Origin of the sequence: Simiduia curdlanivorans (genome assembly GCF_030409605.1) — a bacterium.
Lineage (GTDB): Bacteria > Pseudomonadota > Gammaproteobacteria > Pseudomonadales > Cellvibrionaceae > Simiduia > Simiduia curdlanivorans.
Map to the genome: position 1 here is coordinate 2,751,030 of NZ_JAUFQG010000004.1, position 57,671 is coordinate 2,808,700.

At 49.6% G+C, this 57,671-nt stretch carries 46 protein-coding genes (1 of these 46 only partly in view); 28 read left to right on the forward strand and 18 right to left on the reverse strand.

Annotated elements, in window-relative coordinates; all coding sequences use genetic code 11:
* Positions 1-30: 30 nt before the first annotated feature.
* The 6 genes from QWY82_RS12095 to QWY82_RS12120 are packed head-to-tail and all read right to left on the reverse strand — an operon-like array spanning position 31 to position 7,278.
* Positions 31-1,725 (reverse strand): BatD family protein, encoded by a 1,695-nt coding sequence (locus QWY82_RS12095; protein WP_290262644.1) that lies wholly within the window; start codon positions 1,723-1,725, stop codon positions 31-33.
* Positions 1,726-1,768: 43 nt separating this feature from the next.
* Positions 1,769-3,841 carry a VWA domain-containing protein gene (locus QWY82_RS12100; RefSeq protein ID WP_290262647.1) on the reverse strand — a complete coding sequence of 691 codons (2,073 nt, stop codon included), beginning with the start codon at positions 3,839-3,841 and terminating at the stop codon, positions 1,769-1,771.
* Complete coding sequence (locus QWY82_RS12105; RefSeq protein ID WP_290262649.1) at positions 3,834-4,883, reverse strand: vWA domain-containing protein; 1,050 nt, start codon at positions 4,881-4,883, stop codon at positions 3,834-3,836. Before QWY82_RS12105 ends, QWY82_RS12100 begins: the two co-directional genes overlap by 8 nt.
* Positions 4,870-5,397: a DUF4381 domain-containing protein gene (locus QWY82_RS12110; RefSeq protein WP_290262653.1), complete on the reverse strand. Its 528-nt coding sequence runs from the start codon at positions 5,395-5,397 to the stop codon at positions 4,870-4,872. The genes QWY82_RS12105 and QWY82_RS12110 overlap by 14 nt, the downstream gene beginning before the upstream one ends.
* Entirely contained in the window at positions 5,390-6,316 is a 927-nt protein-coding gene (locus QWY82_RS12115) for a DUF58 domain-containing protein (protein ID WP_290262656.1), read from the reverse strand. Before QWY82_RS12115 ends, QWY82_RS12110 begins: the two co-directional genes overlap by 8 nt.
* A 2-nt stretch (positions 6,317-6,318) precedes the next feature.
* On the reverse strand, positions 6,319-7,278 hold the full coding sequence (locus QWY82_RS12120) for an AAA family ATPase (protein ID WP_290262659.1): 960 nt from the start codon (positions 7,276-7,278) through the stop codon (positions 6,319-6,321).
* A 358-nt stretch (positions 7,279-7,636) separates the two neighbouring features.
* Here QWY82_RS12120 and QWY82_RS12125 point away from each other — a divergent pair, with 358 nt between their 5' ends.
* The 3 genes from QWY82_RS12125 (at position 7,637) to QWY82_RS12135 (ending at position 13,901) form a co-directional block, all read left to right on the forward strand.
* Positions 7,637-12,514 carry an NAD-glutamate dehydrogenase gene (locus QWY82_RS12125; RefSeq protein WP_290262661.1) on the forward strand — a complete coding sequence of 1,626 codons (4,878 nt, stop codon included), beginning with the start codon at positions 7,637-7,639 and terminating at the stop codon, positions 12,512-12,514.
* Between the two features lie 9 nt (positions 12,515-12,523).
* Positions 12,524-12,742 carry a DUF2835 family protein gene (locus QWY82_RS12130; protein WP_290262664.1) on the forward strand — a complete coding sequence of 73 codons (219 nt, stop codon included), beginning with the start codon at positions 12,524-12,526 and terminating at the stop codon, positions 12,740-12,742.
* A 139-nt stretch (positions 12,743-12,881) separates the two neighbouring features.
* A complete protein-coding gene (locus QWY82_RS12135) occupies positions 12,882-13,901 on the forward strand; it encodes a quinone-dependent dihydroorotate dehydrogenase (protein WP_290262670.1) in 1,020 nt (339 codons plus the stop codon).
* Between the two features lie 85 nt (positions 13,902-13,986).
* Here QWY82_RS12135 and rmf read toward each other — a convergent pair whose 3' ends face one another.
* Complete coding sequence (rmf, locus tag QWY82_RS12140) at positions 13,987-14,193, reverse strand: ribosome modulation factor (protein ID WP_290262672.1); 207 nt, start codon at positions 14,191-14,193, stop codon at positions 13,987-13,989.
* Between the two features lie 1,022 nt (positions 14,194-15,215).
* Between rmf and rlmKL the strand changes: the two genes are divergently transcribed.
* On the forward strand, positions 15,216-17,393 hold the full coding sequence (rlmKL, locus tag QWY82_RS12145; protein WP_290262675.1) for a bifunctional 23S rRNA (guanine(2069)-N(7))-methyltransferase RlmK/23S rRNA (guanine(2445)-N(2))-methyltransferase RlmL: 2,178 nt from the start codon (positions 15,216-15,218) through the stop codon (positions 17,391-17,393).
* 61 nt (positions 17,394-17,454) lie between these two features.
* Here the strand turns inward: rlmKL and QWY82_RS12150 are convergent, their stop codons facing one another.
* Complete coding sequence (locus QWY82_RS12150) at positions 17,455-18,819, reverse strand: pyridoxal phosphate-dependent aminotransferase (protein ID WP_290262678.1); 1,365 nt, start codon at positions 18,817-18,819, stop codon at positions 17,455-17,457.
* Positions 18,820-18,940: 121 nt separating this feature from the next.
* On the opposite strand from QWY82_RS12150, the gene uvrB reads away from it, so the two are divergent.
* Complete coding sequence (uvrB, locus tag QWY82_RS12155) at positions 18,941-20,929, forward strand: excinuclease ABC subunit UvrB (RefSeq protein WP_290262682.1); 1,989 nt, start codon at positions 18,941-18,943, stop codon at positions 20,927-20,929.
* 4 nt (positions 20,930-20,933) lie between these two features.
* Here uvrB and QWY82_RS12160 read toward each other — a convergent pair whose 3' ends face one another.
* Positions 20,934-23,414 carry a bifunctional serine/threonine-protein kinase/formylglycine-generating enzyme family protein gene (locus QWY82_RS12160; protein WP_290262685.1) on the reverse strand — a complete coding sequence of 827 codons (2,481 nt, stop codon included), beginning with the start codon at positions 23,412-23,414 and terminating at the stop codon, positions 20,934-20,936.
* Positions 23,415-23,420: 6 nt separating this feature from the next.
* A complete protein-coding gene (locus QWY82_RS12165; protein ID WP_290262688.1) occupies positions 23,421-24,272 on the reverse strand; it encodes a PP2C family protein-serine/threonine phosphatase in 852 nt (283 codons plus the stop codon).
* Between the two features lie 230 nt (positions 24,273-24,502).
* Between QWY82_RS12165 and QWY82_RS12170 the strand changes: the two genes are divergently transcribed.
* The 3 genes from QWY82_RS12170 to QWY82_RS12180 all read left to right on the forward strand — a co-directional run bounded on the left by QWY82_RS12170 (position 24,503) and on the right by QWY82_RS12180 (position 26,946).
* Positions 24,503-25,369 (forward strand): FHA domain-containing protein, encoded by an 867-nt coding sequence (locus tag QWY82_RS12170; RefSeq protein WP_290262690.1) that lies wholly within the window; start codon positions 24,503-24,505, stop codon positions 25,367-25,369.
* Positions 25,370-25,498: 129 nt separating this feature from the next.
* Positions 25,499-26,641 carry a DUF5610 domain-containing protein gene (locus QWY82_RS12175; RefSeq protein WP_290262693.1) on the forward strand — a complete coding sequence of 381 codons (1,143 nt, stop codon included), beginning with the start codon at positions 25,499-25,501 and terminating at the stop codon, positions 26,639-26,641.
* Positions 26,642-26,700: 59 nt separating this feature from the next.
* Complete coding sequence (locus tag QWY82_RS12180) at positions 26,701-26,946, forward strand: glutaredoxin family protein (protein ID WP_290262695.1); 246 nt, start codon at positions 26,701-26,703, stop codon at positions 26,944-26,946.
* A gap of 65 nt (positions 26,947-27,011) precedes the next feature.
* On the opposite strand, the gene QWY82_RS12185 is transcribed toward QWY82_RS12180, so the two are convergent.
* Complete coding sequence (locus QWY82_RS12185; protein WP_290262698.1) at positions 27,012-28,235, reverse strand: EAL and HDOD domain-containing protein; 1,224 nt, start codon at positions 28,233-28,235, stop codon at positions 27,012-27,014.
* Positions 28,236-28,369: 134 nt separating this feature from the next.
* Between QWY82_RS12185 and QWY82_RS12190 the strand changes: the two genes are divergently transcribed.
* Positions 28,370-29,305, forward strand: coding sequence for a chemotaxis protein CheV (locus QWY82_RS12190; RefSeq protein ID WP_290262701.1), 936 nt, complete (start codon positions 28,370-28,372; stop codon positions 29,303-29,305).
* Here QWY82_RS12190 and QWY82_RS12195 read toward each other — a convergent pair.
* Positions 29,302-31,419: a transglycosylase SLT domain-containing protein gene (locus QWY82_RS12195; protein ID WP_290262703.1), complete on the reverse strand. Its 2,118-nt coding sequence runs from the start codon at positions 31,417-31,419 to the stop codon at positions 29,302-29,304. The two genes, QWY82_RS12190 and QWY82_RS12195, sit on opposite strands and share 4 nt — an antisense overlap.
* A 299-nt stretch (positions 31,420-31,718) precedes the next feature.
* On the opposite strand from QWY82_RS12195, the gene QWY82_RS12200 reads away from it, so the two are divergent.
* Positions 31,719-33,614: an ATP-binding cassette domain-containing protein gene (locus QWY82_RS12200; protein WP_290263534.1), complete on the forward strand. Its 1,896-nt coding sequence runs from the start codon at positions 31,719-31,721 to the stop codon at positions 33,612-33,614.
* 6 nt (positions 33,615-33,620) lie between these two features.
* On the opposite strand, the gene QWY82_RS12205 is transcribed toward QWY82_RS12200, so the two are convergent.
* The gene (locus QWY82_RS12205; protein ID WP_290262708.1) at positions 33,621-34,058 is read right to left on the reverse strand and encodes a universal stress protein; all 438 of its coding nucleotides are present in this window, start codon (positions 34,056-34,058) and stop codon (positions 33,621-33,623) included.
* Positions 34,059-34,147: 89 nt separating this feature from the next.
* On the opposite strand from QWY82_RS12205, the gene QWY82_RS12210 reads away from it, so the two are divergent.
* Positions 34,148-34,633, forward strand: coding sequence for a hypothetical protein (locus QWY82_RS12210; RefSeq protein WP_290262711.1), 486 nt, complete (start codon positions 34,148-34,150; stop codon positions 34,631-34,633).
* Between the two features lie 4 nt (positions 34,634-34,637).
* Here QWY82_RS12210 and QWY82_RS12215 read toward each other — a convergent pair whose 3' ends face one another.
* Complete coding sequence (locus QWY82_RS12215; protein ID WP_290262715.1) at positions 34,638-35,378, reverse strand: hypothetical protein; 741 nt, start codon at positions 35,376-35,378, stop codon at positions 34,638-34,640.
* Positions 35,379-35,718: 340 nt separating this feature from the next.
* Between QWY82_RS12215 and topA the strand changes: the two genes are divergently transcribed.
* The 3 genes from topA to QWY82_RS12230 all read left to right on the forward strand — a co-directional run bounded on the left by topA (position 35,719) and on the right by QWY82_RS12230 (position 39,196).
* Complete coding sequence (gene topA / locus QWY82_RS12220; protein WP_290262718.1) at positions 35,719-38,400, forward strand: type I DNA topoisomerase; 2,682 nt, start codon at positions 35,719-35,721, stop codon at positions 38,398-38,400.
* Positions 38,400-38,873: a DUF6586 family protein gene (locus tag QWY82_RS12225; RefSeq protein WP_290262720.1), complete on the forward strand. Its 474-nt coding sequence runs from the start codon at positions 38,400-38,402 to the stop codon at positions 38,871-38,873. The genes topA and QWY82_RS12225 overlap by 1 nt, the downstream gene beginning before the upstream one ends.
* Before the next feature lie 62 nt (positions 38,874-38,935).
* Positions 38,936-39,196 (forward strand): hypothetical protein, encoded by a 261-nt coding sequence (locus QWY82_RS12230; protein ID WP_290262724.1) that lies wholly within the window; start codon positions 38,936-38,938, stop codon positions 39,194-39,196.
* Positions 39,197-39,310: 114 nt separating this feature from the next.
* Here the strand turns inward: QWY82_RS12230 and QWY82_RS12235 are convergent, their stop codons facing one another.
* A complete protein-coding gene (locus tag QWY82_RS12235; RefSeq protein ID WP_290262727.1) occupies positions 39,311-39,730 on the reverse strand; it encodes a cell division inhibitor SulA in 420 nt (139 codons plus the stop codon).
* A complete protein-coding gene (gene lexA / locus QWY82_RS12240) occupies positions 39,730-40,338 on the reverse strand; it encodes a transcriptional repressor LexA (protein ID WP_290262729.1) in 609 nt (202 codons plus the stop codon). Before lexA ends, QWY82_RS12235 begins: the two co-directional genes overlap by 1 nt.
* Before the next feature lie 138 nt (positions 40,339-40,476).
* Here lexA and QWY82_RS12245 point away from each other — a divergent pair, with 138 nt between their 5' ends.
* The 7 genes from QWY82_RS12245 (at position 40,477) to QWY82_RS12275 (ending at position 45,761) form a co-directional block, all read left to right on the forward strand.
* Positions 40,477-41,130, forward strand: coding sequence for an LOG family protein (locus QWY82_RS12245; RefSeq protein ID WP_290262731.1), 654 nt, complete (start codon positions 40,477-40,479; stop codon positions 41,128-41,130).
* Between the two features lie 137 nt (positions 41,131-41,267).
* Entirely contained in the window at positions 41,268-41,897 is a 630-nt protein-coding gene (locus QWY82_RS12250) for a TetR/AcrR family transcriptional regulator (protein ID WP_290262733.1), read from the forward strand.
* Between the two features lie 33 nt (positions 41,898-41,930).
* Positions 41,931-42,947, forward strand: coding sequence for a beta-N-acetylhexosaminidase (gene nagZ, locus QWY82_RS12255; protein WP_290262736.1), 1,017 nt, complete (start codon positions 41,931-41,933; stop codon positions 42,945-42,947).
* A gap of 23 nt (positions 42,948-42,970) precedes the next feature.
* Complete coding sequence (locus QWY82_RS12260) at positions 42,971-44,086, forward strand: mechanosensitive ion channel family protein (RefSeq protein ID WP_290262738.1); 1,116 nt, start codon at positions 42,971-42,973, stop codon at positions 44,084-44,086.
* Entirely contained in the window at positions 44,083-44,634 is a 552-nt protein-coding gene (locus tag QWY82_RS12265; protein ID WP_290262740.1) for a hypoxanthine-guanine phosphoribosyltransferase, read from the forward strand. The genes QWY82_RS12260 and QWY82_RS12265 overlap by 4 nt, the downstream gene beginning before the upstream one ends.
* Position 44,635: 1 nt before the next feature.
* Positions 44,636-45,358: an S-methyl-5'-thioinosine phosphorylase gene (locus tag QWY82_RS12270; RefSeq protein ID WP_290262742.1), complete on the forward strand. Its 723-nt coding sequence runs from the start codon at positions 44,636-44,638 to the stop codon at positions 45,356-45,358.
* A gap of 190 nt (positions 45,359-45,548) precedes the next feature.
* Positions 45,549-45,761 (forward strand): cold-shock protein, encoded by a 213-nt coding sequence (locus QWY82_RS12275; protein ID WP_290262744.1) that lies wholly within the window; start codon positions 45,549-45,551, stop codon positions 45,759-45,761.
* Positions 45,762-45,829: 68 nt separating this feature from the next.
* Here QWY82_RS12275 and QWY82_RS12280 read toward each other — a convergent pair whose 3' ends face one another.
* Both QWY82_RS12280 and mfd read right to left on the reverse strand, forming a co-directional pair.
* The gene (locus tag QWY82_RS12280) at positions 45,830-46,780 is read right to left on the reverse strand and encodes a CsiV family protein (protein WP_290262746.1); all 951 of its coding nucleotides are present in this window, start codon (positions 46,778-46,780) and stop codon (positions 45,830-45,832) included.
* A 73-nt stretch (positions 46,781-46,853) separates the two neighbouring features.
* Positions 46,854-50,306 carry a transcription-repair coupling factor gene (gene mfd, locus QWY82_RS12285; RefSeq protein ID WP_290262748.1) on the reverse strand — a complete coding sequence of 1,151 codons (3,453 nt, stop codon included), beginning with the start codon at positions 50,304-50,306 and terminating at the stop codon, positions 46,854-46,856.
* A 346-nt stretch (positions 50,307-50,652) separates the two neighbouring features.
* On the opposite strand from mfd, the gene QWY82_RS12290 reads away from it, so the two are divergent.
* From QWY82_RS12290 to nqrF, 7 genes are all read left to right on the forward strand, one after another.
* Entirely contained in the window at positions 50,653-52,038 is a 1,386-nt protein-coding gene (locus QWY82_RS12290; RefSeq protein WP_380736574.1) for a glyceraldehyde-3-phosphate dehydrogenase, read from the forward strand.
* 368 nt (positions 52,039-52,406) lie between these two features.
* Complete coding sequence (locus QWY82_RS12295) at positions 52,407-53,750, forward strand: Na(+)-translocating NADH-quinone reductase subunit A (protein ID WP_290262752.1); 1,344 nt, start codon at positions 52,407-52,409, stop codon at positions 53,748-53,750.
* Positions 53,751-53,753: 3 nt separating this feature from the next.
* Positions 53,754-54,959 carry an NADH:ubiquinone reductase (Na(+)-transporting) subunit B gene (locus QWY82_RS12300; protein WP_290262753.1) on the forward strand — a complete coding sequence of 402 codons (1,206 nt, stop codon included), beginning with the start codon at positions 53,754-53,756 and terminating at the stop codon, positions 54,957-54,959.
* Positions 54,952-55,713 (forward strand): Na(+)-translocating NADH-quinone reductase subunit C, encoded by a 762-nt coding sequence (locus tag QWY82_RS12305; protein WP_290262755.1) that lies wholly within the window; start codon positions 54,952-54,954, stop codon positions 55,711-55,713. Before QWY82_RS12300 ends, QWY82_RS12305 begins: the two co-directional genes overlap by 8 nt.
* A 3-nt stretch (positions 55,714-55,716) precedes the next feature.
* Positions 55,717-56,373 (forward strand): NADH:ubiquinone reductase (Na(+)-transporting) subunit D, encoded by a 657-nt coding sequence (locus QWY82_RS12310; RefSeq protein WP_290262757.1) that lies wholly within the window; start codon positions 55,717-55,719, stop codon positions 56,371-56,373.
* Between the two features lie 3 nt (positions 56,374-56,376).
* On the forward strand, positions 56,377-56,991 hold the full coding sequence (gene nqrE, locus QWY82_RS12315; protein WP_290262759.1) for an NADH:ubiquinone reductase (Na(+)-transporting) subunit E: 615 nt from the start codon (positions 56,377-56,379) through the stop codon (positions 56,989-56,991).
* 18 nt (positions 56,992-57,009) lie between these two features.
* Positions 57,010-57,671 carry the 5' portion of an NADH:ubiquinone reductase (Na(+)-transporting) subunit F gene (gene nqrF / locus QWY82_RS12320; protein WP_290262760.1) on the forward strand. The gene runs 562 nt beyond the window's last position, so only the first 662 of its 1,224 coding nucleotides appear in the window; the start codon lies at positions 57,010-57,012; the stop codon falls past the right edge of the window.

The window sequence follows — 57,671 nt, forward strand, 5'->3', positions numbered from 1 at the left end:
AGGGTAGGCCTCTATATTATTTTCCTGTATTTAATCTGGATATAAACCCGTTAGCAAGGGAGTTGGCAGAGCGCTGCTTTTATTGGGTTGTTGGGTCGCCTGGCGCACCAGCGACTGAAGGGTAGGTAAATCGCCTTCGTAGTGCGGCTTGTCGCCGTAAGTGTAGGCGTTTAATTGTTGTATCGCATGCTTGAGCTCGGTTGCGAGCGATTGGTCGGCCATGGCGTCAATGGCTTGCTTGGGAAAGTGGCGATTAAACGCGCGTAAAAAATAGGCGGCACTTGCCCTGTTGAGAGGTTGCGAGAAAAATTTATCCAGCTCCTGAAGCCTCGATTGCGGCGCTGAGGCGTCGGGTGCGGGCAGATGTAGCTTGGGCCGGCTACGCCGCCATAGGTGCCAGACGAGCGCGGCTAAGCTTAAGTTAGTTGCCACAAGTAGAGCAGTCAGAATTTGCCAAATGACGGTTGCGTGAACGCCCTCAAGGGTAGCCGGAGTTGTGTCGGGGATTGTTTGCTCTGTCGCATCCGAACTGGGTTGCGTCGCTAGGATAGGCGTTTTCGGTGCGGGTAGCTGTGGATTGGCTTTGATGTTGATGTTGCGAGCTGGGAGCAGCGCAATTTTTTGGGTATTGGACTGCGTATCCCACCAATACAGTTTTACTTCCGGTAGTTGGGTTGCGCCCTCTTGAGTGGGAACAATGGCGATTGATTCGGTTATTGTGGTGCTGAGCCCTCTGGCATCTTGTGTGTCTGAGGACTCGGGCTTTTCACGGTACTGCTTAAAGCTTTGACTCTCTGCAAGCGATAAACTGGGAATCTGATTGGCGCTCAAGCCCGTTGCTTTGAGGGTAATCTTGCGTGTTATTGGCTCGCCTAAAGTCCAGTCTTGCGTGTCGCTAGACCATTGCTCACTAATTTCTAGTTTGCTCGCTGGCAGCCATTGCTCACCTTGGTAGCCTTTTGCTTGAGGCTTCACGGACAACATAACCGGCCTGCTGCGAATTCGCTTGGTTTCAGTCTGGCCATAGTTCAGCGGGTTGCTGAAGTTACTGTTGGCACGCATGGTGACGGTGAAGGTTTGAATAGGAATTTCAAGTTCGCCACTCATTTGCGGGAACAGGGCGTAGCGCAATTCGGAGACGGAGTAGACTTTATCGCCAATACGCTTTTGGTACTGACTATCTTTCAATGGTAATAATAAGGCGTTAGGGATATTGAGTGCGGGCGCATCATCTACTCTAAGCGGGATGGCGGTGTGTAATTTGACCGTGATAATGACTTGTTCTTGCACATAGGGTTCGGATTTTTCGGCTTGTATGTCGAGAAAGATATCGGGTGTTAAACCGCTTTGTGTGTCATCAGTTTCTGCTACTTCTAAGATAATGGCATCGCTAAACTCCTGCTCATATTGAATCGAAGGAATAACGAGCTTACCGGTGGACTTTGGTGCTAGGGTTAACTGCCACTCGGTAAAGGCCGTGACTTGTCCGTTAATGTTTCTGTATTGGCTATTTTGGCTGCGGTTTAGAATATCGAACTGAGTCTCTAATTCGCTGAAATTCGGGGTGGTATTGGCTTGGGGTGAAACCCTGATGGATAAAACAACAGTTTCATCCATGCTAATGCGCGCTCTATCGACGCTGGTTGAAATGCTGGCTGCATAACTAGCTTGAGCTGAGCAGAAAAACAACACAGTAACCAACGTAAAAATTGACCGTATTAACATCTTTACTATCCAATTAACTCTATTTAGTAATGTTAGTTATTAGCTACCAACGAGTGTGAGCGTCGTTTTCTGGTGGCGACCATTCACCTTCTTTAATGGCTTCACGCCTTTGGCGGTACTGGTACTCAAACTTTCGCTTTAAAAGCCCAGAGGGGTCGTCATTCACCTGGCGTAGCCACTGTTCCATTGCCTCTTTTTCTTCGCCGCTTAAATGGTCAAAGGCATCAATAGCCACTTGCCCCTGATCTGCTTGTTCTTCTTCTAGCTCGTTCGTTAAGCTGTTAGCCGCAGTTGGGTTGCTGTCGGTTGGGTCTGTTTCGGGTTTCTGATTAGCTTCAGCGGGGTTGTCGCTTTCGGCGTGGTCAGCTAGTTCGCTGCTATCTTCTTGCGATTGATTTTTTTGCACGTCGTCAGACGGATTTTGCTCGCTGTCTTCCGTTGCTTCGCTTTGATTACTCTTGTCGTTTTGCTCAGCGTCGGAGTTGGTGGGTTCAGCCTGCGACTGGTTGGCATTTTCCTCAGGCGATTGTTCACCATCACTCTCTTTACCCGCGTCATCTTGGCTATTCTTTTCACCCGAACCAGACTTGTCTTGGTCTTGGTCTTGGTCTTGGTCTTGGTCTTGGTCTTGGTCTTGGTCTTGGTCTTGGTCTTGCCGCTTGAGCAATTCTTCAACGATTTTCTTATTGTAAATGGCATCCTCCATGTCTGGCTTTAATGCCAGTGCCTGATCGTAACTCTCTAAGGCGGCTTGCAGTTGCCCAGCTTGCGCCAGTGCATTACCTTGGTTATAGAGGTCGTCTGGGGATGCTACTTCAGCGGTATTGTTGATGGACTTTAGCAGCTCGGTTGCACGTTCGAAGTCTTGTGCTTGATAGAGAGCGGCGGCCTTCCAGCGTGGGTCGGTAAATTCGGACGCTGCCTTTTGTCCTTGATTGTCTTTATAAGATGCCAAGCCTTGTTGGTTTTTATTCAACCAAATATTTTGCCAGGCAAGAGAGTCTACTTCCTGCGCGCCGTTTGAGTTTTCTTGATCTGTTTCGCTGGCATAGGCTGGTGGGCTGCCAGCGCTTAAACTGAATAATAAAAATAATAAGCACGGGGAGGCGAGCACGAAGGAAAAAACACTGCCGCGTCGAAAGCTATAGGCGACAAAAGGTAACAGCAGCCAAGCCAGCCAGTAGCCGTTGTCTTGCCATTGATCAAAGTCCCGATCTTTTCCTTCTACTGTGCTACTGGCTTGTGGCTTTGCCTCGGTTAGAAAATTAATATCTTGGTCTGTTAGCGCGATATCCGAATAGCTGCCTTGGGTTTTTTGTGCGAGTTTGCGCAGTAGCGCTCTGTCGTTCTTGGCGATAATAATATTGCCTTGCCGGTCTTTCGCGAAACCCTCTTGGCCGATGGGAATGGGGGCACCGCCTTCATCGCCCATGGAAATAATATGTAGAGGAAAACGCTGGTTTTTCAACAGCGAAGTGACAGTGGATTCCGCACTGGGATCAATGCCATCGGTAAATAGTAAGAGTTGACCGTTTTGAATATTACCTTGCTGCAAGGTGTCGAGCGCTAATTGGATGGCCATTTCTATATTACTACCGGTAAGCGGCATGATTCGTGGCGACAAAGCGGGAACTAAGCTCGAAATGGTGCGGGCGTCATCGGTCAGTGGCGTGACGAGATGGGCTTCGCCGGAGTAGGCGATTAATGCTTTTAAGCCATCTTTCTGTAGATTTAAGGCGTCGATGATTTTCTGCTTTGCCCGGGTTTCTCGATTCGGTTTTATATCTTCTGCCAGCATAGAAGGGGATAAGTCGAGGATATAAATGGTGGCGGCCTCACTTTGGTAAACCGGTGCGGGCGCCTTTTCCCACGCAGGGCCTGCTAGGCCTATAACAGCCACTAGCCAGCCGAGAAGTAGGGGTAGCCATAGCTTGTTTTGTGTATCTGAGGGTTTGTGTATTGTTAAATGGGCCAAAAGTTCCGGTGCGATAAAAGCCTGCCAACCATTTGAGACTTTGGATCTGGCGCGCACGAGCGCAACTACAAGCGCTAGGGGAAAAAGCGCGAAGAGCCATTCTGGTCGAATAAAATGGAAATTTTCTAAAAATTCAATCACGGTGCTCTGGCTCTGAGTGTAGTTCGTTAGCGGGCCTTCTTTTGACGGCCGAAGCGTGAGCGGTTATAAAGGCGATAACGCTCGCCAATAACGCGAGGGCTAAGGGTAAATAGAACAGTGATCTTTGCGGTCTAAACACTTCGCTGTCTTGTTCTGACGGCTCGAGTTCATCGAGTAAAGCATAGATGTTTTGTAGTTCTTCTGGGTTTCTGGCCCGAAAGTATCTGCCGCCCGTGGCCGACGCTATTTGCTCCAGTGATTTTTCGTCTAAATCAAGCGACGGGTTTACGGTTCTGGCGCCAAAATTTGAACCTAATAAGCCGGGAATATTCATTTCTTCCGAGCCAAGCCCGATGGTGTAAATTTTGACGTTGGCGGCGGCTGCAAGGGTAGCGGCTTGTTGAGGGCTGACGTTGCCTGCAGTGTTTGCGCCGTCCGTTAACAATATGAGCAGGCGCGAAGCTTCTGGCCTGTTCCTGAGGCGTTTGATGGCTAAACCAATCGCATCGCCAATGGCGGTTTTTTCACCGGCAAAACCTAGTTGTGCTTCGGATAATAGTTGGCCCACGGTGGCGCGATCGAAAGTGAGTGGTGCTTGAAGATAGGCGTTGGTGCCGAACAGTATGAGGCCTAATCTATCGCCAACGCGGCGCTCAACAAATTCAGACACTACTGCTTTTACCGCTTGTAGTCGATTGATGGATTGACCTTGATAAAACATATCCGGCGTTTCCATCGAGCCGGAAATGTCTACCGCTAACAATAAATCTCGTCCGTTGCTAGGTAGCTCGATGGCATCGCCTTGCCAGCGAGGATTTGCGGCTGCGGTGATCGTGCCGAGCCACATGATGGCTAAAAGTGTCGCAAGGCTCCAGCGGCTGTGCTCATTGCCACGTTGATATTGTCGCTGTTCTTGGCTACCGGTAAAACTGGCGGGCACGAAGACGGCATCAACGGTTGTTTTGCGCTGGCCGGGTATGAGCCGAAACAGTAGCGGCAGGGGAAGTAACCAGAATAATGCGGGCCACTCAAAGGTCAACATTGAGAAGTTCTCCGCGATGTTGTTCTAGCCAATTTTTTATGTCTGCAAGGCTGCTGTCTGTTTGATCAGGTGTTAGCAAAGCGTTAGTTGTATAAGGTTGCTTCACTAAAAAAATATGGGTGTTGTGTTGAAGTGAGGTACTGGATGGGTTCAGCTGTTGGTTTAAAAATTCAACCCAGGCGTCATCGATCAGTCGTGCGGCCTTTGGGCTGATGGCGCTTAAGCAGATCTGTTTCAGTAGTTGGTTTACCTGCATGGATAGTCCTTGCAGATTATTGTCTTGGCGATAAGTGTCGATGAGCGTCGCTAATCGCAGCTTGGCTTCTTTGCGATAGTCTCGTCTCGCTTTTTGTCGATGCCGATGTCTGAGCCACACTAGTAGCGCGCTGCTAAGCAGTAGCAGCGCCAACAATGCCCACCAGCCCGGCGCCAAAGGCCAAATGCCGGGTTCGGGCGGCAGGTGAAAATCTTTCAGTGGTAATAGTTTTTCGTTCATGTCGGCAATATTATCCACGCCTTTTTAGCTTGCCAAAATGCTTTTGTAGCCAAGGTGTTAGTGCTGTGCTGCACTCTAGCAAGTGATAGCCAACACCCAGCCCCTGTGCGCTTTTTTCAATCGACGCTTGCCGTTGCTGGAAGCAGTGCGCCAGAGCTTGGGTTTTGGCTGGGTCAAGTTGCACCAGTTCTCGGCCGTTATTTATACCAAGCTGACTATTGTTGGGCAGTTGTTGTTCGAGGCGATCGTAAATATGAAAAAATAGCAGGTCGTTGTGCCGCGCAAGCAGAGTAACCAATTTATGGCACTCGTCATTCCAGTCGGCAAAGTCGCTAATAATGACTAGAGTGCTACCGGGCTTTAGTGCTCGTCGACAATCGCTTAGCAGTGCCGACAGGCTTTTTTCATCGGCGCCTGCGACGGGTGACGATAAGGCTTGATTGCGGGCATGTAGGCGATTGATTAGGGTCAGCATGGCGTGCTGCGAGCCTTTAGGTCGAATGTCTTCTACGCCGCTTTGATGTGCAATCATACCGCCAATGCGGTCGCCAGATTCAGCCGCCGTCCAGCCTAAGGTGCTGGCGAGCTGTGCGCTAAACACGGATTTAAAACACAGCGTGCTGCCAAAAAACATGCTGGCCCGTTGGTCGATGAGAAAAAACGTCGGCTTCTCTCGCTCTTCGCTGTAAAGCTTGGTGAAGGGCGTTTGGGTGCGGGCTGTTACTCGCCAGTCAATGGAGCGAACGTCGTCGCCGGGCTGATACTGGCGAACTTCGGCGAATTCCATCCCGCGGCCGCGAAATTTCGTGCGGCTTGCACCGGCAAGGCTGCTTTGGCTGCGCCTGCGGGCGGGAATGCGTAGGTCTTTACTGATGAACCTTGCCATCAGTAATTGACTCAGCTCGCTATAGGCTCCTTTGGGCTGAAGTGCGTCCATGATCAGGCTGCTGGCACCACGTCGAGTAAATGCTCGATAACCTGATCTATGGTGACGCCGCTGGCCTCAGCTTCGAAGGTGAGAATCAGTCTATGCCGGAGAACATCAGGCGCGAGCGCTTGAACATCGGCGGGGGTTACAAAATCTCTGCCATCGAGCCAAGCGAGTGCGCGCGCTGAGCGCTCGAGCGCCAAGGTTGCCCGCGGGCTGGCACCATATTCCAGCCATTGGGCCAACTTTGCATCGTAGTTGATAGGGTGCCGGGTGGCGTCGATTAAATGCACGATATAGTCTTCTACGCTTTCCGCGAGGTGAATTTGCAAGAGGCTTTTTCTTGCGTTCAACAAATCGGTTTGTGAAATCTTCGCCGGCGGTACCGCCTCTTGGGTGAGATTTTCCTCTCTGACTAAGCGCAATATTTCTTTTTCGGCCGCCGCGCTTGGGTAGCTCACCCGCACGTGCAGCAGGAAGCGATCTAATTGTGCCTCCGGCAACGGGTAGGTGCCTTCCTGCTCGATGGGGTTTTGGGTCGCCATCACCAGAAATAAGTCGGCCAAGGGGTAGGTGTGTTTACCGACGGTGATTTGCCGTTCAGCCATTGCCTCTAACAGCGCAGACTGAACTTTTGCCGGGGCTCGGTTGATTTCATCGGCGAGCACCAGATTGTGAAATATGGGGCCTTTTTGGAACTCGAAGCTGGAGGTCTCGGCGCGATAGATATCGGTGCCTGTGACATCCGCTGGCAGGAGGTCTGGGGTGAATTGAATGCGGTGAAAACTACCTTCAATGCCCTTAGCTAAAAGTTTGATGGCCTTTGTCTTAGCCAGACCTGGCGCGCCCTCTACCAGTAAGTGGCCATCAGCTAAAAGTGCGATCAATAAGCGATCAATGAGGTCGTTCTGGCCAACGATTTGATTATTTAGCCAGGTTTTCAATACTTGTATTTGTGAATGTGTGGTCATAGGTGTGTTGTTCGTTATTACTTCAAAATTAGTCAACTGTAAAACAGCTACATAATGTTAACGCTATAACTGCTCGGCTAACCCTTATTTGGGGGCAAACAGTGCCTAATCAAGGCCTTAGAACGCTTTCAGTGGTCTATGCTTGGTCGAGGCTGGTGAAATGTTTTTAACTTTCACCTAGGCACGGCCTGTTAGTCCTCAGTCAGCACTAAAAGTTCAGTCTTTGGCATTGGGCAAAATTTAGTGGTTAGACGCGCTTTGGTAGGTGGATTTGCAAGACAAATAAAAGTCGGGCGCTCAATCTGGGTGCTTATTACGGTGCATAAAGGAACGCAAAGCGTTCTTCGGAGAGTATGACGTGGATACAAGTTTGGTCACTGCTGACAACAAACAGGCGTTTTTGGATCAGTTGACAGCGTTAATCGATGACCGATTGAGCGGCGAACAAGCGAAGCAATTTAAGGCTTTCGCCTGTGAATACTATGACCAATATCCCCTAGAGGAGCTGGAAGGGCGCAAGGTTGCGGATATCTACGGTAGCCTGTATGGCTGGTGGAATATGATTGCGGACAGGCCAGCTGAGCCGAAGGCTAAGGTGCGGGTTTTTAATCCGACTCTGGATGAAGATCACTGGTTGTGCCCGCACACGGTTGTTGCCGTGCTACAGCGTGATATGCCTTTTCTGGTGGATTCGATTCGCATGGAGCTCAACCGTAGAGGTATCGCTATTCATGGCATCTACAGCAGCATTCATCAAATAGGGCGCAATAAGTCGTTAAAACTGCAAGAAATCGTGCCGCGCCATGAACCTATCCCCAAGCGCAAAGACATTCACTATGGCAAAGAGGCGCTGATTTATTTTGAAGTGAATCTGCATACCGATACCGAGGAGATGGCTGAGATTGCCGATGGCCTGGTTGATGTTCTGCAGGATGTCGATGTGGTGGTAAATGATTATCGGCCCATGCTCGCGGCTGTTTCTGAGGTGGCTGAGGCGCTTGGCCGCGTACCGCCAAATGAACACGTGGTGGATCTATCGGAAAGCTGCGAGTTCGTTCGCTGGTTGGGCGATGGGCACTTTACCTTTATGGCTTATTCGGAATACGAATTTTTTGATCAAGAGGGGACACGGGCATTACGCGAGATCACCGAAAAGCGTTTGGGTTTATTCCGCCGTCATTCCAGCGATGCCGGTGCCGTGGTGATTGATGATTTTAACCCAGGCATGGCGCGTTTTCATTTGACGCCCAAGGTTTTGGCTTTCTCCAAGTCGTCGGTTCGATCTAGGGTTCACCGCCATGCCTATTCCGATTACATCGTCGTTAAGCGCTATAACAAGACTGGTGCGGTTGTGGGTGAATGTCGCTTTATGGGCCTTTATACCTCGCCAGTTTACACCCTGAGCCCCACCAAAATTCCGCTTATTCGTATGAAAGTGGAGCAGGTATTAGCACGTGCAGATTTGGACCCGCAAAGCCATGACTGCAAGGCGCTAAAGCAAACCTTAGAAACATTCCCGCGCGATGAGTTGTTCCAAAGCAGCGGCTCAGAACTGTATGAAACTGCGGTGGGTGCGATGCGAATTAGCGAGCGCTACCGGGTGAAACTCTTTATGCGTCGCGACCCCTACGGTAAGTTTGTCAATGCGCTGGTGTATGTGCCAAGAGATATTTTTAGCACCGCTATTCGAGTTCGAATCCAGGAATTGATCAGCAAGGCTATCAATGCAAAAGAATGTGAGTTCACTACCTATTTTTCCGAATCCATTTTGGCGCGTGCGCATTTAGTTTTTCGGGTTGATCCGAGCAAACCAATTGAGTACGACGTTAAAAAATTGCAGTCTAAAATTGTTGATATTACCCGTACCTGGGAAGATCACCTACATGCAGCTCTGATAGAAAACCACGGAGAGGAGAAGGGCGCTCGGCTCTTTAAAAACTACCAGCATGCTTTTGCCAGTGCCTATAAAGAGCATTTTGATGCGCGCGCTGCGGTGTTTGATATTGAAACCATGCGCGCCATCGATGGCCCCGATGGCCTAGGAATGAGCTTCTATCAGCCCGTTGGTGTGGATAAAAACTCATTCAGGTTTAAGGTTTTTCAGCGCAACCAAACCCTAGAACTATCCGATGGTATCCCTATTTTAGAGCGTATGGGTATGCGGGTGATCGGTGAGCACCCCTACCGAATTGATTTGGGTGAAGACCATTATTGGATGCATGATTTTGAGTTGGTCTATGACTTGCCTGCGGATATTGATATTCAGTCTGCGCGCCATTTGTTCCAAGAGGCTTTCGCCGCGGTTTGGAGTGATAAAAATGAGAATGATAGCTTCAATCAGCTGGTTCTAGGCGCTTCTTTACATTGGCGTGAAGTGGCTGTGTTACGTATTTACGCGCGTTATATGAAGCAAACCGTTTTCAATTTCAGCCAAACCTATATTGCCAATACCTTAGCCAATCACATGGACATCACCCGCAATTTGGTGGCCATGTTTAAGGCTAAATTTGACCCTGCTTGTAATGATGGCTCGATGGCAGCCATGCAAGTGGTTAAAGACTTGGAGGCGCAAATTCTGACGCGTCTTGACAGCGTCGATAACTTAAACGAAGACCGTATTATTCGACGCTACCTGGATATGTTGAATGGCAGCTTACGGACAAACTTCTATCAGTTAGACGAAAATAATCAAATCAAAGATTATATCTCGGTCAAATTCAGCCCTAGAACAATTCCTGAAATACCAGAGCCTCGCCCGCTGTATGAAATTTTTGTTTACTCTCCCCGCATAGAAGGCGTTCATTTGCGTGGCGGTTCGGTTGCGCGCGGTGGTTTAAGGTGGTCGGATCGATTGCAAGATTACCGTACCGAAGTCTTGGGTTTGGTAAAAGCCCAGCAAGTTAAAAACGCTGTTATCGTACCCAATGGCGCCAAGGGTGGTTTTGTCTCCAAGCAGCGCCCGAGAGGTGGTGACAGGGAGGCCATTCAGAAAGAAGGCATCGAATGCTACAAGATATTTATTCGCGGCCTACTTGATATCACCGATAATCTGATTGATGGCAATATCGCGCCACCCAAACAAGTGGTTCGGCATGATGGCGACGACCCCTACTTGGTGGTGGCGGCCGATAAAGGCACCGCAACTTTCTCCGACATTGCCAACGGTATATCCCTTGAATACAAGCATTGGCTGGGTGATGCCTTTGCCTCGGGCGGCAGTCAGGGTTATGACCATAAAGGCATGGGCATCACAGCCAAAGGCGCATGGGTTGGCGTTAAACGTCATTTCATGGAAAAGGGCATCAATTGCCAGACCACTGACTTTAGCGTGATTGGTATTGGTGACATGGCGGGCGATGTGTTCGGCAATGGCATGTTGATGTCTGAGCATATTTGTTTGCTGGCGGGCTTTAACCACTTACATATATTTATCGATCCAACCCCTAATGCTGCAAAGACGTTTAAAGAGCGCAAGCGTTTGTTTGAGCTGCCGCGCAGTAGCTGGACTGATTATGATCAAAAATTGATTTCAAAGGGTGGTGGCATTTTTGAGCGCTCCGCGAAGTCCATCGCCATTTCACCAGAAATGAAAAAGGCGTTCGCGATAAAAGAAGATAAATTAACGCCAACGGATCTGATCAATGCGCTATTAAAGGCGCCGGTGGATTTGATTTGGAATGGCGGCATTGGCACCTATGTTAAGGCCGCTTCCGAGTCCCATGCGCTAGTCGGCGATAAAGCCAATGATAGCCTAAGAGTAAACGGGGCAGACCTACGCTGTAAGATTTTTGGCGAGGGTGGGAATTTGGGTATGACCCAATTGGGTCGTATTGAGTTCTGTTTATCTGGCGGTGCTTGTAATACCGATTTTATTGATAACTCGGCAGGGGTCGATTGTTCCGACCATGAAGTGAACGTCAAAATTCTGTTAAATGAAGTGGTGTCTAGCGGCAATTTGACGGAAAAACAGCGCAATAAATTGCTGGGCGAAATGACTGACGATGTTGCCAGTCTCGTACTCGCCAATAACTACCGTCAGACCCAAGCTTTAAGTATTGCCCAATATCAATCTAAGCAGCGGGTGGGCGAGTATCGTCGCTTCATTAATGCCTTGGAGGCCAGCGGTCGTCTCAACCGTGCACTGGAGTTTTTACCGCCCGACGATCTGTTGGTAGAGCGGCAGTCGCAGGGCAAATCACTGACTCGACCTGAATTGTCTGTCTTGGTTTCCTATGCCAAGGTGCAGTTGAAAGACGAGCTAGCCGTCGAGGATATTACCAATAACGAATATATCGCCAAAATTGTTGAGTCCGCTTTCCCTAAGGAAATCTGCAAGCGTTATGGCGAGCAGGTCTATAACCACCGCTTGCGCCGTGAAATTATTGCAACCCAGCTAGCCAATGATATGGTCAATATCATGGGTATTAATTTCTGTCAGCGGCAAATGGAATCCACCGGTAGTAAGCCGGCCGATGTGGCTAAGGCCTATGTTGCAGCGCGCGATATCTATGCACTCGATAGCTTCTGGCGCGAAATTGAGGCGTTAGACTTTAAGGTGGACGCACAAATTCAGCTTGAAATTATGAGTCGTATGATGCGTAGAATCCGTCGTGCTACACGCTGGTTTTTGCGCAATCGACGCACCCATTTGGACGTGGCTCAGGAGGTCGCTTTATTTGGCGGGTCTTTAACGCGCTTGGTGGGCGCGCTGCCTGGCATGATTCGCGGCGAACCGAAAAAACAGTGGCTGCGCGAGTCTAAACGCTTGGTTGCTGCGGGCGTTCCCGAAGCAGTGGCGAGTAGGGCTGCAATTCCGATAAATGTTGCACCTGGCCTTAGTATGGTGGAGGCAGCGATTATTGCCGAGACGGATATCCTACGTGTTGCCGAATTTCAAATGACCGTGAGTGATTTTCTTGGCTTAGATTGGTTTGCCGAGGAGATGTCTAATGTAAAAGTTGAGAATTATTGGCAATCGATGGCGCGCGAAGCCTTCTTGGATGACCTCGATTTTCAGCTGCGTACCATTACCATCTCATTGATTAAATCGGTCGATGGTAAGCAGTCTATTGATGAGGCTATCGCTGCTTGGGCGGATAAGCACAGTGTGCTAGTTAACCGCTGGCGTTCAATGATCGCGGATCTACGCGGGGCGACGGGTACTGATTACGCCATTTTCTCCGTAGCGCTTCGCGAGTTATTGGATTTGGCCCAGGCTAGTCAATATACACCCTAAGGTTTTATCTTGACCTTTGTTGACGTCGACTTGGTGATTGAGAAAGAGGAGCTGCTGCGGTTGTACCGCGGCAGTGCTCGCATCGTCAGCGCTAGGGCAATAGATGGCAGGCGAATACAGTTCCCTGCACAGGCTCTGCGCGCCTTTGTTACTGATTCTGGGGTTAACGGGCGATTTAGAATCGAGTTTGATCAAGCCTTTAAACTTGTCTCTATTCAAGCCCTTTAATAGCCCTTTAATGTTCCTTTATGTTGTTTCACTGCGCCGGCTACATTGAGCTTATGCCCTTGTAGCGGGCTAGCTTAGGTGCAGTGAGTGCCGCTTTCCAGTATCCTTGTCGCCTTTACCATAACTTGGGTTTTGACCTATGTACGCTTTTGCTCGTCGTATTTTATTCGCCCTAGATCCAGAGACATCCCATTACCTTAGCCTGGATATGTTAGGCGCAGCTGAACGTTTGAAAATGCTGGGCTTGTTTGTGCCCGAGGTATCTGGTCGGCCGGTCGAGATAATGGGTATTCAGTTTCCTCATGCTGTGGGGTTAGCGGCTGGTTTGGATAAAAATGGCGATTATTTTAATGCGCTTGGCGAGCTCGGCTTTGGTCACGTTGAAATCGGCACGATAACGCCTAGGCCTCAACCGGGTAATCCACAGCCGCGGTTATTTAGATTGCCCGAGCAGCAGGCCATTATCAATAGGATGGGCTTTAACAATAAGGGGGTAGATCATCTGGTGGCGCGCGTTAAAAAACGCCGATTTAAAGGTGTTTTAGGGATTAATATCGGCAAGAATTTTGATACCCCAGTCGAATCAGCGCATGTTGACTACTCCATCGCCATGGGCAAGGTTTATCCCTATGCCGATTATATTACCGTGAATGTTTCCTCGCCTAATACGCCGGGTTTGCGCTCACTGCAGTACGGCGAAAGCTTAAAAATTCTGTTACATGAAGTTAAAGAACAACAGGCGACGTTAGCGCAAACAGTGGGTAAGTATGTGCCGGTAGCAGTGAAAATTGCGCCGGACATGAATGACGAAGAAGTGCAACAAGTTGCGCAGGCACTACTGGAAGCCGACATAGATGGTGTAATTGCCACCAATACCACCTTGTCTCGTGAAGGGGTGCAGGGTTGTGAGCATGCAGATGAGGCCGGTGGGTTAAGCGGCGCGCCGGTTAGAGAAAAATCTACCGCCACTATTCGTTTGCTCAATACGGCCCTTAAAGGGGAGCTGCCGATTATTGGTGTGGGTGGTATTTGTAGTGGTGAAGATGCGGTTGAAAAGATTGAGGCGGGCGCCTCTTTGATTCAAATCTACAGCGGTTTTATTTATCGCGGGCCGGAGTTAATTGCCGAAGTTGTAGATGCCATAAACTCAGTTAAATAAATAGGCGTTTAGCTGAATGAGAGGGCCTTAAATAAAAAGCAGCGCTTGGCGCTGCTTATTTCTAACGGGTTTGGAGTGAGTGAATTCAGCCTAATGCGCTGAGTTTATGCGCGCATGCCGCCATGTTGTAACCGTTCCAATGATCTTCCCGTGCTTCCCGCCAACCGCTTAGCCATTCCTGACGCGCGTCGCCACTCTGATGAGGGCAAAGTTCGCGCGAGCGGCCTTTAATGGCGGCCATGTAGCCTTTGCTAAATGCATGTTCGATCTGGTTACGTTTTTGTCTTTTCATAAAGTAAGCACCTTGGCTGTCTATTTAGATCAAATTCAATACCGATCAAGCCAACGCAGCACAGAATACAAATTACTGTATCGTCATCTGCGTTGTTTCTCCTTTTGCAGTGCGCAGGGGAGAGGCAAAGCGTGTGTAACCTCGCTAGTTAGAATGTTGGTTGGATGAGTTATTGCGAATGTTAATTTTTCCTACTATCTGTGGTGAAGCGTTTAATTACCCTGAAAATATTGCCATGCCAAGATAGGTATGGCTTTGGTAGTTGCTTCTTTGCATGGCTATTGTTTTGCTTTTCAGAAAGGCAAAAACCTAGAAAACCGATATCTAGTAAACCAATGCTTAGAAAGCCAAAGCACCAAGTATTTTCTCGGCTAGGTAAAAAGAGCTCTTGCCCAAACTTGGCACAAGTATGCGTATTTTTGTGTAGACGCGAATGCCGAGGCAAAAGCTCCGTTACGATTGAAAACAACGTAAAACCTTCTCCTTGTTGTGCTTTATTGATGTGACACTCGTTATTCGTGACGCGAGCAGCTCGTTCTTGGCTTGATACCATGCAGGGCATCAGAGCATTCGAGCAGAGCCTTAACAAACCCGGTGGAATAGTGAATTGCTATTCCACCGGTGATCGAGGTTTAAAGACTGATAGTAGAATGTCAGTCATCAGATTGATCGCGTGTAAACGCGAACCAATCAACCTCTGCCTAGCCTTAGCTTAGACGATGAAACTTGGGTTGTTATAGCCTTCCTTGCTAATTGGCCCAATGCTTTACCACTATTATTAATGACGTAAACTACTCCGTTTACGCGTTAGGTGGTCAGTATTTCAAATTTAACGTTAATTTCCCGCTCTATGCGGGCTAAGCGGGATTGAACCCGTTACAATGCGCCTTTTTTGCGGCGGACGCTCAGTACACCAAAACTGAGCCTGCTTGTGAATGAATTAAATCTTCTATGATGGGCCTCTATTATGGCTCATCGGTATATTGTGAATGTGAGGTTTTGGCTATTTGGACGGCATAGATATGAATCAATTTGAGTTTTTTGCGGCTTGTCCAAAGGGGCTGGAGAGTTTGTTATTAGCGGAGGTCCGCGACCTCGGTGCTGTTGAGTCGCGGGAGACGGTGGCGGGGGTCTATTTTAGCGGTGATTTAGCCTTGGGCTATCGCACCTGCCTGTGGACTCGTCTGGCCAATAAAGTGCTCCTGCCGCTCAATAGCTTCGCTGTCGACAGCGACACCGAGCTCTATGATGGGGTTGCCGCTATTGCTTGGGCTGAGCACATCAGCCCATCTAGCACCTTCTTAGTGGATTTTTCGGGCACCAGTTTTGCCATTCGCAATACACAGTTTGGAGCTTTAAAGACCAAAGATGCCATTGTCGATCGCGTCCGTGATGTGACCGGTGAGCGCCCTTCGGTGGCAAAACAAAACCCAGATATTCGCATTAATGTACGCTTATCGCGCGGGCGAGCCGTGGTGAGCTTGGATCTTTCTGGCGAAAGTCTGCACCGGCGCGGTTATCGCCTGAAACAGGGCGCGGCACCGTTAAAAGAGAACCTGGCAGCAGCAGTGCTGTTGCGTGCTGGCTGGCCTGAGATAGCCGCTCGCGGCGGTGCGTTGATCGACCCTATGTGTGGTTCGGGTACGTTTTTAGTTGAGGCGGCGATGATGGCCGCCGATATTGCCCCTGGCTTGCTGCGCGCCAGCTTTGGCTTCGAGCGCTGGTTAAACCATCAAAATGATCTCTGGTTAACCCTGCGCGAAGAGGCGATTGAGCGCAAGCGAATCGGCCTGCAGAAGGATTTACCCGAGATCAGGGGTTACGATGCCGATTTACATGTTATTCGCGCCGCGGAAGAGAACATCGTCACCGCAAAACTGGATCACTGGGTGCGTCTGAGCCGCAAAGAGCTTAAGGAGTTTACTCAACCGACCCATAAGACTCTTGTGCCGGGTATCGTATTAACCAACCCACCCTATGGCGAGCGCCTAGGTGATGCGGAGGCTCTGGCCTATTTGTACCGCTATCTGGGCGATCGTATGCGCGCAGAGTTTCCCGGCTGGCAGCTGGGTGTTTTTACTGGCAACCCACAGCTTTGCCACGAGCTGGGGCTCAAGGCGCACAAAAAATACAAGTTATTCAATGGCACTCTGGAAAGCGAGTTGTTGTTATTTGATGTGCACACCGTTCAACCGGCCAAAGTGACTGACGCCGATCAACCGCGAAGGGCCTATGTGCCGCAGGAGGTGGTGTTATCGGACGGTGCACAAATGTTCGCCAATCGCCTGCGTAAAAATCAAAAGCAACTGGCGAAATGGCTTAAAAAAGAAGCCGTGAGTTGCTATCGCCTCTACGATGCCGATATGCCTGAATATGCCGTTGCTGTCGATATGTACAATGACCATGTTCACGTACAAGAATACGCTGCACCGAATTCGATTGATGAGCGCGCCGCGGTTAAGCGCTTCGAAGAAATTAAGCAGGCCTTGCCGCAGGCACTGTCGGTCAACCCAGATAATATTAGCTACAAACAGCGCAAGCGTAATACCGGTACGAGTCAGTATGAAAAACTCGCCAACCGTCGCACCCATGAAATGTTGTCGGTTCAGGAGGGGCAGGCCAAGCTGCTGGTCGATTTGTGGCAATACTTAGATACGGGGTTATTTTTAGATCACAGACCCTTGCGTTTAAAAATTGCGCAATCCGCTAAAGGAAAGCGCTTTTTAAATTTATTTTGTTATACCGCCAGCGCCAGTGTGCAAGCGGCGGTGGGCGGGGCGCGTTATACCGTCAGCGTTGATATGTCTAAAACCTATTTAGATTGGGCGCGCAAAAATTTCGCTGAAAATGGTTTGGGTGAGCAGAAAAATAGGCTTGAGCAAGCCGATTGTATGACTTGGCTCGATACGGCCCAAGGCGAATACGATCTCATCATGCTAGATCCACCCAGCTTTTCGAATTCCAAGCGTATGGACGGCGTGCTGGATATACAGCGCGACCATAGCCAGCTGATTGAAAAGACCATGAAGTTGCTTGCAGCCGATGGCGTACTCTATTTTTCGAATAACCTTCGGTCTTTTAAGTTAGATGATATGTTATACGAGCATTATTTGGTGCAAAACATAACGCAGGAAACCTTGGATAAAGATTTCCAGCGCAACCAAAAAATTCACCACTGCTGGTCTATTCGCCATAAATAACGCAGAGAGTAGGGGTTAGTTCTCTTGTGAATTTAGCCCCTTAGCGCTGTTATTGTATGGTTTACACGCCGCACTCTTGTTTAATCGCCTCGGCGAAAGCTGATGCCGCCGCTTGTAGCTGCTGTCTGCGGCGCTCGCCTATGCCCTCGCTATAGCAGAAAGACAGGCGCAATTGATCCAGGCCTGCCTTGCTATTTCTCGCTCTCGCATCCTCAGGATAAAAGCTAAAGGTGGGAATGGTGACAACGCCATACTCGGCCACTAATTTATCGGTCAAGTCGCTATTGCATATAACGTTTGGGTGATTAATGGTAAACACGGAGAAAAAGCCGGCGCCCGGTTTGGTCCAGTGAAACATGTCTTTGTGTCGAGCGAACTCTTGCTCAAAGGTGTCGAGTAAAATCTGTCTGTTTTCGCTATAAATCTGATTTTTTTCGTTGGCAATCGGCCATAGGCTTTGACGCGCCGAAAATTTTTCGTCTGTGAGGAAGGCTTCAAAACCTCTCAATGCCTCAGGGTTGTGTAGCAAAATGTTGGCGCTCGCCTCAGTCAGCAGTAATTGATTGAGTGGAACAGTCTGTTTATTGGCAAGTTCGATTTTGGCCTCGGTATACATGAAACCAATGCGCGGCCCAGGTAAGCCAATTTTTGATGCGGTAAACAAATGTACGGTTTGCTCGGGTGCTAAGGCAAAAAAAGGTTTAGGTCGTTTGTTTGCTGTTTCAAAACTAATATAGCTATAGGGCGCATCTTCAACCAGAAGGGTGTCATGGGCTCTCAATACTTCGATAACGTCGCGTCGCCGCTGCTCGGAAAAAGAAATGCCGCCAGGGTTGTGGCCATCTGGCACTGTGTAATAAAACGCAACGGTATAGCCATCGGCGCGAGCTTGGGTAATTTGCGCCGCTAAAGCCTCGCACGAGGGACCTTCGAGATCCATCTCCACGCTGTAAATGCGCGCTTTTTGGTAGAGGTTTGCTCGGGAAATGAAGCCGGCATAGGTGGGGGCATCGGTGATGTAAGCCACTTTTTCGCCGCTGCGCTCAAACAGGGAGCACATTTGGCTAATGCCGCCTGATGACCCGATGGTTGGGATTAAAAGCTCAGGGTCTAGGCGGGTATTGAAATCATGACCGTAAATTTTTGCAAACATTTCCCGCGTACTGGCCGGGCCTAATGTGTCTGTGTAGCTATAGAGTGGTTGTAAGACTTTTTGCAGTGGCTCTTGGCCTGCTAGGTGTTCAAAGTAGGCGTCTTTGTGCGCGATATAACCCATCGGATTCGTGACTTCTGGGTGTGGGTAGCCGGCACCTAAATGGTGCAATTCCAAACCCTTGGCCTTTGCAATGGCGGCGAGCTTTGGTAGTGCCGCTGCCATCTGCCGGGTAACACTGATGGGTTGTTGTTTGAGCTGGGTGATGGGCATGGGCATTTTCCGATCTGCACTAGTAAAGTTTCTATGATGACCAAGGCGCGGTTAAAGCACAAGGGACAGGGCTCAGTGGCTTTGTTAAGATAGGCCATGTTAAAAATTTGGTTAGATCCGCATGAACAAGTTTGAAGTCAAAAGTCCTTTTGCTCCGGCGGGAGATCAGCCTACGGCGATTGCTAGCTTGGTGAAGGGTATTCACGCGGGTCTTGCACACCAAACGCTTTTGGGTGTCACCGGATCGGGCAAAACCTTTACCATTGCTAATGTTATTGCGCAAATCCAAAGGCCGACCATGATTATGGCGCCTAATAAGACGCTAGCCGCGCAATTGTACGGTGAATTTAAAGAGTTTTTCCCCAACAATGCGGTCGAGTATTTCGTCTCTTATTACGATTATTACCAGCCCGAAGCTTACGTTCCCTCCTCGGATACGTTTATCGAAAAAGATGCCTCGATTAACGAGCATATTGAGCAAATGCGACTCTCTGCAACAAAGGCGCTGATGGAGCGAAAAGACGCCATTGTGGTTGCAACTGTTTCGGCTATTTATGGATTGGGTGACCCAGATGCCTATCTCAAAATGGTCATCCATCTGGTGCGCGGCGATACCATTGACCAGCGCACTTTATTGCGCCGTTTAGCGGAACTGCAATATACCCGGAACGACGTAGAATTTTTCCGCGCCACCTATCGCGTGCGCGGTGAGGTTATCGATATCTACCCCGCAGATTCAGATGCGGACGCCATTCGGGTTGAATTATTTGACGATACTATTGAACAAATATCGGTGTTCGACCCCTTAACCGGCAAAACCATCCGCAAGTTACCGAGGTTTACGATCTACCCAAAATCACACTATGTCACCCCCCGTGAGCGTGTATTGGAGGCAGTAGATCAAATCAAGATAGACTTGGCTGAACGCTTAACCCATTTGCGCGAAACCAATCAATTGGTTGCCGCTGAACGCTTAGAGCAGCGCACTCGCTATGATATTGAAATGATACTGGAGTTGGGTTACTGCAATGGTATCGAAAACTATTCGCGCTATTTATCGGGTCGCGATCCTGGCCAGGCGCCACCAACACTGTTTGATTATCTGCCAGCAGACTCATTATTAGTGTTAGATGAGTCGCACGTGGGCGTGCCACAAATTGGCGGTATGTATCGCGGCGATAGATCGCGCAAAGAGACCTTGGTGGAATATGGCTTCCGGTTACCCTCTGCGCTAGATAACAGACCTATGCGCTTCGATGAATGGGAGTCTCTGGCGCCACAAATGATTTTCGTCTCGGCAACGCCTGGCGATTATGAAAAAGAGCATGCGGGGCAGGTGGTTGAACAGGTTGTACGTCCCACCGGTTTGGTCGATCCACAAGTTGAAATTCGATCAGCGCAAACTCAAGTTGACGATGCACTCTCCGAAATTCGCACTCGTGTCGCCATCGACGAACGGATCTTAATCACTGTACTCACTAAGCGAATGGCCGAAGATCTCACTGAGTATATGGCTGAGCACGGCGTGCGCGTGCGTTACTTACACTCAGATATCGATACGGTTGAGCGGGTGGAAATTATTCGCGATTTGCGGCTCGGTGAATTTGATGTGTTGATTGGGATTAACTTGTTGCGCGAGGGCTTGGATATGCCCGAGGTATCGCTGGTACTCATCATGGATGCCGACAAAGAGGGCTTTTTGCGCTCGGAAAGATCGCTGATTCAAACCATTGGTCGGGCGGCGCGGCATTTAAATGGTAGGGCCATTTTGTACGCCGATAAAGTCACCGGCTCAATGCAGCGAGCAATCGATGAAACCGATCGCCGGCGTCAAAAGCAAATGGATTTTAATGCGGCCAATGGTATCGTGCCCGTGGGTGTTAAAAAGTCCGTTGCCGATATTATGGAGGCCGGGCAGGCGCCTGGGCGGAAAAAGCGTCAGAAGGTGGCCGAGTCTTATGCAGCTTATGATGTCGACCCACCGGTTGATATTTGGGCGCACATAAAAATGTTGGAACAAAAAATGTTTCAACACGCGAAAGATCTTGAATTTGAACAAGCAGGGCAGCTACGTGATCAAATTCAAAAGCTTAAGCATAAAGCGGTATAGGGAATTAGTTCGGGTAAAGGTCAACCACAACGCGAAAGCCAACGTCGTCGTAGCGTTTGTTCGAGTCCCGGCCTTCGCGTGCGCTATTTATGATTTCTTTAGCGGAAGACTTCATGGAGCCACCGCGCACAGAGCGCTCATCGCAACTTGCGGTAATGACAGCTGTGCCGTTTCTCGGAGCTGACAAATAATGATTTTGGTAACAATCTTCAACCCACTCGGCAACATTACCGGAGGTGTCGTGTAGGCCAAAGGCGTTAGCTCTATAGGTGCCAACTGGCGCAGATTTAGCACTAAATAAGCCGGCAAAATCGCTGTTGCAGCCATTGCGGCAATTGGCTTGCGCCTTAGCCGAACCCGACCACCAATAATCCCCTTTGGTATCGGCCCGGGCAAAATATTCCCATTCCGCTTCGGTCGGTAGTCGATAAGCCTTACCGGTGGATTTTGCTAGCCAAGCGACATAGTTTTTGGCGTCTTCCCAGCTTACGTTAATCACCGGCCGGCTGCCTTTGCCCCAGCGTTTATCGTCTGGCTGGCCTAAATCATTTTCTTGTAAGTATTTGTCGTAATCTGCAAAGGTGATTTCAAAGCGGCTGACGGCAAAAGGTTTGCTAAAGGTTACTGTGCGCACCGGCATGGTAATACTGTTGTCTTTATTGCCCATGGTAAATTTGCCGGCGCCAACGATGACCATCTCTGGGCCTAGGTCGCCATTACTTAATTCATTTTTGAAAATGGTGCCTGGCACGGCTATTTTTCTAAGGCTAACGTCTATCCGCTTTTCCTCGTCTTTAATATTTAGCCACTCTTGATAGGGGTGATAGCCCTCTGCGGTAACCTCGATGGAATAGCGGCCGTTGGTCAGCTCAATGCCCGGTTGATAGCGATCTTTAATATTTAGAATCCGCACCCGAGCAATTTCTGGCTCTGTATCAACCGTTAACGAGTAGCGCTTGGGTGGCTCGGGAATAACGTCGGGCTCTGGGACTTGCGCCTGATTTTGTTCAGCCTCCTGAGCTCCAATATCCGGCGTTTCCACAGGGCTATTTTGGGCTTCTTGGTTGGCCTCTAGTGCTGGCTCTGCCAGCGAAAAGTCGGCGGCCTTGGTGCTGGAGCCGTCTAAATTGGCTTGTAGGTTTTCAATGGGCGCCTGCTCGAGACTGGATTCGCGCAATATCGGGCGAGGTACTTCTGGATTAAATGCTGGGACTTCGGGAGCAAGAAGCTCTTGGCTTTTTTCGTTCAGTAGTGCCGCGCTGAAAGTCGCAGCGCTAACCAGAAGCGCCGGGTAGTTGCGTTCTCCGGGCAGTTGGAAACGCGTGATTGCGACGCTAAAAGTAAACCATAAAATACCGATGACCAATGAAATTGACAGGACCCGAGAGATGCTAAAACTCGGGCGACTGCCATGTGATTGGTAATAGGCTGCCTTTTGAATCCGTGTTGAAACGATGGTAGAGCGATTGTTTTGACCGCTGTCAGGCGTTGTGCGAATTTCTGTAACCGTGGTGTTGGGCCTGCGGTAGAAGCTGCGCTTGGGCGACCAACGCCAGCTGAATATCTCTTTTGCTAGGGCTTTAAGTTGCGCCGATAGCGCGGCATAACTTGTTAGCACTAAAGCCTTGAACAGGGTGGCAATGTGCATCGCCGATGGCTCGGTATTGGACATATACCGGGGCCGAGTTCCGCTCAGCGTGGCATCGAGCTCGTCGATATACATCACAATCTCTTTACCCCGTTGGCACCGGTCATCGGGGTCTTTGGCGAGTAATTTATTGAGCAAGTTTTGGTAGATAGAATATTGCGGCGGTAGTTTAGGAATGGGTGCCGTTAAGTGCTTAATGGCAATGGCGACGGCTTCATCGGCTTTAAAGGGCACTGAGCCAGTCAGCATCTCATAAAATACAATACCCAAGCTGTAAATGTCTGAGCGACCGTCTATAGCTTTGCCGCGAGCCTGCTCGGGGCTCATGTAGTGCGGGGTACCTACTACCATGCCGGCGTTGGTCATTTGCGAAGCGCTACTGACAGTCTTAGCTACGCCGAAATCAGATAAAACCGCAGAGTTATTCTCTCTGAATAGAATATTTTCTGGCTTGATATCCCGGTGTATGTAGCCTTTCTCGTGGGCCAGATCCAGCGCTAAAGCCATTTCCCGAATAATGCGCAATATCTCGGCGGTACTTAAGCCTGTGGCCATCTTGTCGTGTACTGAACCGCCGGGCAAATAATCCATGGCGATGTAGTTCAGGTTTTTGTAACGCCCGATATCGTAAATGGAAACTATGTTGGGGTGTGACAGTTGGCCAACAATATTGGCTTCGCGTTGAAAGCGCTCGCTAAAAACTGGGTCGGCATTGAGTGCCGGAGACATAACTTTCAGCGCGACTTCTCGCCCCACGCTCAGTTGAATAGCGAGGTAAACCGTGGACATGCCACCTTGATTTATTTTTCGAATTATTCGGTACCCGGGTATTTGCATTGTGTCTTAACCGAAAATCCAAAAACAAAGTAGTCCGAAAGAGGCTAGGGCTAGGCTGTACAAAGTGAAGTCGATGCCTGATTGACCGGTCAGCTCGGGCAGCCAATCGGTAATGCTGGTATAGAAATAACGCTTACTTAAGGGTGACTCGATGATTTGCAGCGTGACATTATCGTTGCCACCATTATCTAATGCCGCTTGTAGTAGCTTAGATACCGCCTCTTTTGGCGATCGAGATTCGCACAATACCCGCGCCAATGATTCGTCATCCAGTTCATCGCTTAAACCGTCGGAGCAAAGCAACACCCATTGGTGTTTTTCCCATGTACCATGCACTTGATCGACACGCACTTGGCGCAATTCAAGCGACCCCAAACATTGGGTAATGACATTTTTGTCGGGATGGTTCTCGACTTCGGTTTGGCTAATCGCACCGGTGTCGACCAGCATTTGAACGTAGGAGTGATCGAGCGTGAGCTGTTCTAAGCTGCCACCTTCGTCGTGGAAAGTCCAGAGGTAGGCGCGGCTATCGCCGACCCAAACAATTTCGTACTCAGTATTGCGGCTTTTCAGTGCGACAACGGTGCTACCCATACCCGGCGCGCCGATACCCTGTTTGACCGCGTCCAGTATTGCCGAATGTGCAAATTCAACTGAGGTGGTTAAGGGGACATTAATAGCGACTTGCTGCTTGATGCTGTCGCGCACAATAGCGCTGGCAACTTCACCGGCTTCGTGCCCACCCATACCATCGGCAACTAACCAAACGCCTATATCGGGGCTTGCGAAGTAGGTGTCTTCGTTGTTGTCTCGACACATGCCTTTATCGGTGGCTGCGCTATAGTTCAATGGTGGCATTTGCCGTCCTGTGCCGTTTGTTATATTTATTGCTTTTGAGTGTACCCTAATAAGCGAACCTTGACTTATGGTCTAATGCCGGTTCGGATCTGGATCACAGTTTACCCTCTAAATGTAACCGGTAAAGCCATTTTTCGCTAACCTATTGAAAGACTTCGGGCTTTTGCTGCATTATCCGTCGCTAGAGTAGAAGAATCGCCCTTAGCGATAGTGACATTTGGGAACCTAACATGTTGAAACTCCGCTTTAAGAACAATAAACACAATGCGGTTTGGCTCGTTGAACCAAAAGTAACCATTGGTAGCGCCGTGAAGAACGATATGGTGGTAGAAGACGCCAGCGTACTCGAAAATCACGCAGAGATTTTGGTGGATAATGAAACTTTGGTTCTGAAAGTGATATCACCGGACAACCCAGTTCGAATTAACGAGACTTTAGTCACAAAAACCTCACCACTTAAAGTGAACGACGTACTAACCTTGGGCCGGGTTCAGCTACAGGTTGTCGATCCTAAGCAGGAACCCAAGGCAATTCCTACCTTGGTGCGCACAGAAACTACCGGTTGGTCGCTAAAATCAAATCATGTAGCGCTTGCCAATAAGGTCTTCAACGTCGGCGCTAATACCATTGTTGGGCGCGCCAGTGACTGCGATATCGTTTTGGCGGCCGCGCATTTGTCTCGCAAGCATGCTCAGCTTTCAGTGAAAGATGGGCTGCTCTACGTGCGCGATTTGGGGTCTGCAAATGGTACCTTTTTAAATGGTAGTCAGGTGAAAGAGGCGCGGGTAAAGCGCGGTGATGAACTTAGGTTCGACACTTTGAGTTTCGGTGTGGTGGGGCCAACCGATGATATTGATAAGACCACTATCCGCGAAGCCGCTCGCGCGCAAAAATCGCCTATGAGCCCATCCCCCGTGCGAAAGCCAGAGCTGCGCAGGCCTGCAGAGCGCAACCGGGAGGCGGTTAAGGCGGGTATGGCGGCGCCTGATGCGCCCGAGCAGTCTAAGTCTTCGGCCTTTTCCTATTTTTCTATCGCGATACTGGTGCTGGCCGGCGTTGCCTACTGGGCCTGGCAAGCGGGTCACATCACGCTTTAGTTTGATATTCCACAATCAACATCAAAATCAGCGTTTTACTGCTTTTTGATGTTGAAGTTCTTAAGCGCTCTGCCGATACCCCTTCATACCGGAATTCTTATCCGAACGAACGGGACGGAGGCAGAGAAGATGTTAGGCTCAATTCACTCTTTCACATCACAATATCAAGCTAGTCAGGGCTTTCGCTCCCTGAATTCAAATCTCCAGCAGCCGCTGGCAGGTCAAACCCAGCGGGCGCCTGTAGGATTAAGCCCTACCCAGTCGAGTAAAGCGCTCGAAGGCCCCAGCGCTGTAACTAGTGCTCCGGTCACGGCCGATCGTGCCGCTGGCAACATCTTGCTGTTCATTGAAAATCAGTTGAAGGTGGATGTTGCCAACGGCGATAGCAAGGCGCAGTTACAAAGTCGTTTCGATGCTGGGCTAAAAGGTTTCCTTCAGGGCTTTAACGAGGCGAAAGAGCAGTTGAGCGAAATGGGTTTACTATCCGATGCATTGGCCGATGATATCGGTGCGACCTACGATAAAGTGATGCAAGGATTGGGGCAGCTCGCCGAAGAGCTTGGCCTTGATACGAGTGCGATACCTACACCAACTACCCCCACTGAAAAGCCGGCGCAAGTCGATAGGTTTGGGGTCGGTAATATTCAACGCCAAGCGGGTGTGGTTAAGGCCCAAAAGAGCTTTGATTTTACCGTTCAAACACAAGAGGGCGATAAGGTTACTATTTCTGCCAGTAGCCGATTCGCTGCCAAAGGTGTCGAGTCTGCTCAGGGCAGCTCCTTAAGAGTCAATCAGAGTCAGCAGTTTGATTTAACCATTAATGGCGACCTAAATGCTGACGAGATAGCGGCAATTAATGATTTGCTCTCACAAGTAAATGATCTTTCCGAGCAGTTTTTTAATGGCGATCTCGATGCAGCTTTTGAAGCCGCCTTAGATTTGGGCTTCGACGCCGAGGAGATTGCCAGTTTTGCCGTCGATCTAAAGTACTCTGTTACTCAGAAAGTTCGCACGACTTATGGTCAGGGCGCGAACGAGACTTCGCCTTTAAGAGCGCCTATGCAGCCCTTTAGCCAGCTTGCCGATCAGGTGCAATCGGCGCTGGAGTCGGCGAAACAGTTTTTGAATTCAAATGAGTTGTTAAACTCGCTGTTGGCTGAACGGCTTGAGGCCGATCAAGAACTTAAAGATGTGAAAGGTAGCATGGGTAATTTGCACAAACTGTTTGGCGATGTTAACCATGCGATGGCAGAAAAACTTGCTACGGCTTAGCGATGGAGCTTTAACGTTGTTACGGGTAAAATGCGGGTTTTTCGGTAGGGAAAACCTTCATGAAAACGCTTATTTTGTTTGCTACCAGCGGCTGTCACCTGTGTTCAGTCGCTGAAAATATCGTTGCTAAAGCGTTGGACCGCTGCCCCAAGCCAATACAATTCATTGAAAAAGATATTGCCGATTCCGATGAGTTAATAGAATCCTATGGCACTCGAATTCCGGTGTTGCGTGTTCAGGATTGCGAAGCCGAATTATCTTGGCCATTTACTGAAGCGCAAGTTATTCGTTTTTTGAATGCTTGAATGGTTAGTTAGGTGGTTGAATGTATAACGGATTAGTGGTGCTGTGGTGACTTCAAGCCAATAGGTTAAAAAACCAGCGTTTCAAGTGCGCCGGTTACCCAGACTAGGCTCTCGGTGTAGAAGTGGCTGAGCGCCGACTCTTCCACCCCTCGAGCTTCAAGCATATCCCAGTCGATATTATCCCAGTCGGCTTTTTCATATTGTTTTACAACCTTTAATACTTTTCCCTCTAGCCCTTGGTGGTGCAGTAATGCGTTGCTCAGCACGTCGCTGATCGAAATTTTACTGAGTAAAATGTCAAGGGGTTCATCCATAAAGGCATCAATGGTGGACAATAGCCCTACGGTAAAATAGGTGTCGCCTCGCCTTACACCACTTACTGCTTCTCCGAGGGTTTGACAAAAGCGTGCCCTTACCATGGTGGTTACACTTAACTCACGCGGTTTACCATCAATGCTAGCCATGGACAGTAATGTAATCCAACTTCTAACCTGAATGAGCCCCAGCAATGTAATGGCCTGGCGTAGGGATTCGATACTGCAGACAAAGTGAAAGGCTGCGGAGTTAATGAGTTTGAGTAACTTATAACTCAGTACCGGATCTTGTGAAATTATTTGTTCTATTTGATCGATTTCTGATCTTGGGTCGTTCAATTGCGCTAGCAATTGGATGATGGTTTGCCGGCTTTCCGCATATTTTGCGCCGAGCATGATTTGTGGGCGGGAAAGAAAATAGCCTTGAAAAAGTTCAAATCCCATGGCTTTGCACCGTTCGAGCATGTCATAAGTTTCAATTTTTTCGGCGAGTAGTTTAACGCCTAATGGCTTTAAGCGATTGACATGATTTTCGAGTTCTTGGTTGGATAAGGCTAAAACATCGAGCTTGATTATGTCGGCATATTCCAACATTTTGAAGCTGCAGGAATTCAGTGTGAAGTCATCCAATGCAATGGTATAACCCTGCGCCCGAAGTTGCCCAAGCGCTGCCAACATTTTGTTGTCAACCAATTGATCTTCTAAAACTTCAATCACTAATTGTGTTCGACTAAAGGGAGGGGAGGTGAGCAGTAAGTTGCGGGTAAAATTGATAAACGCTTTATGCTCGCCGACTACCTCGCCAATGCTTAGATCGGTAAAGGTTCTTAGTAGTACCTGCGAACTCGCCTGATCGCCATCGATAACATTGGCCCTGTTTTCATGGCTGTCGCGGCAAAGTAGCTCATAGGCATAAACCTCCATATTGGCATTGAATATGGGTTGGCGCGCTAAAAGAGGTTGATTTTTATCCATGGGCTTAATTAGATCTGGGATATCTCACAGCAAGGGAAGATAAAAGCAAGTGTAGCTCTAGATATCCCCCCGTGCGGCCGATAACCAGTAATTATTGGTCTAAGCTAAAAATCAGGGATTTTTGGGGTTGTCTTATGTCGAAATTGTTGCAAAGTGTTGATGCTCGAACACAGCTGGTCGGGGAAAACAGGCTTGAATTACTGTTGTTTAAGTTAGCTGGCCAGCAAATGTATGCCCTGAACGTGTTTAAGATTCAAGAGGTCGTGCAAGTACCCCCCATTACCATGATGCCGCATCGCCACAGCGTGGTTAAGGGTGTGACGCACTTGCGGGATCAGACTATCTCGGTGATTGATCTAAGTGCGGCCATTGGTCTAAGACCATTAGTTGACATAACTAATAGCAATATGATCGTCACTGAATACAACCGAAGCATTCAGGGTTTCTTAGTAAAATCGGTCGACCGAATCGTGAATTTAAACTGGGAGGCCATTCTCCCACCACCTTCTGGTTCCGGCCGTTCGCACTTCCTAACCGCGATTACCCATATCGATAACAACATTGTTGAAATCTTGGATGTAGAGAGGGTGTTAGCCGAAATCATTCCCTATGACACCCGTGTCTCTAGCGACGTGTTAGACCGCGAGTTAGCGAGCCAAGCCAAAGCCAATAAGATGAAAATATTGATGGCCGATGATTCCTCCACCGCGATGAATCAGGTGAAGGAAACCTTGAAGCATTTGGGTGTAGAAGTGATAGGTGTTCAAGATGGCTTACAAGCGCTAAGGCTACTAGAGCGCTGGGTTAGCGAGGGAGTGGATATTAACTCGCATATTTTTATGTTGATAACCGATGCGGAAATGCCCGAAATGGATGGCTATCGATTAACCCACGAAATTAGGAAAAACCCGGCATTAAAAGACCTTTACGTGGTGCTTCACACCTCTTTGAGCGGTAATTTCAACAGGGCGATGGTGGAAAAAGTGGGTTGTAATGACTTCCTGTCCAAATTCCAACCCGACAGTCTCGCAAACCTAGTGCAAGAGCGATTAAGGGTCGCACTAGGCTAGTAAGCGGCGGCTCCATTCGTGACGGTGCTTCCCTGGCCTGCAGGCAGGCTGGTGCTTTGGCTCTGTTTTTGCGCCGGATTAGGGACATACCAAGTGTCTTTTAAAGACTCGATATCGCTGCCGTTGCGGTAGGCATAAATAACTGAAAACACCATGACATTCTGCACATAACCACGGGTTTCTTTAAAGGGGATTGTCTCAATCCAAACGTCTAGTGGCAGTTGATCGCGGCCTTGGCTCAGCCATTGGGTAACGCGGTGGGGCCCGGCGTTATAAGCGGCAGCAGCGAAGGCGGGGTTACCATTAAATCGCCCCAGCATTTCATTTAAATAGCGGCTGCCGAGTGCCACATTGGTTTCCGGCGATAGGAGATCGTGTTTCCTATAGGTGATCCCGGCTTTCTTTGCCGTTTGTTTTGCGGTTGCAGGCATCAGTTGCATCAGCCCAAGTGCACCAACGGGTGATTTCGCATCGGGTGAAAAGGCACTTTCTTGGCGCGCGATAGCGAACAGTAAGTTGGCATCCATGGCTTGATTTTTGGCTTCAGCTTTAACCACTGACTCAAAAGCTAATGGAAAGCGAACGGTTAAATCATCCCAAGATTGTGCGTCAATCATGGCTTGAATGCCACCGCGATACCAACCCCAGTTCGCCGCCAAAGCGCCCGCGGCTTGTAATTGTTGCGGGCTAAATTGGCGCGAGGCGAAGCGCCACTCCTGCCGAGCAAAATTGATTTGGCCCAGCTCAAACAATTCCTTAGCGCGCAAAATGGAGGCTGAGTTGGCAACAAAGTGTTGATCGTTTAGGGTAACTTTCGACGGTTCGTCCTCGAGCTCGAAGGGCAGGCCTAATCTATCTGCCGCTAAGAAACCGTAAAAGCTGCGCTCTTTTGCCAGTGCTTTATAACTGCTGGCAATATCGGGGTAGGGCGGGAGTGAGTGGCCTTGGATTTCAGCAATTCTGGTGGACCAGTAGCGCCATCTAGAAGAATTGAGTTCCTCGGCCGGCAGGCGTCTGATCCATTTATCGGCCAGCTCCCACTCTACATTTGCTAATGCGTCGCGGGCTAAACCGCTGATCATATCGATGTTCGAATAGTTACTCATGCTTTGAGCAAGTTCGGTCACTTTGTCAGTGAGCCCTTGTCGAGACAGATGGGCGATGAGCAGTTCCTGTGTTTCAATCCTTTTCTGGTCGGCAAATAGATGTTGAGCGTCATACCTTTCCCAAAGCTTCAGTGCTTTGCCCGCATCCTTTCGAGCCAAGCGCTGAATACCATGCAAAATAATAAATTGCATTTCTGGCGACTGTTCGGCGAAGCGTCGAACTTGATCCATGTGCTCGGGGTAGCGATCAACCTCCACTAGCAGGTCGAGCTTCGATTTTATCTCTGCCGGCGCGTATTTGGCGAGGTAGCGGGTTAGACTCCGATTTTTCGCCTCTATTGCCTGTGTCGCCCGAGACCAGGTGAGTTGCGCCGTCTGCTGGCCGGCGTTTTGCCAAAGTTTAAATAGGCTATCGCAGGCTTTTGGTTGCGAGCGGCCCACATTCCATAGGTTGGTAACCTCGGTATAGGCAGTTTCATCGCCAGTGAGCAAGCGGGCTTTTAAGTGGTAACAAGCTAAGTCTGTATCGCCTAAGTCGGCTCGGTAATAGCTTTGGTAGTCGTGCCAGTGCTGCTTGCGCTCAAGCGTCAGCAGCCAGTCCCTCAATAGCCTATTGCCTAAGTAGCTGTTTGGGTTGGCATCTAAAAATTCGTCTACCTCGCGATAGGGCAGCTTGCTCAATTTGCGAGAGAGAATTCGATAGTCGATATAAGGCTCGAGCGGATAGCCTTTAAGCGAAGCTTTAAGCTCGATAAATTGCCGGCTGCTAGTATTGGGTAAGAGCTTTTGTGCTTCGAGGTAAGCGGCTCTTTGGGTGATAAATTTGACGTTATCTGTGGCAAATATACCGAGCATGGGTGCCGTCGAGCTAACGGGTAAATTCTGTTGTTCGATAAGGTTAGCGGGTGCTGCCTGATCACTCTTGCTACTACTGGTCAATAGCGGCTGCTCTGTTGCACTCAGTTGTGCGCTGGCGAGCAACGCCGAAAGGGTGATTAGGGAAAGCACCGGCTCGAGCCTAAAGCGTGAGGCCGAAGAAAAATGCCGAATTGCCCAGTGACATGCGTTGGACGTCGCTTGCGCGAGAAGGACCATAGTTACCTCAAATTGGTCTAACGGCTGACAGACTTTCAAACTGCTGCGTACTAACTGCTGCGTAAATATTGCGCAATGATTATTAACACATAGTTATAACATGGGATTAGCTAATTCCATAGTATAGCTATCTAAAATGTTTGTGCTGGGTGCAAGGCCGCGCCTGTATGCGTATCATGCGCGCATCTTTAATTGCTGTTGATGAAGTCTCTATGCCCTTAATTCGCTTTGACAATGCCTCCCTTCATTTTGGGCTGCAAGTTATCTTGGACAGCGTCCAATTACTTGTGGAACCCGGCCAGCGCATGTGCTTGATCGGCCACAATGGCGCCGGTAAGTCGACCTTAATGAAGATTATCGGTGGCGAAGTCCAGCTTGACGGTGGCGAGATCTGGCGTCAGCCGGGTTTGCGCTTAGCGCGACTGGAACAGGACTTGCCCGAGCCAGATGCCCTGACGGTATTTGAGGTGGTGTCCAAAGCTTTTGATCATGTGGGCGAGCTAATTGCCGAATACCATAAGTTGGCGGTAGATCCAGAGCCTGATATGCGCCGCCTTGGCCAGTTACAGGCGCAGATTGAGGCAGAAGATGGTTGGGCCATTGAGCAAAAGGTGGAGTCCATCTTGACCCGTTTGCAGTTGCCGCGGGAGGCGACTATGGCGTCTTTATCGGGTGGTTGGCGTCGGCGTGTGGCCTTGGCTAAGGCATTAGTGATCGAACCCGATCTGCTGATGTTAGATGAACCGACCAACCATTTAGATATCGAGGCGATCGAATGGCTCGAGCAGCAGATTCTGGCTTTTAAAGGGGCTGTTGTATTCGTCACTCACGATCGAGCCTTGTTGCAAAAACTAGCCACACACATTGTCGAGTTAGACCGTGGTCATCTGCGCTGTTGGACCGGCGACTATAAAAGCTTTTTGGTGTTTCGCGAACAGCAACTGGCTGAGGAAGAGCGCCACAATGCCTTGTTCGACAAGCGGTTAGCGGAAGAGGAAGTGTGGATTCGCCAGGGCATTAAAGCCCGTAGAACAAGAAATGAAGGGCGTGTGCGCGCGTTAAAGGCCTTGCGCGTCGAGCGCGCCCAGCGCCGGGAGCGGCACGGGCAGGCGTCGTTTGAGGTGCAGCAAGGCGAAAACAGCGGCAAGTTAGTTGCCGAGTTAAAAAATATCAGCCAGAGCTTTGCCGGTAGGCCGGTGATCAGTCAGTTTTCAACGACCATCGTGCGCGGGGATCGCATTGGCTTCTTGGGCCCCAATGGCGCCGGTAAGAGCACGCTATTGAAAATTATTTTGGGTCAGCTGGTGCCGGAGCAAGGTAGTGTTCGATTGGGCACGAATATTAGTGTTGCCTACTTTGACCAACTTCGAGATCAGTTGGACTTGGAAAAGAACGTCGTCGATAACATCGCCGAAGGCCGAGAGTTTATCGATGTTAACGGCCGTCAAAAACACATTATTTCCTACCTTTCCGATTTCCTATTTACCGGCGAGCGAGCGCGAACGCCCTTGAAAGCGCTATCGGGTGGTGAGCGCAACCGCGTGTTATTGGCGCGACTATTTAGTAAGCCGGCAAATTTGTTAGTGCTCGATGAACCGACCAATGATTTGGATGTTGAAACGCTGGAGCTGCTAGAGGATTTGCTGTCCGCTTACGAGGGCACAATGTTACTGGTTAGCCACGATAGATCTTTTTTGGACAATGTGGTGACCAGTTGCTTTGCGTTTGAGGGCAATGGCATCGTTAATGAGTATGTGGGTGGCTATGAAGATTGGCAGCGGCAGGGCGGCGATTGGCATAAATATAAATCTGTCGTGCCTCTGGTTGCAGCAAAAGTAGAGCCCGCTAATCAGAGTGCAAGCTCGACGACTGACAGCGCGCAAAAGTCAAAAAAACTCAGTTATAAATTGCAGCGCGAGTTGGAACAACTACCGCAAACTATCGAGCAACTCGAAAACGACATTGGCAAGTTGCAAGCGCAGATTGCCGAGGCCAGTTTTTTCGAACAAGAGCGCACAGTAACTGACGTTGTTTTGGCTGAGCTGGCAAGTCAAGAAGCCGCTTTGGAGCGTGCCTTTGAGCGTTGGTCTGAGTTGGATTCGCTCTAGTGAAAGTTAGCGCTCTTGGATGCGCACGGCCAGAACGTCACAGTGCGCGCCGTGAAGCACCCCATTGGCAGTTGAGCCGAGTATTAGCGCCAAACCACGGCGACCATGACTACCCACAATAATGAGCTCGGATTTGTGCTCAGTGGCAAGTTGGTGGAGCTCCGCTGCCGGTTGGCCTACTAAGAGATGGCATTGGGTTTGATCAATAGCAAACTGCTGGGCAAGTTTATGTAATTGGCCCTTCGCTTGCGTCTGCAGCTGTTCTTGAACCTCGGTTAAATCCATGGGGATATCGCCGCCGTAGGCGAAGGCGAGTGGCTCGATGATGTGTGCTAGGAGTAGCTTGGCGTTATGGTTTTTCGCTATTTGAACGGCGCGCTCGATAACTTGGTGCGATTCTGGCGATAAGTCTACGCCTACGACAATGTGTTGGTAACTATTCATAGTGGCGTGCTCCTGCTGAGTGGAATTTTTAGTCTAGCGCGCCTATGCGTTCCTTTAAAGCACCAATTATTAAGCGATGGAGTTTATAAATGGGTAGTTGGACAAATTGGTTGATTATCATTGCCGTTGTCGCATTGGCGGTTGGGCCGGTAATGATGTTTCAACCCAGCGCGGGTCAAAAAAAACTTGCGCGTATGCGAGCACTAGCCAATCGACAAGGGGTGAGGGTGTCACTGGCGTCAAAGGCGATGGCAGAATTGGTGGGTAGCGCTTGTTATTCCCTGCCTTGGGTTGACCCTTCGCTGCAGGGTTTGTGTTGGCAGCTAGTGCGAAAATCCTACAGCCATGGCTTGCATCTCAATGAGTTTTGGTCCTGGCAGTCTGATGCCGCTAGTGCTCCTGCAATTAGCGTACTTAGCCAGCAATTAGCATTGCTGCCTGAGAGTGTTAAGTCGGTGATTGCGAGCCCGGCTGGGCTTGGTGTGTATTGGAAAGAATCTGGTTCTGAGCAAGAGTTGGTTTTTTTGCTGGCGTGGTTACATGAAACTCAACTGAAACTTAAGGCGGCCGGTTGATTACTTAGAAATCGTCGAGAAGTTGGTTTTGATTGTCATTTTGAGTGTCGGGATTTAAAAAGGTTTCGGGCATGAGTGACGGGCTGATCGATTTTCTTTTTCCGTCGAGCAATTCGGCGACCTCTTTAATTAGCTGATGTCGGCGCGGGTCTGAGTGCGTTGATTGAATCAACATTTGCCGGGCCTTTTTGTAGAACGCCTGTGCCGACAGCGGGTTGGATTTGTTTGTCGCTTTATGCCCTTGGCCGATCATTGATATAACGTCGACCATGAGGTGTTGATAGCTAAGTTCTTTGACGTAAATTTGCATCTCTTCCATGGATATTTTTGCGTGGGCTTGGCGGTGCCGGATAACCTTCGCGGCCTCGGTAAGGTGTCTTTGCGCCAACGCGATCTTGGCATCGCTTTCCAATAGTCGCTTGGGCGGATTGGCGAGCGGCTCTGACAGTGAGGCGTTGCGTTGTTCTGCATTTTTGAGCCCAGCTTCTAGGTAAGTTTGGCTCGAATCCAATTGCATCATGGCGCGGTACATATCGATGATTTCATCGTTAATCTGAATCAGAACATCTTGATTTTCTTGTAAGTTGACCAGGTTCAATAACAGGGCCTCGAGCTCATCTACCCGTAGCTTTAACTTATGCATCCTGATACGCCTAGATCGCTGACGCTCCTCGCGCTGGTTGGCAATACTGACCACCAATAGCGAAAGCACGGCGATAGTGCAAAAAATAATCAAGCTGGTCAATTCTGACTCCGCACTGTAAAAAATCCAAAAAAACTCAAAACTAAATTTAATGTACCCAGTGGGTTATCGGCCAGCGAAATCTTAACTTTATAAGAAAGTATATTTAGTTTAATAAAATCAATAGGTTGTGAGTGATTAATCGCACCTTAAAAAAGCCTTTAGGACGCTAGGCGTGGCGAGTAAATCGCCCCTGTCAGCAAGGTGTGCTAAAAAGTAATGACTTGACCCACTCGCTGTGAGGTTTTATATATGCGCACCCTGAGCCCTTAATGGGCAGCTGACTGTGCATTATTCGCAATAGTCTATATATAGAAACAATACTTAACCCTAGAGACCCTATATGGCCAAATCACTTGTTATTGTCGAGTCACCCGCAAAGGCAAAGACCATCAATAAATACCTAGGCAGTGATTTCGTTGTCAAATCGAGTGTTGGCCACATTCGCGACCTGCCCACTAGCGGTAGCGCGAAAGGCGCTGTAGACCCAAAAGAGCGGGCTCGCCAGGCGGCTATTACGCGCAAATTGTCACCCAAGGACAAAATTGCCCACAAAGAAGCTAAATCGCGCGAGCAATTAATCAATCGCATGGGCATAGACCCGGACAACAACTGGGCCGCGCACTATGAAATTCTACCGGGCAAAGAAAAGGTAGTCAGTGAGCTTAAGCAGTTGGCGGCGAAGGCTGATGTTATCTATCTCGCAACGGATTTGGATAGAGAGGGGGAGGCGATTGCCTGGCATTTACGCGAAGCCATTGGCGGCGACGATAGCCGTTATAAACGCGTGGTATTTAATGAAATTACCAAATCCGCGATTCAAGATGCTTTTTCCCAGCCCGGTGAGCTAGATCTGGATCGCGTTAACGCTCAGCAGGCGCGTCGCTTTCTCGATAGGGTAGTGGGTTATATGGTGTCCCCGCTGCTCTGGGAAAAGGTCGCACGCGGTTTGTCTGCCGGCCGAGTCCAATCCGTTGCCGTACGTTTGTTGGTAGAAAGGGAGCAGGAAATTCGCGCCTTTGTACCGGAAGAGTATTGGGATTTATTTGCTAACTTACTGACCAAAGACCGAGCAAAATTACGCTTTGAAGTTAAAAAATATAACGACCAAGCATTTAAGCCCCTAACGGAAGCGGACGCGCTGGTTGCTGTTAAGGCGCTTGAGGGCGCAACTTACACTGTTGCCGAGCGCGAAGATAAGCCGACCAAGTCTAGACCTTCCGCCCCTTTTATCACCTCGACTTTGCAGCAGGCGGCGAGTACACGCTTAAGCTTTAGCGTTAAGAAGACCATGATGATGGCGCAGCGTCTGTACGAGGCGGGTTATATTACCTACATGCGTACCGATTCGACCAACTTGTCTGCCGAAGCGGTAGGGCATTGCCGCGATTATATTTTAGATAACTTTGGTAAGCGCTATCTGCCTGAAACGCCCATGAGTTATGGCAGCAAGGAGGGCGCACAGGAGGCGCACGAGGCTATTCGGCCGTCAGATGTTAGTTTGATGCCCGCGCATTTAAAAGGCATGGAGCGCGACGCCGAGCGCCTCTATGGTTTGATTTGGCAGCAGTTTGTCGCCTGTCAAATGACGCCGGCAGAGTTTACTTCCAGTTCCGTGGTGGTACAGGCCGCCGGTTATGAGTTGCGCACCCGTGGTCGCGTTATTCGGTTTGATGGCTTTATGAAGGTCATGCCGGTACAGGCGAAAAAAGATGAAGACGTGGTGTTGCCGGATGTGTCGGTCGGCGAAGTCTTAAATTTAGAAAAGCTCGATCCCAATCAACATTTTACCAAGCCACCAGCGCGTTACTCGGAAGCTGCGCTGGTTAAAGAGCTGGAAAAACGTGGCATAGGCAGGCCTTCAACTTACGCGGCAATTATTTCGACAATTCAAGACCGCGGTTACGCACGGGTTGAGGCGCGGCGCTTTTTTGCCGAGAAAATGGGCGACATAGTGACCGAGCGTTTGGTTGAGAGCTTTGATGATTTAATGGCCTTCTCTTTTACTGCCGAAATGGAGCAGTCGCTCGATAAAGTGGCGCTGGGCGAGCGCGGTTGGCAGGAGGTGTTAAACGAGTTTTACCAGAACTTCTCTAAGAAGCTTGAGGCGGCCAAGAGTAAAGACGGCGGCATGCGCGCTAACGACCCAACGGATACAAATATAGCTTGCTCTAATTGTGGCCGGCACATGCAAATTCGAACCGGTTCCACCGGCGTATTTTTGGGTTGTTCGGGCTACGGTTTGCCGCCAAAAGAGCGCTGCAAAAATACCATGAACTTGGTTTCCGGCGATGAAGCTATCAGCGCCGATGATGACGAGGCGGAAACCCGCATGCTGCGGAAAAAGCGCCGCTGCAAATTATGTAAAGCAGCAATGGATAGTTACCTGCTCGATGAAACTCGAAAACTACATATCTGCGGTAACAACCCAGATTGCGCAGGATTTGAAGTGGAGCAGGGCACATTTAAGATTAAGGGCTACGACGGCCCAGTCTTGGAGTGCGATAAGTGCGGTAGTGAAATGCAGCTCAAAACCGGCCGCTTTGGCAAATATTTTGGCTGTACCAATGATAGTTGTAAAAACACACGGAAACTGTTGAAAAATGGCGAGGCGGCGCCACCGAAGATGGACCCGGTTCCTATGCCGGAGCTGATCTGCCAAAAAGTGGATGACCACTACATTCTGCGCGACGGTGCTGCAGGCTTGTTTTTGGCGGCGAGCCAATTCCCTAAGAACCGAGAAACACGTGCGCCTTTGTTGTCGGAATTGATGCCCCACAAAGCCGAAATAGACCCCAAATACACCTTTTTGTTTTCTGCGCCGTTAGCGGACGAGGAGGGTAATCCCAGCATTGTGCGCTTTAACCGAAAAGAAAAAGTTCACTATGTGCAGACGGAGGTGGAGGGCAAGGCTTCTGGCTGGAAAGCGGTGTATGAAGGTGGTAAATGGTTGATTGATGCCGCTAAAAAGCCAAAGGCGAAAAAAGCGGCAGCCAAAAAACCAGCCAAGAAAAAGTCTTCCTAGTGAGCTATTCGCAGAACTTGGTAAATCAGCAACTGGCATGGTGCTCAACCTTGGTTGAGCACTTCAAGGCTGAGTCCGCACCCTGGTTAAAAGAGGCGTTACTACAATCCTTGACCTGGCATCTACAGGTTGCTTACAGCGCCTTCTTGCAAGAGTTGGCAGAGAGCCAACGCCTGGCCTGCGAGCGCTCAAGTTCAATCGTGACCGTAATTAACGCTATCCCAAGCGGTAGAGGCTGCCCGGCGGAGTTTGAAGAATTAAAAGCCTTGGAGATGAATGACTCATGGCTTTCTAGTTTGCTTGCTCGCGCCACTAGCCCGGCAGCTATAGCAATAGATTCTGGCGTTAATCAGCCGCACAATCTAATTGCAGTTTCAGGTGTAGGTTCGTGGAATCTTGCCGAGGCGCAGGCAGTTCTGTTGGCGCTACGGCAATTGATTGAGCGAAATCGTGCCCTTGGTCAAGAGTACTAAGTGGCGAGAAGTCAAATTCAAATGCTGGTAGAATAGCAATTCAAGCTGTTTTGGGAGTTGTTATGTCCTCAGATCTATATGAAATCATCGAATTATCAACAGGTGAAATCGCGCTACGTCGTGCAAGTGAGGATGGCGAACCCTTGGTGGTGATTAAATTCTCTGAGGAGTCTATGCATTTTCTCAAAGAGGGTAAGTATGAAGTCGCCAAAGCCATGATCGAAGCGGGCATGGAGGCGGCGGGCGAGCTTGCGGTGGAATCCTTAGAGACAGAGGTCCAGTCGATAGATGCCGCAGGTGCCGAACAAAAAACGATTCACTAAATTAAGTGGCTAAGTGCCGTTAAGTGCGCAGAGCACTATTAAGATGACGTAGCTCAGGCTCATGATTTAGAGCTACTTCAGTGCTCTCCTTAAGTATTTAAGTACCTTAAGTTCCTAGCGGCTTCTGACCAGCACAACACGACAATCGCCTTCGTCGGCTGCCTGCTCTAATTCGCGAATGACAGTCTGCGTTTGTACGCCCAGCTCTGCTATGACTGTGTGGCTGGTACCGTTGGCGACAGCTTCCCAGGTCATCCACAGCGCGTCGTTAACGTGCTGGGCCTGAATAACCCGAATCGTGTTTACGTTAACCCCTTGTTCCTTGAGCCAACGCTGGGATACGGCCTTATCGCTGATGATGGTAACCCAGCGATCTTTGTGCTGGTTGCTTAGGTACTGCAACATGGGTAGCAGCAGGGTGTGTTGTTCGGCGTTGGGTACGACTAGCTCGGTTAAGCGCGTGCTTCTACAGCGCTCTACTGCCGGGGCTTTACGAGCAAGAGGTTGATTATGCGTGTGTGCAGCGATATTCATTAGTGCTTGCCTCTTCTTAAAACGCCGACACTGAGCCCTTCTATGGCAAAAGACTGGGATTTTAGATCCACTTCGATGACATCAAACTCTTCATTTTCTGGATGTAGTTTTATCGATGACGTACCTCTGCGGTGCTCGAAGCGTTTAACGGTTACGTCTTCATCGATACGTGCAACCACCACATCGCCTGTTCTCGCTTCCGTGGTGCGGTGAACGGCTAATAGGTCGCCATCTAAAATGCCGATATTTTTCATGCTCATACCGTGCACACGGAGCAGGTAGTCGGCGCTTGGGCTGAAGAAGGATGCTGGAATTTCACAATACTCTTCAATATTCTCTTCCGCCAAAATCGGATTGCCTGCCGCAACGCGGCCGATCAATGGAATACCGGTTTCGGATTCGGGTAGGCGAATGCCTCTAGAAGCGCCCGCCACCATTTCAATCGCACCCTTACGTGCTAGGGCTTTGAGGTGCTCCTCAGCGGCATTGGCCGACTTAAAACCGAGCTCCTGCGCTATCTCGGCACGAGTAGGCGGATAGCCGGTTTCGTCGATGGCGCGTTTCACTAGCTCAAGCACTTCTTGTTGTCTGGCGGTGAGTTTGATCATAGCGGTTCCCTGAGTCTGTTTTTTTATACAGTTGCTGTGATTATATACAGTAAAATTGTTTCGGCAAGCGCTTAAATCTCTCAGCTATACTTTAATTGCCGATTGAATTGGTAATTTATTGAAATTTAAGGAGTTTTTATGCTTGACGCAAAAATGCCTGAGGCTTGGCGCGTACTGCGTATACAGTCTGAATTAGTAGATGGTATTGAGCAGCTGATAAAAGTTAGGGGCGCTGTGACTGTTTTTGGCAGCGCCCGCACCCCTCCGGAGCACCCATACTATAAGGCCGCAGAGACGCTTGGGCGATTATTTGCCGAGAGCGGTATTCCGGTCATCACCGGCGGTGGCCCCGGCATTATGGAGGCATCGAACAAGGGCGCGAAGATGGCCGGTGGAGATTCCGTCGGACTCAATATCACCTTGCCCATGGAGCAGGACCCCAACCCTTATCAAACCATTAGCCTGACGTTTCGTTACTTTTTCGTGCGCAAGTTTATGTTCGTTAAACACGCCATCGGGTTTGTGATTATGCCCGGCGGCTTTGGCACCTTAGATGAGCTGTTTGAAGCCTTAACCTTGGTGCAAACAGGGAAGGTTGAGCCTTTTCCCATCGTATTAGTCGACAAGGGCTATTGGAAAGGTTTAGTCACTTGGCTAACAAGCACCATGCTGGCCGATGGAAATATCAATGCGCTGGATATGAAGTTGATTCAATTGGTGGATACGCCCCAAGAGGCCGTCGACATTATTAAGGCCCACGTGGTTAAAAAGTCGGCTCAGGCTGCTCATTGACAGCAAGCGACTCGGGATTTGCCTCTGTTCGGGCGCAGGCGGTCCTGAATTTAGCTAGGTATATGATTTCTTGACAGTTTGTTCATGTAAACGTATGTTCGGTGGCTGAACTAGCCTTCGATAATAGAGCCTTTATCATGTCTGAAACAGATACCGTCGCCCGTATTCTTGACGCGGCTGAGGCATTATTTGCCGAGCGCGGATTCGCGGAAACCTCCCTCCGAACTATAACCAGCACCGCCGGTGTTAATCTCGCCGCGGTCAATTACCATTTCGGCTCGAAGAAAGAGCTAATCCAAGCGGTGTTCGCACGTTTTTTGACTCCTTTCTGTCAAGAGCTGGAGCGCTCCTTGGTGAAGTTGATTGAGCGCAAAGGCAGCGACTTAACGCCTGAAGATTTGCTCGATTGTTTGTTTTCTACGATTTGCGACGGCTCGGAAGAGGGTAGTTATGCAGCGCAGCGTTTTATGCGCTTATTGGGCTTGGCTTACGCACAATCACAGGGTCATATTCGCCGCTTTATTATTGCTCGATATCACAAGTATTATCAGCACTTCACTAGTTTATTGCTCAAGGCAGCACCGGGCATAGACCCGGTGACTTTCTATTGGCGGTTATATTTTATGCTTGGAGCGACAATTTTTACCTTGTCGAGCTTTGATTCTATTAGCGAGATTCTAAAAGAGGATTTCGGTTTGGACAGCACGCTAACAGGTACGACGCAAATGATGGTGCCCGCGCTTTCGGGTATGTTCAACGTTAAGTAAATTTCGGTTTTCAATCATTAAGGCAAGATACGAATGGCACTGGGTGTAGTCATGGTGGACATTGAGGGTCGCTCTCTCAATGATGAGGATAGGCAGTTGTTGGCTCATCCGCAGGTAGGAGGGGTCATACTCTTCACGAGAAATTTTGAATCTCTCGCGCAACTACAGCAATTGGTTTTATCCATACGCGAATGCAAACCTAATATTATTATTGCGGTGGATCACGAAGGTGGTCGAGTGCAGCGCTTTCGCGAGGGTTTTTCCCGCATTCCAGCCATGCAAAGTTTTTTAGCGAGTTTTAGGCGAGACGCCGAGTCGACTCTCGAGGAGGTGCGGCAAATTGGCTGGTTGATGGCAAGCGAATTGTTAGCTTGCGATATCGACATAAGCTTTGCGCCAGTGCTCGATGTGGATGAGAATAATTGCAAGATTATTGCAAATCGTTCTTTTTCGCCGCGCCCGGACGAAGTGGTTGTTCTTGCCGGCGCGTTTATTCGGGGTATGCACGAGGCAGGGATGGCCGTTACCGGTAAACACTACCCGGGCCACGGTTCAGTCACGGGTGATAGTCACTTGGTGCAGCCCGTGGATCATCGGCCCTTAGCGCAAATACAGCACCACGACCTTATCCCTTTTACTCAACTGATTGATCAGTTAGATGCATTAATGCCGGCGCACATTGTGTTTCCAGAAGTTGATCATTTGCCGGTGGGCTTTTCAAGCAAGTGGCTGCAGGAAAAATTGCGCCAGCAATTGCAATTCGACGGCGTCATTTTTAGCGACGATTTATCCATGGCTGGTGCCGAAAGTGCAGGTGACTTCACTGCTCGAGCAGAGCTCGCCCTGGCCGCCGGGTGCGATATGGTGTTGGTATGCAATGATCGCGCTGCCGCGCTGCAGGTGGTCGAACATTTGGCCAAGCAATCGGTGTTGCCAAACAAGCGTATTTCACGCATGAGAATGCGCAAACGCGTGCATTGGGATGATTTACGTCGTGATGCTCGCTGGCAGCAGGTGGTCAGCTTATTACCTATTGAAGCAATGGTTTAACTAAAGAGGATATTGTTGGGCTCATGGAAAGTTTTTTAGCAGCTGTTAGCAGTCTAGTGTCCAGTGAAAGCGCTTGGATGGTTCAGGTGTTTTCCATCGTTATTATTACGCTACTGGTTGCATTTGTGGTGCGGCGTGTGTTGCGAAAGCTGGTGCGATTAGCCGGTGCCACGAAAAGTGTATGGGACGACGCATTGTATCTATCGGCGCAAAAACCGCTCGAATGGGTGTTCTGGCTGGTGGGTTTAAGTTGGGCTGCCGAAATAGTGCAGAACACCTCTGATTCCGATATTTTTGATTTGGTTGCACCGGTGCGCGAGGCCGGCATTATTGTGCTGTTAACGTGGTTTGTGGTCGGCTTTATCAAGCGCGCCGAGCACAATTTAATGGACCCTGAGTTCATGGATGCCCCGGTCGACGAAACCACCGTTATGGCGCTGGGTAAGTTGCTGCGGCTCTCGGTAATCATCACGGCGGTTCTAGTCGGCCTGCAGACCTTTGGCTATAGCATCTCTGGCGTGCTTGCATTTGGCGGCATTGGTGGTATTGCTGTAGGCTTTGCCGCTAAAGATTTGTTGGCCAATTTTTTCGGCGGCTTAATGATCTATTTAGATAGGCCTTTCGCCGTCGGTGACTGGGTCAGATCACCGGATAAAACCATTGAGGGTACGGTTGAGCATATTGGCTGGCGTTTAACCCGTATTCGCACCTTTGATAAGCGCCCGCTTTATGTCCCCAACGCCGTATTTACTCAAATTGCGGTAGAAAACCCGTCCAGAATGTTGAACCGCCGCATCTATGAAACGGTGGGTATTCGCTATGACGATGCCGACCACATGGATGCTATTGTCAGAGATGTAGAGGCGATGTTGCGTGCGCACCCCGATATTGATACCAACCAAACCCTAATCGTTAATTTCAATACTTTCGCGCCGTCCTCACTTGATTTCTTTATTTATACCTTTACCAAAACCATCAATTGGGTAGAGTTCCATAAAATAAAACAGGATATCCTACTGAAAGTTTTAGAGATTGTTCGCGCCCACGGCGCTCAGTGCGCTTTCCCAACCACGACCTTACATGTGCCAGAAACAGTTGCCTGTGAGCTAAGGTCTGATGCGGGCGCGCAAGCTAAGTGAGTGCAGACGTTGTTCCAGAGAAAGCGATGTTGCTGGTTGATCAAGCGGCACTTGAGTGTGCATTGACGCGCTTGGCGGATGAGCTTAATGCCAGCTTCAATCACGCAGCAGACGCAGTTGTCGTTTTAACGGTGATGAATGGCGCCATGGTATTTGCGGGCCAACTGATTCCCAAACTTCAATTCCCCGTTATCTGTGATTATTTACATGCGACCCGTTACGATAGCGCCAATAAAACCGGTGAGTTGAGCTGGAAAGTCCGGCCATCGGTGCAATTGTTTGGCCGTACTGTCATCGTGCTCGATGATATTCTCGATCAGGGTGTTACCTGTGCAGCCATCAAAGCTTTTTGTGAAGCCGCGGGTGCTGCGCAGGTGACCTTCGTCGTGATGGTGGCTAAGCCCAGTGGGTGCAGACGCGTCAGTTTCGAGGCGGATTTTGTGGGTTTACCCATTCCCGATCATTTTGTTTTCGGAATGGGTATGGATTATTCCGGCCTGTATCGTAATTTGCCCGCCATTTATTTCATGCCTAAGGAAGAGTTTTAGTATGTTGGCGGTCATTGGCGGCAGTGGTTGGGAGACCTGGTCAAGCTTTCAGGCCAGCCGCGACATGTCAGTCGATACCCCTTATGGTGCGACCAGCGCTGTTATTCAGCTTGGTACTATTAACCATCAGCCCGTTGCATTTTTGTCCCGTCATGGCCCAGCCCATAATCTTGCACCGCACCAAATTAACTATCGAGCCAACATATGGGCTTTAAAAGCGCTGGGAGTTACGCGCATCTTGGCGATAAATGCGGTAGGTGGGATACATGCGTCCATGGGCCCCGAAGCGCTAATTGTGCCCGACCAGATCATTGATTATACCTGGGGTAGGGCGCACAGTTTTTGGTCTGACCAGGTAATGCATGTGGATTTTTCCAAGCCATTTGAGGGTGCTTTGCGTCGCCAGCTGGTCGCACTTTCGCAAAGTCGCCGGCTGGGGTTGATCGATTTTGGTGTTTATGGCTGCACTCAAGGGCCGAGGTTGGAAAGCGCCGCCGAGATTCAGCGCTTGAAACGCGATGGTTGTGATTTGGTGGGTATGACCGCTATGCCGGAAGCGAGTTTGGCGCGCGAGTTAAACGTGGATTATGCCAGTTTGTGTATTTCGGTGAACTGGGCTGCGGGGCTGAGTGAACAATGTATTACGATGGATGCTATTTTCGCCATATTGAATGAAACTCGGCCAATGGTTCAAGGCCTCATTGAGGGCTTAGCGGCGGATTAAGGTTGAAATCGCTGGCTTACGCTAAAAATCGACAATTATTTCTTTACAGCGCTTTCATAATCGCTTAAATATAGGGGTTGCAATCGTGGGCCTAGGGGAGGTTGGCGGTTGATTGAGGCTCGGTGCTGACTAATAGCGAGAGCCTAGCGCAGCAAGTAATACACAAATAACAATAATGAGGTTGTACAACATGTCTGATCGTGAAGTTGGGGTTGTTAAATGGTTTAACAACGCCAGAGGTTATGGTTTTATTTCGTTCGGTGAAAAGCAAGAGGACGTGTTTGTTCACTACCGCAATATTCGAGGTGAGGGTTATCGCTCGCTGGCAGAAGGTCAAAATGTCGAATTCGAATTGTTGACTGGCGAAAAGGGCATGCAGGCTGAAGATGTCGTCTGTGTCTAAGTCGCACTAAAAAAACACCGGCTCAGGCCGGTGTTTTTTTATGGCTATTAAATTTCTTAGGGGTTCGGTTAGTTATTTGCTGGCGCGCCGTCGTAGGGAATAACGGTAATTAGAATGCCAATTTTTGGATGGTCAATATAGTGGACTTCGCCACTGCGCATGCGCCGAGTCTGTATTAAGGTCGCAAGGTTGGTGACAATAAACGACTTGTCCAGTATGTTTTGATAGGTGGTGTCTATGACATCATATTGATGCCATAGGTCTTGCTTGGATTTATCTAACCCGGCATTTAAATTAATTTGCGCGTCGGCTATTTGGCTTTCATTGCCGCTTGGCGGTGTGGGCACCATGGGCCATTCTTGTTGCTCTTGGCCGACGTTGTTGGCAAATTCGGAAAACCAAATATTGGTGTGCACGTGGATATAACGCGATACGCCGAATTTTATCGTGCCTGCTAGCTCTTGCTCGTTTTCGAAATGATTTCCACCGGCCAGAATAATAGCCGCGGCCTGCTCTGGGTCGACCAGCGGTTGACGCCAAGCTTCGTGAAACAATATGCGCTGGCGATTTCTTCGCTCGAGAGCACCGACGGTTTCGTTGAGGTTACGCAGTTCTACAGGTAATTTTACAAAAGCTTGTGTCTGCAATATTTCGTTAATCATCTCCGGGCTGAGCGGCTCCTCACCGGCGAGCGCTACATCGGTATTGGCGTTGTTATCGGCCTCTTGGCTGGCTACTGAATCCAGCTGGCCTGCTAGGTTAGCGCTGTGTTTACTTAGGCTTGCTTCTTCAACACTTTGAAGCTGTTGCGTGTGCTCGCCGTAGCTGAGTGTAATATCTTTGCGAAAGGTTTCTTGGCTGGCGGCTAATTGCGCATTTTCAGGTTGGGTAAAAACCGCGACTTCAACTTGATACCATTTGCCTTCAGCGTTTTGCTGTGCAAGTGCCAACGAGGTTAGCGCAGAACAGGCTATGAAAAGCGCGCTGTGGCGCAGGTAGGTGGTAAGGTTTGCTAACATATTGAAGCCTTTTGTTGCTTGCGCTAGATGTATTCGCAATGGCTAATGCCATCAATTAGTCGCTGTACGCGTGTCAGTTTGGTCTATGAGACGGCACTAAACTGGCCATTAACTGCTCTGTTGTACTTAATCTCTGCTCGCTGGTTTCCATATCATGCAAGAATTTGAAGCTGCTGGCGCCTGCGAGTTGGTATTTTTGTGGTTGAGTTTGCACCATTTTAATGATGCTAAGTGGGTCCACATTGGGCTCCTTGGCAAACTCCAGTTTTCCACCATTGGGGCCGGCTTCTACTTTAAGTATGCCTAAATTCTCCGCCTTAAGTTTGATGCTCGTGGTTCTAAACAGGTTCTTTATTGGATCTGGTAGCAAGCCAAATCTGTCGATCATTTCCACTTGCAGCTCTCTCAGCGCTTGGTCGTCACTGGCGTTGGCAATGCGTTTATACATTATCAGCCGGGTGTGTACATCGGGCAAATAGTCGTCTGGGATGAGGGCGGGAATGCGAAGATTGACTTCCACTGCAGTGCCAAGTGGGGCATCTAGGTCGGGTTGTTGGCCCGATTGGATGGCCTTAACGGCGCGGTTGAGCATATCCATATACATGCTAAAGCCTACGGCCTCAATTTGACCACTTTGTTCATCGCCGAGTAGTTCACCGGTGCCGCGAATTTCCATGTCGTGCGTTGCAAGGGTGAAGCCGGCGCCTAAGGTATCCGCTTGGCCGATCGCTTCCAAGCGTTTTATCGCATCCTTGGTTAAGCTTTTCGGGTTCGGTGTCATCAAGTAGGCGTAGGCTTGATGGTGCGATCGGCCGACGCGGCCGCGCAGTTGATGCAATTGCGCTAAGCCGAATTTATCGGCCCGATCAATAATGATGGTGTTGGCGCTGGGTACGTCGATCCCGGTTTCGATGATGGTGGTGGCAACCAGCAAATTGAAGCGGCGGTGATAAAAATCTGCCATGACCTTTTCGAGGTCGCGTTCGCGCATCTGTCCGTGGCCAATACCGATGCGGGCTTCTGGCACTAAAGCTTGTAAATCCCGGGCGACTTTCTCGATACTTTTGACTTCATTGTGGACGTAATACACCTGACCGCCGCGCAATAGTTCGCGCAAAATAGCTTCTTTGGTCAAGGCTTCATCGGACGGGCGAATGAAGGTTTTAATGGATAGTCGCTTTGACGGCGGCGTGGCAATAATGGAGAGGTCGCGTATGCCGGCCATGCTCATGTTGAGTGTGCGCGGTATCGGTGTCGCCGTTAGGGTTAGAATATCTACTTCCGAGCGAATGGATTTTAACGCTTCTTTTTGTCGAACTCCGAAGCGGTGCTCTTCGTCGATAATGAGTAAGCCAAGGGCTTTGTAATTGAAGTCCGGCTGCAGCAATTTGTGGGTGCCAACAATAATATCCACCTTGCCGTCTTTCAGCTTATCGGCAATGGCGTCGATTTCCTTGCCGGATTTAAAGCGCGAAACAACTTCAATATTAACAGGCCAATCGGCGAAGCGATCTTTAAAGCTCTCGTAGTGTTGTTGCGCCAGTAGTGTTGTTGGCACCAGCATGGCAACTTGTTTACCACTTTGAACCGCAATGAAAGCCGCGCGCATAGCCACTTCCGTTTTGCCAAAACCTACATCGCCACACACCAATCTATCCATGGGTGTTTTGGCCAGCATGTCTTTGCGCACGTTGTTGATGGCCTGTTCTTGGTCGGGTGTTTCCTCAAACGGGAATGAGGCCGAGAAGGCCTCGTAGGCTTGGCCTGGGTCTTTAAAGGCAAAACCTTTACGGGCGGCCCGGCGGGCGTAAATATCGAGCAGTTCGGCTGCCGTATCGCGTACTTTTTCGGCTGCCTTGCGCTTGGCCTTTTCCCAAACGTCGCTACCGAGTTTGTGTAGCGGGGCTAGGTTTTCTTCGGCGCCGGAATAGCGGCTGATGAGGTGTAGGCTAGCAACCGGGACGTAGAGTTTCGCTTGGTTGGCATAGTTGAGCTGTAAAAATTCTTGCGTTTGCCCGTCCAAATCGATGGTGGTTAAGCCTTGGTAGCGGCCAACACCGTGGTCGATATGCACCACCGGTGAGCCAATGCTTAGTTCGGTGAGATTCTTAAAAGCGAGGTCGCTGTCTTGGCTGGTCTTTCTGCGCCGCCGTTGCTGTACGCGTTCACCGAACAGTTGGCTCTCGGTGATGATGGCGAGGTTGGGCGAGGTGAGTTGCATGCCTCTATCTAACGCCGCCACGGTGATGTTAAGTTGTTCGCCGCTGCCGAGAAATTCTGACCAGTTGTCGCAACTGCTGGGTGATATATCAATTTTGCGCAACAGTTCTTGCAGTATTTCTCGTCGCCCGGCTGACTCAACAGCGAACAATACCTTAGTGGGCTTGTCGCGCAGGTAATTGCTTAAGGCGAGGAGTGGTGTTTCAGCTTTTGCGTCCACCGGCACGGCGGGTGGGGCAATGGCCGGTAAGGCATTGGTGTCGCCTGTGCCTAACTCGGTGCGCGGCAGGCTGTTAATTTTATTAAATAGCTCGTTCGTGGGCAGAAAAATTTCGTTCGGCGCCAGCAGCGGGCGCTCTGGGTCTACTTTTCTGCTCTCGTAGCGGCTCGAGACTTCTCGCCAAAACCGATCGGCGAGCGGATTTAAACCGTCGAAGGTAATGAGTCGCGTGTGAGACGGCAGGTAATCAAATAATGTGGCGCACTGTTCAAAGAATAGCGGCAAATAATATTCGATACCCGAGGGCGCTATGCCGTCGCATATGTCGCGATAAACGGGGCAGGCTTTATGGTCGACATCAAAGCGCTCGTGCCAGCGCACGCGAAATTCACTGATGGCGGCCTTGGTGAAGGGGAATTCCCGCGCTGGCAGCAGCTCAATACTCTCCACTTGAGCTTCGGTGCGCTGTGTCTCCGGGTCGAAGGTGCGCAGGCTTTCGATTTCGTCGTCGAATAGATCGATGCGCAGGGGCCATTCGCTGCCGGCAGGGTAGACATCCATGAGCGAGCCGCGAATGGCAAATTCACCGTGCTCGAACACTGTGTCTACGCGATGGTAACCGGTGGCCTCCAGTAACCGCGCTTGTTCATTCAGGTCGAATCGTTGGCCCTTTTTCAGTATCAGGGTGTTGCCGCTGACAAAAGATTGCGGCGGTAGCCGGTACATCAGGGTGGTGAGCGGCGCAACTAAGATGCTTTTAACGGCGGTGGGAAGCCGGTAGAGCGCGCGCATGCGCTCGGAGACGATATCTTGGTGCGGGCTGAAGGTGTCGTAGGGTAGGGTTTCCCAGTCTGGCAACGAGAGTACTTGGCTGTCTGCCTCGCAGAAGAATGTGAGCTCGTCGTGAAGTTGGTGCGCGCTGGCGGAATCGGGAGTGATCACGACGATAAGGCCGGGGTGTTGTTTTGCCGCTAAGGCAATCGACAGTGCCGTTGCCGCACCGGGCAGGTTGCCCCAGCGTTGGTTGAATTTTGTTGAGTCAGAAAGGCTAGGGGTTAGCCCCCTTAGTGCATTCGCAATATCCATGGACACCAAAGATTCAATGGCCCATTGGTTGGGCTGTGAGGCGACAAAAAGCCGCTATTGTAGCGGCTTTGTTGCGCTCTGGCAGCCCCGGATTGGGAATAGTGGTTATAGGGGGTAATTCTCGCGCTGAATCTTGCGCGCCTAAGGGCAAGACAGGATAATGGCCGGCCTCTATTAATAGAGATAAGTGATTTTATTAAGCTTGCCAAAAGAGCCGGCGAAACGGTGTGGTGTTGTCCATACTGAAACTTTACTTAGACTTTATAAAAGGTGCATATCCGTGAATCGTCCTAAGCCCGTTGATTTCTTCAAGGACTGGAAAGAGCGTGAAGCGCTCGCCGAGGCCATGATCCCCATGGTTGGCAAGCTCAATCGCGAACAGAATGTTGGTATTTACATCTACGGCCGCCCGCTGGTGAATAGCTCTGTTATCGACATTATGAAGACCCATCGTTTTGTCCGTCAGGTTGAGGAAAACGAGCTTTCTGAGTTTGAAACCTTCCCCATATTAAAAGCCATCTGCAGCCTCGATTTGGGCCGTGCCCATATCGATATTGGCCAGCTGACCGTGAAGTACATGCGCGACTCGCGCGGCCTGTCGGTGGATGATTTTGTCATCAGCGAATTAAAAAACGCCATCGGCTCAGAATTTAAACCGCTGCCTCAGTGTCAGGACGTAGTGCTCTATGGTTTTGGTCGTATCGGTCGCCTAGTGGCCCGTCTGCTGGTCGAGAAGGCCGGAAGTGGCGATGTGCTGCGTTTGCGCGCTATCGTAGTGCGCAAGAGTGGCTTATCCAATGATCTGGAAAAGCGGGCATCGCTTTTGCGTCGCGACTCCATTCACGGTCAGTTCAAAGGCACCATTCGCGTCGATGAAGAAACCCAAAGCTTGGTTTGTAACGGCAATGTCATCAAGATGATCTATGCCAACAGCCCGTCTGAGGTGGATTACACCGCTTATGGTATCAATAACGCCCTGATCGTAGATAACACCGGTGTCTGGCGCGACGAGGCCGGCTTAAGCCAGCATTTGAAATCCAAGGGCGCGGCTAAGGTCATGCTGACCGCGCCCGGTAAAGGCGATATTAAGAATATCGTTTACGGTATTAATAACAGCGCCATCACGCCGGAAGATACGATTGTATCGGCGGCTTCCTGCACCACCAATGCCATTGTGCCGGTGCTGAAAGCGGTAATGGATAAGTACGGCGTACAGCACGGCCATGTGGAAACGGTTCACTCCTACACTAACGATCAAAATTTGATCGATAACTTCCACAAGGGTGAGCGCCGCGGTCGCAGTGCGCCGTTGAATATGGTGTTGACCGAGACCGGCGCGGCAAAGGCCGTTGCTAAAGCCTTACCGAGTTTGGCGGGCAAGTTAACCGGTAATGCGATTCGTGTGCCTACGCCGAACGTGTCTATGGCTATTCTGAACTTAGTGCTCGATAAAGAAGTTACTAAGGACGAGCTGAATCACTACATGCGCGAAGTCGCCTTGCACTCGCCGCTGCAGCAGCAAATCGATTACACCAATTCCACAGAAGTGGTTTCGACGGATTTTGTTGGCTCGCGCCACGCCTGTGTTTTCGATGGTGTGGCAACTATTGCCGATGGCAAGAATGTGGTGCTTTACTGCTGGTACGATAACGAATTTGGTTATAGCTGCCAGGTGGTGCGCTGTTTAGAGGATATGGCGGGTGTTAAGTACGATATCTATCCAAAGCTCTAAGTGCTAAGTGAAAATCCCGCCCAGGCGGGATTTTTTTTATGTCAAATGCTTGTTTGCCTAAAAAATGTGCATTTTGAGTGGGATAAGCTGTAACAGCCTGAGAAATCAGGTTTTTTTATTCTTATTTGTGGGCATAAAAGGGGCATAGCGCTGGCAAGTCATCAGACGGCTCTTTATAATTGCCGCCGTTTACCTTAACCGAATGTGTTTTTGGTCCTTTCGTCTAAACTACAACGGTGTTTTGTGGTGGATTATAAGGGGACGTAAGGGCAGTTAAGTCAGCCCAACGCATTGGCAGAGCATTTTTTGAGGGTCGGGCTCCCGGCTTTCGCAGTGATTTCAAACTACTAAGTAATTAGGCAGGACGTATGATCAAGATCCGTCGGGGATTGGATTTACCTATATCCGGTGCTCCCGAGCAGACCATTCATGACGCCCCTAAAGCCAGGTCAGTTGCAGTTCTAGGCGTGGATTACCACGGCATGAAACCGACTATGGCGGTAAAGGAAGGCGACAAGGTCAAGCTTGGGCAGCTGCTGTTTAGCGACAAGAAAACCGAAGGCGTGCGCTATACAGCGCCAGCCGCAGGTACGATTGCTGCGATAAATCGCGGTGAAAAGCGCGTATTGCAGTCTGTTGTTATAGACGTGGAAGGCGATGAGGCCGAGCAGTTCGAGCGCTATGCGCCCTCTGAATTTGCTGGTTTAAGCGCTGACGCCGTGCAGAATAATCTGGTTAACGCCGGGTTGTGGACTGCACTGCGCACCCGTCCATTCAGCAAAGTCCCTGCTCTTGGCTCGCGTCCTGCTTCTATCTTCGTAACCGCCATGGACACCAATCCATTGGCCGCAGACCCAGCGCTGATTATTGCCGAGCACGCCGAAGCCTTCGCTCAGGGTTTAACGCTGTTGTCGCGTTTAACCGAAGGTCAGGTGCACGTCTGTAAAGCGGCTGGTAGCTCTGTCACCGCCGCCGGTGATCGTATTGCGGTACATGAGTTTGGCGGTGTTCACCCCGCCGGTAATGCCGGTACTCATATTCACTTTATCGACCCAGTGAGCGTGAAGAAAACCGTTTGGACTATTGGCTATCAAGATGTGATTGCCATTGCCAAGCTGTTTGCTACCGGCACCTTGTTTACCGATCGCGTTATTTCGCTTGCAGGCCCGCAGGTCGCGCAGCCGCGCCTGGTGCGCACGCGCCTTGGCGCGAACTTAGACGAGCTAACAGCAGGGCAGATGAAAGACGGTGAGAACCGTATCGTGTCGGGCTCTGTTTTTGGCGGCCGTACTTCTCGCGGTGCCTACGCTTATTTAGGCCGCTATCACCAGCAGGTAAGTGTATTGGCTGAGGGGCGCGATCGTCCTTTCCTGCATTACCTACGCGCTGGCTTTAACATGTTTTCTACAACCGGCATTTATATCTCTAAGTTGCTCGGTGGTAGTAAAAAGTATGATTTCACCACAACCACCGCCGGTAGCGAGCGCGCCATGGTGCCGATTGGTACCTATGAACGCATTATGCCGCTGGATATCCTTCCTACCCACTTACTGCGCGCCATTATTGTTGGCGACACCGACATGGCGCAAAAATTGGGCGCGTTAGAGTTAGATGAAGATGATGTGGCCCTGTGTACCTATGTTTGCCCAGGCAAATATGAATACGGTCCTATCCTGCGCGATAATTTAACCCGTATTGAGAAGGAGGGCTAAGGCATGAAATTTTTACGTAATTGGTTCGACAGCCTTGAGCCGCACTTCCACAAGGGTGGAAAGTTTGAAAGCTGGTACGCACTTTACGAGGCGGTAGATACAGGTCTGTTCCGTCCCGCGGACGTGACTAAAACCACTTCTCATGTGCGCGACGGCATTGACCTGAAACGCATTATGATTACCGTTTGGGCCTGTACTTTTCCGGCCATGTTCTACGGTATGTACAACCTAGGGTGGCAAGCCAATACCGCCATGGCGGATTTAGGCATCGCTGCCGTTGAAGGCTGGCGTGGTGGTTTGATCGAATTGTTCGCCGGCTATTCAGCCGACAGCATTTGGGACAACATGATTCACGGTGCTGCTTACTTCCTGCCCATCTACATGACGGTATTCGTTGTTGGTGGCTTCTGGGAAGTCTTGTTTGCTATGAAACGTGGCCACGAAGTGAACGAAGGTTTCTTCGTGACCTCTATCTTGTTTGCGCTGATTTGCCCGCCAGATATTCCCTTGTGGCAAGCGGCTCTGGGTATTTCCTTTGGTGTGGTAATAGCCAAAGAAGTATTCGGTGGAACGGGTAAAAACTTCTTGAACCCCGCCTTGGCTGGTCGTGCTTTCTTGTTCTTTGCCTATCCAGCGTCTATGTCTGGTGATCAGGTGTGGACTGCAGTCGACGGTTTCAGTGGCGCGACGGCTTTATCGGTAGCTTATACCGATGGTATGACGGCTTTGAGCAGCCAATTAACCTGGCTCGATGCTTTCTACGGTCATATGCAGGGCTCAATTGGTGAAGTGTCAACACTGGCCATTTTAATTGGCGGCGTGGTGTTAGTGGCTTGCAAAATTGCTTCGCTGCGCATCATTACCGGTGTTATGGCGGGCATGATGGCAACGTCTTTCCTATTTAACGTGCTGGGCAACCCAGAATCAAACCCGATGATGGCTATGCCTTGGTATTGGCATCTTGTTGTGGGTGGTTTTGCCTTTGGTATGGTGTTTATGGCCACCGATCCGGTGTCTGCATCCATGACTGAAACAGGCAAGCTTTGGTTCGGTGCTTTGATTGGTTTCATGGTGGTTATTATTCGCGTGGTTAATCCTGCTTTCCCAGAAGGCATGATGTTGGCGATTTTGTTCGCTAACTTGTTCGCCCCGCTGATTGATCACTTTGTTGTTCAGGCAAACGTTAAGCGGAGGTTGGCACGTGGCTAATAAAGAATCGACTCAAAGAACGCTTATCGTTGCATTGTTGTTATGTGTGGTTTGTTCCGTTGTTGTTGCTACTGCAGCGGTGATGTTGAAGCCCATGCAAACAGCGAACAAAGCGTTGGATTTCAAGCGTAATATTTTAGCTGCAGCTGGTTTGATGGAAGAGGGCAAAACAGTTGATGAACTGTTTTCCCAAGTAACCACTAAATTGGTTGATTTAGACACCGGTAAATTTACTGATGCTGTTGACGTTGATACTTATGATCAGCGCAAAGCTTCAAAAGATCCGGCTCGTTCTGAAAAGCTTTCATCTGAGCAAGATATTGCCAAAATTGGTAGCCGTGTAAATATCGCCAAAGTGTATTTGGTGGAAAAGAACGGCGCTATTGACAAGGTGATTCTACCGATTAAAGGCTACGGCCTGTGGTCCACGCTCTATGGCTTTATGGCGCTAGAAGCTGACCTCAATACAGTGGCTGGTTTGGGTTTTTACGAGCACGGTGAAACGCCTGGTCTAGGTGGTGAAGTTGATAATCCAAAGTGGAAGAGCTTGTGGGTCGGTAAAGAAGTTTACGCCAACGGTTCAGTTGCCATTGAAGTTATTAAAGGTAATGCCGCCGCCGGAGACTCTCATAAAATTGATGGCCTATCTGGCGCTACATTAACCAGCCGTGGTGTTGATTACTTGGTTAAATTTTGGATGGGCGAAAGCGGCTATGCTGGCTTTCTTGCCAATCTTAAGAATGGGGAGGCTTAATCCATGAAGACCAAAGATCTTCTGTTTAAACCGGTCATTGAGAACAACCCAATTGCCTTGCAAATTCTGGGTATTTGTTCCGCGCTCGCCGTTACCAGTTCACTGAAAGTGACCCTAGTAATGTGTGTTGCTTTGACATTGGTTACAGCGTTTTCAAACTTCTTTGTTGCCATAGTGCGTAACTACATTCCCAACAGCATTCGGATCATCGTGCAGATGACAATTATCGCGTCCTTGGTAATTGTTGTAGACCAGATTCTAAAGGCTGTGGCTTACGATATCAGTAAGCAATTGTCGGTGTTTGTTGGCCTGATCATTACCAACTGTATCGTGATGGGTCGCGCCGAAGCCTTTGCTATGAAAAACCCGCCGCTGCCGAGTTTCGTTGACGGTTTAGGTAACGGTTTAGGTTATAGCGCACTGCTTATTATCCTCGGTGTGATTCGTGAACTGTTTGGTTCAGGTTCTCTCTTAGGCTATAAGATTCTTCCTTTGGTTACTGATGGCGGTTGGTATGTTTCCAACGGCTTGTTGCTGTTGCCACCAAGTGCTTTCTTCCTAATAGGTTTGATTATCTGGGGTTTGCGCTCTTGGAAAACTAATCAGGTGGAAACAGAAGAGTTTAAAATTTGCGCCAATACTAAAGCGCAGGAGGCTTGATAAATGGAAGCGTTTATTAGTTTGTTTATACGCTCGATTTTTATCGAGAACATGGCCTTGGCCTTCTTTTTGGGGATGTGTACTTTCTTAGCTATTTCTAAGAAGGTTGAAGCGGCCCTTGGCTTGGGTATTGCGGTAGTTGTTGTGCTGGCGATTACTGTACCGGTTAACAACTTGCTGTATACCTATCTACTGAAAGATGGCGCACTAATTTGGTTGGGCGAAGATTTCGCGACGGTGGATTTGAGCTTTTTAGGCTTGATTACCTACATCGGCGTCATTGCTGCCATAGTCCAGATTATGGAAATGGTGCTAGATAAATACGTGCCAGCGCTGTACAACGCACTCGGCGTGTTTTTGCCCTTGATTACTGTGAACTGCGCCATCATGGGTGCGTCATTGTTTATGGTTGAGCGCGATTACAACTTCGCAGAAAGTGCCGTGTTTGGTATCGGTTCCGGCGTCGGTTGGGCCTTGGCCATTACCGCGCTAGCTGGAATTCGCGAAAAAATGAAGTACAGCGATGTGCCAGAAGGCTTACGTGGCCTTGGCATTACCTTTATCACCGTTGGCTTAATGTCGCTTGGCTTTATGTCATTCGGCGGCATAGATCTGTAATCGAGGTAAGGACCTAACATGGACATTACAATTGTAGCGGGTGTCGTCATGTTTACGGTGATCGTGCTTATGCTCGTCGCTGTGATCTTGAGTGCCCGCGCTAAATTAGTAAATTCAGGCGATGTCACTATCGTTGTGAATGAAGAAAAAACAATTACCGTTCCCGCGGGCGGTAAGCTGCTTCAAACGTTAGCCGGCAGTGGCTTATTCCTGCCGTCTGCCTGTGGTGGCGGCGGTAGCTGTGCTCAGTGTAAGTGTGTCGTACTAGAAGGTGGTGGCGAAATGCTGCCAACGGAAGAGTCACATTTTACTAAGCGTGAAGCGAAAGAAGGTTGGCGTTTATCCTGCCAAACACCGGTTAAGCAAGACATGAAGGTTCACGTTGAAGAAGACGTGTTCGGTGTTAAGCAGTGGGAGTGTACGGTTGAATCAAACCCTAACGTAGCGACCTTTATTAAAGAGTTAACGCTGCGTTTGCCTGAAGGCGAAAGTGTTGATTTTCGCGCTGGTGGCTATGTTCAATTGGAAGCGCCGGCGCACCATGTAAAATTTTCTGACTTTGACATTGAAGAAAAATTTCGTGGCGACTGGGAGCATTTTGGCTTCTTTAAGCTGGAGTCTAAGGTAACTGAGCCAGTTATCCGCGCTTACTCTATGGCGAATTACCCTGATGAAAAAGG

Bases quoted from the DNA above. Each gene is read 5' to 3' on its own strand.
- QWY82_RS12095 (WP_290262644.1), bottom strand. From the start codon at position 1,725: ATGTTAATACGGTCAATTTTTACGTTGGTTACTGTGTTGTTTTTCTGC.
- QWY82_RS12105 (WP_290262649.1), bottom strand. From the start codon at position 4,883: ATGTTGACCTTTGAGTGGCCCGCATTATTCTGGTTACTTCCCCTGCCG.
- QWY82_RS12115 (WP_290262656.1), bottom strand. From the start codon at position 6,316: ATGGACGCACTTCAGCCCAAAGGAGCCTATAGCGAGCTGAGTCAATTA.
- QWY82_RS12120 (WP_290262659.1), bottom strand. From the start codon at position 7,278: ATGACCACACATTCACAAATACAAGTATTGAAAACCTGGCTAAATAAT.
- QWY82_RS12135 (WP_290262670.1), top strand. From the start codon at position 12,882: ATGTACGCTTTTGCTCGTCGTATTTTATTCGCCCTAGATCCAGAGACA.
- rmf (WP_290262672.1), bottom strand. From the start codon at position 14,193: ATGAAAAGACAAAAACGTAACCAGATCGAACATGCATTTAGCAAAGGC.
- rlmKL (WP_290262675.1), top strand. From the start codon at position 15,216: ATGAATCAATTTGAGTTTTTTGCGGCTTGTCCAAAGGGGCTGGAGAGT.
- QWY82_RS12150 (WP_290262678.1), bottom strand. From the start codon at position 18,819: ATGCCCATCACCCAGCTCAAACAACAACCCATCAGTGTTACCCGGCAG.
- uvrB (WP_290262682.1), top strand. From the start codon at position 18,941: ATGAACAAGTTTGAAGTCAAAAGTCCTTTTGCTCCGGCGGGAGATCAG.
- QWY82_RS12160 (WP_290262685.1), bottom strand. From the start codon at position 23,414: ATGCAAATACCCGGGTACCGAATAATTCGAAAAATAAATCAAGGTGGC.
- QWY82_RS12165 (WP_290262688.1), bottom strand. From the start codon at position 24,272: ATGCCACCATTGAACTATAGCGCAGCCACCGATAAAGGCATGTGTCGA.
- QWY82_RS12170 (WP_290262690.1), top strand. From the start codon at position 24,503: ATGTTGAAACTCCGCTTTAAGAACAATAAACACAATGCGGTTTGGCTC.
- QWY82_RS12175 (WP_290262693.1), top strand. From the start codon at position 25,499: ATGTTAGGCTCAATTCACTCTTTCACATCACAATATCAAGCTAGTCAG.
- QWY82_RS12180 (WP_290262695.1), top strand. From the start codon at position 26,701: ATGAAAACGCTTATTTTGTTTGCTACCAGCGGCTGTCACCTGTGTTCA.
- QWY82_RS12185 (WP_290262698.1), bottom strand. From the start codon at position 28,235: ATGGATAAAAATCAACCTCTTTTAGCGCGCCAACCCATATTCAATGCC.
- QWY82_RS12190 (WP_290262701.1), top strand. From the start codon at position 28,370: ATGTCGAAATTGTTGCAAAGTGTTGATGCTCGAACACAGCTGGTCGGG.
- QWY82_RS12200 (WP_290263534.1), top strand. From the start codon at position 31,719: ATGCCCTTAATTCGCTTTGACAATGCCTCCCTTCATTTTGGGCTGCAA.
- QWY82_RS12205 (WP_290262708.1), bottom strand. From the start codon at position 34,058: ATGAATAGTTACCAACACATTGTCGTAGGCGTAGACTTATCGCCAGAA.
- QWY82_RS12210 (WP_290262711.1), top strand. From the start codon at position 34,148: ATGGGTAGTTGGACAAATTGGTTGATTATCATTGCCGTTGTCGCATTG.
- topA (WP_290262718.1), top strand. From the start codon at position 35,719: ATGGCCAAATCACTTGTTATTGTCGAGTCACCCGCAAAGGCAAAGACC.
- QWY82_RS12230 (WP_290262724.1), top strand. From the start codon at position 38,936: ATGTCCTCAGATCTATATGAAATCATCGAATTATCAACAGGTGAAATC.
- QWY82_RS12235 (WP_290262727.1), bottom strand. From the start codon at position 39,730: ATGAATATCGCTGCACACACGCATAATCAACCTCTTGCTCGTAAAGCC.
- lexA (WP_290262729.1), bottom strand. From the start codon at position 40,338: ATGATCAAACTCACCGCCAGACAACAAGAAGTGCTTGAGCTAGTGAAA.
- QWY82_RS12245 (WP_290262731.1), top strand. From the start codon at position 40,477: ATGCTTGACGCAAAAATGCCTGAGGCTTGGCGCGTACTGCGTATACAG.
- QWY82_RS12250 (WP_290262733.1), top strand. From the start codon at position 41,268: ATGTCTGAAACAGATACCGTCGCCCGTATTCTTGACGCGGCTGAGGCA.
- nagZ (WP_290262736.1), top strand. From the start codon at position 41,931: ATGGCACTGGGTGTAGTCATGGTGGACATTGAGGGTCGCTCTCTCAAT.
- QWY82_RS12260 (WP_290262738.1), top strand. From the start codon at position 42,971: ATGGAAAGTTTTTTAGCAGCTGTTAGCAGTCTAGTGTCCAGTGAAAGC.
- QWY82_RS12270 (WP_290262742.1), top strand. From the start codon at position 44,636: ATGTTGGCGGTCATTGGCGGCAGTGGTTGGGAGACCTGGTCAAGCTTT.
- QWY82_RS12275 (WP_290262744.1), top strand. From the start codon at position 45,549: ATGTCTGATCGTGAAGTTGGGGTTGTTAAATGGTTTAACAACGCCAGA.
- QWY82_RS12280 (WP_290262746.1), bottom strand. From the start codon at position 46,780: ATGTTAGCAAACCTTACCACCTACCTGCGCCACAGCGCGCTTTTCATA.
- mfd (WP_290262748.1), bottom strand. From the start codon at position 50,306: ATGGATATTGCGAATGCACTAAGGGGGCTAACCCCTAGCCTTTCTGAC.
- QWY82_RS12290 (WP_380736574.1), top strand. From the start codon at position 50,653: ATGATCCCCATGGTTGGCAAGCTCAATCGCGAACAGAATGTTGGTATT.
- QWY82_RS12295 (WP_290262752.1), top strand. From the start codon at position 52,407: ATGATCAAGATCCGTCGGGGATTGGATTTACCTATATCCGGTGCTCCC.
- QWY82_RS12300 (WP_290262753.1), top strand. From the start codon at position 53,754: ATGAAATTTTTACGTAATTGGTTCGACAGCCTTGAGCCGCACTTCCAC.
- QWY82_RS12310 (WP_290262757.1), top strand. From the start codon at position 55,717: ATGAAGACCAAAGATCTTCTGTTTAAACCGGTCATTGAGAACAACCCA.
- nqrE (WP_290262759.1), top strand. From the start codon at position 56,377: ATGGAAGCGTTTATTAGTTTGTTTATACGCTCGATTTTTATCGAGAAC.